The sequence below is a fragment of the Paenarthrobacter sp. NPDC090520 genome, from assembly GCF_044769205.1.
Classification (GTDB): Bacteria; Actinomycetota; Actinomycetes; order Actinomycetales; family Micrococcaceae; genus Arthrobacter.
In genome coordinates, this window is the sequence record NZ_JBIVXM010000007.1 from 1 (window position 1) to 55,345 (window position 55,345).

Annotated in this window: 57 protein-coding genes (1 of these 57 cut by a window edge); 26 read left to right on the forward strand and 31 right to left on the reverse strand. The window is 64.3% G+C overall.

Annotated features, from left to right (window positions below; translation table 11 throughout):
- Positions 1–796 precede the first annotated feature (796 nt).
- The 11 genes from ACIQTZ_RS10330 to ftsH form a co-directional block, all read right to left on the reverse strand.
- On the reverse strand, positions 797–2,287 hold the full coding sequence (locus tag ACIQTZ_RS10330) for a DHA2 family efflux MFS transporter permease subunit (RefSeq protein ID WP_400337549.1): 1,491 nt from the start codon (positions 2,285–2,287) through the stop codon (positions 797–799).
- A gap of 103 nt (positions 2,288–2,390) precedes the next feature.
- Positions 2,391–3,293, reverse strand: a complete 903-nt coding sequence (panC, locus tag ACIQTZ_RS10335) for a pantoate--beta-alanine ligase (RefSeq protein ID WP_402950002.1) — start codon at positions 3,291–3,293, stop codon at positions 2,391–2,393.
- A gap of 5 nt (positions 3,294–3,298) precedes the next feature.
- A complete protein-coding gene (locus ACIQTZ_RS10340) occupies positions 3,299–4,225 on the reverse strand; it encodes a Rossmann-like and DUF2520 domain-containing protein (protein WP_402980136.1) in 927 nt (308 codons plus the stop codon).
- Positions 4,218–5,735: a PH domain-containing protein gene (locus tag ACIQTZ_RS10345; RefSeq protein ID WP_402980139.1), complete on the reverse strand. Its 1,518-nt coding sequence runs from the start codon at positions 5,733–5,735 to the stop codon at positions 4,218–4,220. The genes ACIQTZ_RS10340 and ACIQTZ_RS10345 overlap by 8 nt, the downstream gene beginning before the upstream one ends.
- Positions 5,732–6,244: a PH domain-containing protein gene (locus tag ACIQTZ_RS10350; RefSeq protein WP_402980142.1), complete on the reverse strand. Its 513-nt coding sequence runs from the start codon at positions 6,242–6,244 to the stop codon at positions 5,732–5,734. Before ACIQTZ_RS10350 ends, ACIQTZ_RS10345 begins: the two co-directional genes overlap by 4 nt.
- Positions 6,225–6,749, reverse strand: coding sequence for a DUF3180 domain-containing protein (locus ACIQTZ_RS10355; RefSeq protein WP_402949991.1), 525 nt, complete (start codon positions 6,747–6,749; stop codon positions 6,225–6,227). The genes ACIQTZ_RS10350 and ACIQTZ_RS10355 overlap by 20 nt, the downstream gene beginning before the upstream one ends.
- Before the next feature lie 3 nt (positions 6,750–6,752).
- Positions 6,753–7,292 (reverse strand): 2-amino-4-hydroxy-6-hydroxymethyldihydropteridine diphosphokinase, encoded by a 540-nt coding sequence (gene folK, locus ACIQTZ_RS10360; protein WP_400337560.1) that lies wholly within the window; start codon positions 7,290–7,292, stop codon positions 6,753–6,755.
- Positions 7,289–7,651, reverse strand: coding sequence for a dihydroneopterin aldolase (gene folB, locus ACIQTZ_RS10365; RefSeq protein WP_402980145.1), 363 nt, complete (start codon positions 7,649–7,651; stop codon positions 7,289–7,291). The genes folK and folB overlap by 4 nt, the downstream gene beginning before the upstream one ends.
- Before the next feature lie 11 nt (positions 7,652–7,662).
- A complete protein-coding gene (folP, locus tag ACIQTZ_RS10370) occupies positions 7,663–8,568 on the reverse strand; it encodes a dihydropteroate synthase (RefSeq protein ID WP_400337564.1) in 906 nt (301 codons plus the stop codon).
- Positions 8,569–8,576: 8 nt separating this feature from the next.
- Positions 8,577–9,209 carry a GTP cyclohydrolase I FolE gene (gene folE / locus ACIQTZ_RS10375; protein WP_400337566.1) on the reverse strand — a complete coding sequence of 211 codons (633 nt, stop codon included), beginning with the start codon at positions 9,207–9,209 and terminating at the stop codon, positions 8,577–8,579.
- Positions 9,210–9,219: 10 nt separating this feature from the next.
- On the reverse strand, positions 9,220–11,289 hold the full coding sequence (gene ftsH, locus ACIQTZ_RS10380; RefSeq protein WP_402980148.1) for an ATP-dependent zinc metalloprotease FtsH: 2,070 nt from the start codon (positions 11,287–11,289) through the stop codon (positions 9,220–9,222).
- A gap of 764 nt (positions 11,290–12,053) precedes the next feature.
- Here ftsH and ACIQTZ_RS10385 point away from each other — a divergent pair.
- The gene (locus ACIQTZ_RS10385; protein ID WP_402980151.1) at positions 12,054–12,818 is read left to right on the forward strand and encodes a hypothetical protein; all 765 of its coding nucleotides are present in this window, start codon (positions 12,054–12,056) and stop codon (positions 12,816–12,818) included.
- A 557-nt stretch (positions 12,819–13,375) separates the two neighbouring features.
- Here ACIQTZ_RS10385 and hpt read toward each other — a convergent pair.
- From hpt to dacB, 4 genes are all read right to left on the reverse strand, one after another.
- Complete coding sequence (gene hpt / locus ACIQTZ_RS10390) at positions 13,376–13,927, reverse strand: hypoxanthine phosphoribosyltransferase (protein ID WP_216924216.1); 552 nt, start codon at positions 13,925–13,927, stop codon at positions 13,376–13,378.
- Between the two features lie 31 nt (positions 13,928–13,958).
- Complete coding sequence (gene tilS, locus ACIQTZ_RS10395; RefSeq protein WP_402980542.1) at positions 13,959–15,005, reverse strand: tRNA lysidine(34) synthetase TilS; 1,047 nt, start codon at positions 15,003–15,005, stop codon at positions 13,959–13,961.
- Between the two features lie 224 nt (positions 15,006–15,229).
- The gene (locus ACIQTZ_RS10400; RefSeq protein WP_402980154.1) at positions 15,230–16,351 is read right to left on the reverse strand and encodes a zinc-dependent metalloprotease; all 1,122 of its coding nucleotides are present in this window, start codon (positions 16,349–16,351) and stop codon (positions 15,230–15,232) included.
- A gap of 60 nt (positions 16,352–16,411) precedes the next feature.
- Positions 16,412–17,854: a D-alanyl-D-alanine carboxypeptidase/D-alanyl-D-alanine-endopeptidase gene (gene dacB / locus ACIQTZ_RS10405; protein WP_402980545.1), complete on the reverse strand. Its 1,443-nt coding sequence runs from the start codon at positions 17,852–17,854 to the stop codon at positions 16,412–16,414.
- A 219-nt stretch (positions 17,855–18,073) separates the two neighbouring features.
- Between dacB and ACIQTZ_RS10410 the strand changes: the two genes are divergently transcribed.
- From ACIQTZ_RS10410 to ACIQTZ_RS10430, 5 genes are all read left to right on the forward strand, one after another.
- Positions 18,074–18,562: an inorganic diphosphatase gene (locus ACIQTZ_RS10410; protein ID WP_400272775.1), complete on the forward strand. Its 489-nt coding sequence runs from the start codon at positions 18,074–18,076 to the stop codon at positions 18,560–18,562.
- Between the two features lie 294 nt (positions 18,563–18,856).
- The gene (locus tag ACIQTZ_RS10415) at positions 18,857–19,837 is read left to right on the forward strand and encodes a hypothetical protein (protein ID WP_402980156.1); all 981 of its coding nucleotides are present in this window, start codon (positions 18,857–18,859) and stop codon (positions 19,835–19,837) included.
- Positions 19,834–20,610, forward strand: coding sequence for a hypothetical protein (locus tag ACIQTZ_RS10420; protein ID WP_402980159.1), 777 nt, complete (start codon positions 19,834–19,836; stop codon positions 20,608–20,610). Before ACIQTZ_RS10415 ends, ACIQTZ_RS10420 begins: the two co-directional genes overlap by 4 nt.
- 42 nt (positions 20,611–20,652) lie before the next feature.
- The gene (locus ACIQTZ_RS10425; protein WP_402980162.1) at positions 20,653–21,288 is read left to right on the forward strand and encodes a hypothetical protein; all 636 of its coding nucleotides are present in this window, start codon (positions 20,653–20,655) and stop codon (positions 21,286–21,288) included.
- Positions 21,275–21,910, forward strand: a complete 636-nt coding sequence (locus ACIQTZ_RS10430) for a hypothetical protein (protein ID WP_402980165.1) — start codon at positions 21,275–21,277, stop codon at positions 21,908–21,910. The genes ACIQTZ_RS10425 and ACIQTZ_RS10430 overlap by 14 nt, the downstream gene beginning before the upstream one ends.
- 559 nt (positions 21,911–22,469) lie before the next feature.
- On the opposite strand, the gene ACIQTZ_RS10435 is transcribed toward ACIQTZ_RS10430, so the two are convergent.
- Positions 22,470–23,567: a helix-turn-helix domain-containing protein gene (locus tag ACIQTZ_RS10435; protein ID WP_402980168.1), complete on the reverse strand. Its 1,098-nt coding sequence runs from the start codon at positions 23,565–23,567 to the stop codon at positions 22,470–22,472.
- A gap of 140 nt (positions 23,568–23,707) precedes the next feature.
- Here ACIQTZ_RS10435 and ACIQTZ_RS10440 point away from each other — a divergent pair, with 140 nt between their 5' ends.
- Positions 23,708–24,307: a hypothetical protein gene (locus ACIQTZ_RS10440; RefSeq protein WP_400337581.1), complete on the forward strand. Its 600-nt coding sequence runs from the start codon at positions 23,708–23,710 to the stop codon at positions 24,305–24,307.
- An 81-nt stretch (positions 24,308–24,388) separates the two neighbouring features.
- Here the strand turns inward: ACIQTZ_RS10440 and ACIQTZ_RS10445 are convergent, their stop codons facing one another.
- Genes ACIQTZ_RS10445 through ACIQTZ_RS10455 form a run of 3 tightly spaced genes read right to left on the reverse strand, consistent with a single transcriptional unit; the run spans position 24,389 to position 26,510 of the window.
- Positions 24,389–24,964: a DUF3618 domain-containing protein gene (locus ACIQTZ_RS10445; RefSeq protein ID WP_402980171.1), complete on the reverse strand. Its 576-nt coding sequence runs from the start codon at positions 24,962–24,964 to the stop codon at positions 24,389–24,391.
- Positions 24,961–25,392, reverse strand: coding sequence for a phage holin family protein (locus tag ACIQTZ_RS10450; protein WP_397326012.1), 432 nt, complete (start codon positions 25,390–25,392; stop codon positions 24,961–24,963). Before ACIQTZ_RS10450 ends, ACIQTZ_RS10445 begins: the two co-directional genes overlap by 4 nt.
- Complete coding sequence (locus ACIQTZ_RS10455) at positions 25,389–26,510, reverse strand: hypothetical protein (RefSeq protein WP_402980174.1); 1,122 nt, start codon at positions 26,508–26,510, stop codon at positions 25,389–25,391. The genes ACIQTZ_RS10450 and ACIQTZ_RS10455 overlap by 4 nt, the downstream gene beginning before the upstream one ends.
- 175 nt (positions 26,511–26,685) lie before the next feature.
- On the opposite strand from ACIQTZ_RS10455, the gene ACIQTZ_RS10460 reads away from it, so the two are divergent.
- Positions 26,686–27,765 carry an aromatic acid exporter family protein gene (locus ACIQTZ_RS10460; RefSeq protein WP_400337589.1) on the forward strand — a complete coding sequence of 360 codons (1,080 nt, stop codon included), beginning with the start codon at positions 26,686–26,688 and terminating at the stop codon, positions 27,763–27,765.
- 8 nt (positions 27,766–27,773) lie between these two features.
- Here the strand turns inward: ACIQTZ_RS10460 and ACIQTZ_RS10465 are convergent, their stop codons facing one another.
- Together ACIQTZ_RS10465 and ACIQTZ_RS10470 are read right to left on the reverse strand one after the other, a co-directional pair.
- Positions 27,774–28,136: a hypothetical protein gene (locus tag ACIQTZ_RS10465; RefSeq protein ID WP_402980177.1), complete on the reverse strand. Its 363-nt coding sequence runs from the start codon at positions 28,134–28,136 to the stop codon at positions 27,774–27,776.
- Complete coding sequence (locus tag ACIQTZ_RS10470) at positions 28,133–28,822, reverse strand: sigma-70 family RNA polymerase sigma factor (protein ID WP_402980180.1); 690 nt, start codon at positions 28,820–28,822, stop codon at positions 28,133–28,135. Before ACIQTZ_RS10470 ends, ACIQTZ_RS10465 begins: the two co-directional genes overlap by 4 nt.
- A 247-nt stretch (positions 28,823–29,069) precedes the next feature.
- Here ACIQTZ_RS10470 and ACIQTZ_RS10475 point away from each other — a divergent pair, with 247 nt between their 5' ends.
- Positions 29,070–29,810, forward strand: a complete 741-nt coding sequence (locus tag ACIQTZ_RS10475; protein WP_402980183.1) for an ANTAR domain-containing protein — start codon at positions 29,070–29,072, stop codon at positions 29,808–29,810.
- 33 nt (positions 29,811–29,843) lie between these two features.
- On the opposite strand, the gene ACIQTZ_RS10480 is transcribed toward ACIQTZ_RS10475, so the two are convergent.
- The 4 genes from ACIQTZ_RS10480 to serS all read right to left on the reverse strand — a co-directional run bounded on the left by ACIQTZ_RS10480 (position 29,844) and on the right by serS (position 33,496).
- Positions 29,844–30,233: a DUF1761 domain-containing protein gene (locus ACIQTZ_RS10480; RefSeq protein ID WP_397325996.1), complete on the reverse strand. Its 390-nt coding sequence runs from the start codon at positions 30,231–30,233 to the stop codon at positions 29,844–29,846.
- A gap of 78 nt (positions 30,234–30,311) precedes the next feature.
- Positions 30,312–31,157, reverse strand: coding sequence for a helix-turn-helix domain-containing protein (locus ACIQTZ_RS10485; RefSeq protein ID WP_402980186.1), 846 nt, complete (start codon positions 31,155–31,157; stop codon positions 30,312–30,314).
- 66 nt (positions 31,158–31,223) lie between these two features.
- Positions 31,224–32,069 carry an HAD family hydrolase gene (locus ACIQTZ_RS10490; RefSeq protein ID WP_402980188.1) on the reverse strand — a complete coding sequence of 282 codons (846 nt, stop codon included), beginning with the start codon at positions 32,067–32,069 and terminating at the stop codon, positions 31,224–31,226.
- Between the two features lie 146 nt (positions 32,070–32,215).
- Positions 32,216–33,496: a serine--tRNA ligase gene (gene serS, locus ACIQTZ_RS10495; RefSeq protein WP_400334751.1), complete on the reverse strand. Its 1,281-nt coding sequence runs from the start codon at positions 33,494–33,496 to the stop codon at positions 32,216–32,218.
- A 100-nt stretch (positions 33,497–33,596) separates the two neighbouring features.
- Here serS and ACIQTZ_RS10500 point away from each other — a divergent pair, with 100 nt between their 5' ends.
- Complete coding sequence (locus ACIQTZ_RS10500) at positions 33,597–34,655, forward strand: diacylglycerol/lipid kinase family protein (RefSeq protein ID WP_402980190.1); 1,059 nt, start codon at positions 33,597–33,599, stop codon at positions 34,653–34,655.
- On the opposite strand, the gene ACIQTZ_RS10505 is transcribed toward ACIQTZ_RS10500, so the two are convergent.
- From ACIQTZ_RS10505 to ACIQTZ_RS10515, 3 genes are all read right to left on the reverse strand, one after another.
- Positions 34,652–34,882, reverse strand: coding sequence for a hypothetical protein (locus tag ACIQTZ_RS10505; RefSeq protein WP_402980192.1), 231 nt, complete (start codon positions 34,880–34,882; stop codon positions 34,652–34,654). The two genes, ACIQTZ_RS10500 and ACIQTZ_RS10505, sit on opposite strands and share 4 nt — an antisense overlap.
- A 130-nt stretch (positions 34,883–35,012) precedes the next feature.
- Positions 35,013–35,945 (reverse strand): prephenate dehydratase, encoded by a 933-nt coding sequence (pheA, locus tag ACIQTZ_RS10510; protein ID WP_402980194.1) that lies wholly within the window; start codon positions 35,943–35,945, stop codon positions 35,013–35,015.
- 21 nt (positions 35,946–35,966) lie between these two features.
- The gene (locus tag ACIQTZ_RS10515; RefSeq protein WP_397325989.1) at positions 35,967–36,293 is read right to left on the reverse strand and encodes a rhodanese-like domain-containing protein; all 327 of its coding nucleotides are present in this window, start codon (positions 36,291–36,293) and stop codon (positions 35,967–35,969) included.
- A 161-nt stretch (positions 36,294–36,454) separates the two neighbouring features.
- On the opposite strand from ACIQTZ_RS10515, the gene ACIQTZ_RS10520 reads away from it, so the two are divergent.
- The 3 genes from ACIQTZ_RS10520 to ACIQTZ_RS10530 are packed head-to-tail and all read left to right on the forward strand — an operon-like array spanning position 36,455 to position 40,179.
- Entirely contained in the window at positions 36,455–37,198 is a 744-nt protein-coding gene (locus tag ACIQTZ_RS10520) for a Type 1 glutamine amidotransferase-like domain-containing protein (RefSeq protein WP_402980196.1), read from the forward strand.
- On the forward strand, positions 37,191–38,624 hold the full coding sequence (locus tag ACIQTZ_RS10525; RefSeq protein ID WP_402980198.1) for an amidase: 1,434 nt from the start codon (positions 37,191–37,193) through the stop codon (positions 38,622–38,624). The genes ACIQTZ_RS10520 and ACIQTZ_RS10525 overlap by 8 nt, the downstream gene beginning before the upstream one ends.
- A 55-nt stretch (positions 38,625–38,679) precedes the next feature.
- Positions 38,680–40,179 carry a peptide MFS transporter gene (locus ACIQTZ_RS10530; protein WP_402980548.1) on the forward strand — a complete coding sequence of 500 codons (1,500 nt, stop codon included), beginning with the start codon at positions 38,680–38,682 and terminating at the stop codon, positions 40,177–40,179.
- Positions 40,180–40,256: 77 nt separating this feature from the next.
- Here the strand turns inward: ACIQTZ_RS10530 and ACIQTZ_RS10535 are convergent, their stop codons facing one another.
- On the reverse strand, positions 40,257–40,886 hold the full coding sequence (locus tag ACIQTZ_RS10535) for a DUF4190 domain-containing protein (protein ID WP_402980200.1): 630 nt from the start codon (positions 40,884–40,886) through the stop codon (positions 40,257–40,259).
- Positions 40,887–41,103: 217 nt separating this feature from the next.
- Here ACIQTZ_RS10535 and ACIQTZ_RS10540 point away from each other — a divergent pair, with 217 nt between their 5' ends.
- Positions 41,104–41,859, forward strand: a complete 756-nt coding sequence (locus ACIQTZ_RS10540; RefSeq protein ID WP_402980202.1) for an SDR family NAD(P)-dependent oxidoreductase — start codon at positions 41,104–41,106, stop codon at positions 41,857–41,859.
- A gap of 225 nt (positions 41,860–42,084) precedes the next feature.
- Positions 42,085–43,746 (forward strand): phosphoglucomutase (alpha-D-glucose-1,6-bisphosphate-dependent), encoded by a 1,662-nt coding sequence (pgm, locus tag ACIQTZ_RS10545; protein WP_402980204.1) that lies wholly within the window; start codon positions 42,085–42,087, stop codon positions 43,744–43,746.
- A gap of 184 nt (positions 43,747–43,930) precedes the next feature.
- Here pgm and ACIQTZ_RS10550 read toward each other — a convergent pair whose 3' ends face one another.
- Positions 43,931–44,536 carry a malonic semialdehyde reductase gene (locus tag ACIQTZ_RS10550; protein ID WP_402980207.1) on the reverse strand — a complete coding sequence of 202 codons (606 nt, stop codon included), beginning with the start codon at positions 44,534–44,536 and terminating at the stop codon, positions 43,931–43,933.
- Positions 44,537–44,770: 234 nt separating this feature from the next.
- Between ACIQTZ_RS10550 and ACIQTZ_RS10555 the strand changes: the two genes are divergently transcribed.
- Positions 44,771–46,123 (forward strand): uracil-xanthine permease family protein, encoded by a 1,353-nt coding sequence (locus tag ACIQTZ_RS10555; protein WP_402980210.1) that lies wholly within the window; start codon positions 44,771–44,773, stop codon positions 46,121–46,123.
- An 88-nt stretch (positions 46,124–46,211) separates the two neighbouring features.
- Here the strand turns inward: ACIQTZ_RS10555 and ACIQTZ_RS10560 are convergent, their stop codons facing one another.
- Positions 46,212–47,159, reverse strand: coding sequence for an NADP-dependent oxidoreductase (locus ACIQTZ_RS10560; protein WP_402980213.1), 948 nt, complete (start codon positions 47,157–47,159; stop codon positions 46,212–46,214).
- Positions 47,160–47,280: 121 nt separating this feature from the next.
- Here ACIQTZ_RS10560 and ACIQTZ_RS10565 point away from each other — a divergent pair, with 121 nt between their 5' ends.
- The 10 genes from ACIQTZ_RS10565 to ACIQTZ_RS10610 all read left to right on the forward strand — a co-directional run.
- Positions 47,281–47,952, forward strand: a complete 672-nt coding sequence (locus tag ACIQTZ_RS10565) for a thioesterase II family protein (protein ID WP_402980216.1) — start codon at positions 47,281–47,283, stop codon at positions 47,950–47,952.
- Between the two features lie 35 nt (positions 47,953–47,987).
- A complete protein-coding gene (locus ACIQTZ_RS10570; protein WP_402980219.1) occupies positions 47,988–48,857 on the forward strand; it encodes a helix-turn-helix transcriptional regulator in 870 nt (289 codons plus the stop codon).
- 52 nt (positions 48,858–48,909) lie between these two features.
- Positions 48,910–49,752, forward strand: a complete 843-nt coding sequence (locus ACIQTZ_RS10575; RefSeq protein ID WP_402980222.1) for an MBL fold metallo-hydrolase — start codon at positions 48,910–48,912, stop codon at positions 49,750–49,752.
- 101 nt (positions 49,753–49,853) lie between these two features.
- Positions 49,854–51,314 (forward strand): MFS transporter, encoded by a 1,461-nt coding sequence (locus ACIQTZ_RS10580; RefSeq protein ID WP_402980225.1) that lies wholly within the window; start codon positions 49,854–49,856, stop codon positions 51,312–51,314.
- Between the two features lie 25 nt (positions 51,315–51,339).
- Positions 51,340–52,332: an AvrD family protein gene (locus tag ACIQTZ_RS10585; protein WP_402980228.1), complete on the forward strand. Its 993-nt coding sequence runs from the start codon at positions 51,340–51,342 to the stop codon at positions 52,330–52,332.
- A gap of 30 nt (positions 52,333–52,362) precedes the next feature.
- Complete coding sequence (locus tag ACIQTZ_RS10590; protein WP_402980230.1) at positions 52,363–53,067, forward strand: AAA family ATPase; 705 nt, start codon at positions 52,363–52,365, stop codon at positions 53,065–53,067.
- Positions 53,051–54,118, forward strand: a complete 1,068-nt coding sequence (locus ACIQTZ_RS10595) for a beta-ketoacyl-ACP synthase 3 (protein WP_402980232.1) — start codon at positions 53,051–53,053, stop codon at positions 54,116–54,118. Before ACIQTZ_RS10590 ends, ACIQTZ_RS10595 begins: the two co-directional genes overlap by 17 nt.
- Positions 54,094–54,357, forward strand: a complete 264-nt coding sequence (locus tag ACIQTZ_RS10600) for an acyl carrier protein (RefSeq protein WP_402980234.1) — start codon at positions 54,094–54,096, stop codon at positions 54,355–54,357. The genes ACIQTZ_RS10595 and ACIQTZ_RS10600 overlap by 25 nt, the downstream gene beginning before the upstream one ends.
- On the forward strand, positions 54,354–55,016 hold the full coding sequence (locus tag ACIQTZ_RS10605; RefSeq protein ID WP_402980551.1) for an HAD family hydrolase: 663 nt from the start codon (positions 54,354–54,356) through the stop codon (positions 55,014–55,016). The genes ACIQTZ_RS10600 and ACIQTZ_RS10605 overlap by 4 nt, the downstream gene beginning before the upstream one ends.
- A gap of 7 nt (positions 55,017–55,023) precedes the next feature.
- Positions 55,024–55,345 carry the 5' portion of an AAA family ATPase gene (locus ACIQTZ_RS10610; RefSeq protein ID WP_402980237.1) on the forward strand. It continues 281 nt past the right edge of the window, so only the first 322 of its 603 coding nucleotides appear in the window; its start codon is at positions 55,024–55,026; its stop codon lies beyond the right edge, outside the window.

The following is a 55,345-nucleotide window of genomic DNA, read 5'->3' on the forward strand; positions in this document are numbered from 1 at the left end:
AAGCACGCCGCCAGCGTTCATCCTGAGCCAGGATCAAACTCTCCGTTCAAAAACAAAAAACGAAACACAACCACCCCCACCGGAAATCACGGCAAGAAGCAGCTGCAAATCTGAAACCAGCTGAAAACCAAACCACCACACACGGGGGTGCACGGCGGTCCAGCAAATAATTTCAACCAATCAATAAAACAATCGGTATCAACAAACTTGGCACACTATTGAGTTCTCAAACAACAGACACTAACCAGCACCACCAGCAACCACACAGGCCACCAGATCGCTCCGGAGCAACTTTTCAAACTTACCCGAACCGGCCGCACAAAGCAAACCAGCCCGAACTCCCACCAACACCCAGCAGCACACCAAAGCACCACCGGAAACCGGCCATTTGAAAGGGAGAATGTCGCCATCATTTCCGCATCAGCGGCGGCAACTCGAATAACTTTACACACCCCCCACCCCACACACAAATCCACACCCCGTGAACCCCATCACACAACCGAACCACCACCAACCACCCACCACAGCACCCAACCCAACACCCGCCGTCGAACCCAGATAGACACCGAAACAACGGGCCAGCGAGAAAGCGACACCCAAAACAGGCGATTCAATGAGAGAGCATCCGGCGGAAAGGGCGGTTCGGTGAGAGAGCGACACCCAAAACGGGCGATTCGGTGAGAGAGCGTCCCAAAGGGGAACGGCAGGTACGCGAAAGGCCGGCACCCACACGGGGTGCCGGCCTTCGCGACGAACGGAGCTCAGAAGAATCCCGGATTCACATCAACACAGATGCTCAGTGACCTCCGTGGCCAGCACCTTCCGTCCGGCGCATCATGGCGCCGAGCACCACGGCTACCACGGCAATGATCGTCGCGGCGAAGAACGCTGCCTGCATGCCGGCAACCAGCCCGGACGACGCCGAAACCACGGCGAAGATGGAGACCAGCAGCGCGGTACCTGCTGCACCGGATACCTGCTGGGCCGTGCTCATGATCGCCGAGCCGTGCGAGTACAGGTGCGGAGGCAGGGGGTTCAGGCCGGTGGTAAACGCCGGGGTGAACAGCAATGCCAGGCCCAGGCTAAGCACAACATGCAGGGCAATGACCCAGCCGAGGGCGCTGTGATCGTCCAAACGGGAGAACTGCCACAGCGTCAGGACCATGAGAATCGAGCCGGACACCGTGAGCGGCAGCGGACCCACCTTGTCGAAGATCCGACCAATCACGGGACCCAGCAGGCCCATCGCCAAACCACCCGGGAGGAGAGCCAACCCGGTCTCCATGGGCTGCAGGTGCAGCGTGTTCTGCAGGTACAGGGGCAGCAGGATCACTCCGCCGAACAGGGCCATCATGGCCACGACCATGAGCAGCGTGGACACCGTGAACATGCGGTAGTTGAAGGCCCGGAGGTCCAGCAACGGAGCGTCGGACTTCTGGAGCGTGAGCTGCCGGAACACGAACAGCGCCAGGCACACGACGCCCACAACCAAGGCGATAACCGGCACGATTCCCGCGTTGGCTCCACCGATCTGGCTCAGACCGTACACCAGGCCGCCGAACGCGGGGACTGTCAGAACGACGGAACCAAGGTCAAGGGTGGTCTTGCCGCGTTCCCCAACGTTGGTGAGGAACTTCGCGCCGATGGCCAACGCGGCCAGAGCCACGGGCAGCACGAACACGAACATGAAGCGCCAGGAGAAGTGGTCCAGGATGATGCCGGAGACCGTGGGTCCCATGGCGGGGGCAACCGAGATGGCGATGCTGACATTGCCCATCACGGCTCCGCGGCGGGACATGGGCACCAGCGTGAGGATGGTGGTCATGAGCAGCGGCAGCATAATGGCCGTTCCGCCGGCCTGGACAATGCGGGCTAGCAGAAGCACGGTGAATCCCGGAGCAAGGGCAGCCAGCAACGTACCGCCGCTGAACAAGCCCATGGCCAGCATGAACGAGGCCCGGGTGCTCAACCGCTGCAGGATGAAGCCGGTGGTGGGGATGACCACGGCCATGGTCAACATGAACCCGGTGGCCAGCCATTGGACCGTGGGCGCATCCACCCGGAGGTCCGTCATGAGCCGCTGGAGCGCGACGTTCATGATGGTCTCGTTGAGGATCACCACGAACGTGGCAACCAGCAGGGTGACGATGACCGTGACGGACTCGCGGGACATCTTGCCGGACACCTGCGGGCCCGGCGTCTGCTCAGGAGCAGCTGCGCCGGAAACAGCACCGGTAGCGCCGGAAACGGGATCGCCGGAGGCGCCGGACGTGACGTCGGTAGACATGGGAATTCCCTTGGCTTGAGATTTGGTTTCCGGCGTTCAGCGCCGGTGAAGACAGGAACAGTCTAAACTCCTCCACCATTCCCGTCAGCAGAAAATCCAAACGTCAGGAATCCAGTGGTGCGTTGTCAATCAAACGCACGGGACCGACCTTCGCCGCGATGATCGCCAGGCCTTCGCCGCGGAAAGGAGTCTCCTTGCAGTTTTCGGCAAGCGGCTCAAGGGTGATGGGGTCCACCACGTCGAAGTAGTCCAGTTCCACCAGTGGCTGGGACTGCACGAGTTCGACGGCGGAGTCCAGGTCCAGGGGTTGGTGCGCGTTCGCGCGGGACTCGATCAGGCGCAACGCCCGCGACAACACGAGCGCCGCTTCGCGCTCCTTGTCGGAGAGGAAGCGGTTGCGGCTGGACAGGGCAAGTCCGTCTTCGCTGCGGACGATCGGCACAGGCACAATGTCCACGGGGAAATTCAGGTCAGCCACCATCCTCTTCACCAGGGCCAACTGTTGTGCATCCTTCTGCCCGAAATAGGCGCGGTAGGCCGCCGTCGTGCCGTCCGCTGCCGCTCCTCCCGGCAGGCCGTAGTGCAGCAGTTTCGCAACCACGGTCAGGGCACCATCGAAGTGGCCGGGGCGGGAAGCGCCCTCCCATTTTTCGCCGAGCGGACCCGAAGTGACCCGCACCAGCGGCTGCCCCCCGGGGTAGACCTCCTCCACGGTGGGCGCGAACACCAGGTCAACACCTTCCGCCTCCAAGAGGGCGAGGTCCGCTTCGAGCGTGCGGGGGTAGCGGTCGAGGTCCACGGCGTCGCCGAACTGCAGCGGGTTCACGAAGATCGTGGCAACAACAACGTCGTTTTCGGCCACGGCTGTCCGTGCCAAGGCCGCATGCCCGGAGTGCAATGCCCCCATGGTGGGCACCAGGCCCTGCGACGATCCGCCCTTTTCAGCGAGGAGCCGCGCGCTCTCTGAGCGGAGTTCCGCCGCCGTGGTGACGAGTTTGATGGCCATGCTGTTCAGTTTCCTTCCGGCGACGAGTTCCCGTTGAAGGGTTCTGTCCCATTGTCCAGGGCCTCGTTGATCTCCTGCAGTTGATCCGGCCGCAGCAGCCCGCGGTTCTCCGCCCGCCGCGCAGTGGCCTTCGCCATGGCTTGGTAGGCAGCGAGGACGTCGCCGCCGGCACCGCCGTCGTACTCCATCAGCGCCTGGGCGTGAGCCGAAACGGTGCCCACGTCGCCCCGGGCTACGGGCCCGGTCAGTGCCGACTCACCGGAGGCAAGGGCGTTCTCCAGGGTTGCGCGGAGCAGCGGGCCCAGCATCGACTCCGGGGTTTCGACGCCGATCTCCCGCAACAGCTGCGAGGCCTGCGCAACCAGGGTGACCATGTGGTTCGAACTGTGGGCCAGGGCCGTGTGGTAGAGCGTGCGGTCCGCCTCCGCAACAACCACCGGCTCCGCGCCCATTTCCACCACCAAGGCCTGCGCAATCGGCAGCATGGCCGCGTCCGCGGTGACGCCGAAGGTGCAATCCATGAGCCTGGTCAGGTCCAGGCTCATGCCGGTGAAGGTCATGGCCGGGTGCATCGCCAGCGGGATCGCGCCCGCCGCACGCACGGGTTGAAGGATTCCGACGCCGAAACGTCCTGAGGTATGCGCCACCAGTTGGCCTGGCTGCCAGGCTCCGAGTTTCGCCAGCCCCTCAACAAGGTCGCCGAGGGCGTCGTCCGGGACAGCGAGCAGCACCAACTCGGACCGCTCCACGATGTCCTGGATCTCCAGGATCGGAACGCCTGGCAGAAGGCTTTCGGCCCGCTCCCGGCTCGCCTCTGATACAGCCGAAACCCCGACGACGGCGTGCTCGGCCGCGCGCAAAGCCGCACCCAGGACGGCGCCCACTTTGCCGGCGCCGATGATCCCGACTCCGAGTCGTCCTGGCCTAGCCATGATGGGGATCCTCCTGGTTGGTGTTGGGTTGGACGGCGGGTGGCTGGGTTGGGGCGTGCGGCTGGAAGGACACCTGGGCGAGCCACTGCTCGGAGGTTTGCCGCTTCCTGGCTTCCCTGGCACGCGCGGCCTGCTGGTCGAAGAGTTGCACAGCCTGCGCCACATCAGCTTGGTAGAGGCGTGGCGCCACGGGCCCGGCCGTGGTGTGCAGGACCAAGTCGGTCACCCCGAACCGGCGCGCCAACGGTCCTTGCTGCAGCGCCATGGACTGGGTGCGTTGGTGCGGAACGAGCACCAAGGCGTGCCACCAGCGGCCGGAACGGAGCAGCAGCGCAGTGCGTGTTGCCAGGAATCCGTTGCGGCGCCAGCCAAGGGGGGCCAAGAGACGTGCTCGCCGGGGGGTCGTCGTGAAGCCATCGTTGCCGCCGGACACCGGCGCCAAGCCTTCCAGTCCGGCAGTGAAGACACCCTGGGGATCGTCAACGCCCGGATCCGGGAGGACAAGCGAGAGCATCACCATGACATCGGACTTCAATCCGACCGGCAGCAGCGTGGTCCGCGCAGCATTCTCGTTGCCGGGCGTACCTCCATACCCTGCAACATTGACGTGCATCCGGTACCACCCGAAGAGCCGCCACAAGGGAGACTGCGTGATCTTGAGCGCCTGGATCCGGCCGGGCGGGACGGTTTGGGCCTGCGTGTCCAGGAGGCCATAGCGCAGCCGGATGCCGTCCGGGGAAATGGCCGCAGTGAAGTTGTACCCCTTGTTGAAGGAACTCCAGTAGGCTGCGCCGATACCCAGAATGGCCGGGATCAGGGCAAAGAAGATCGCGTTGTTCTCGGTGTACACGGAGATGGCAACCGAAGCAGCTGCGGCCAGCAGGATGCCCACGGTCTGTTCGCTCAAGAGCAACGATCCAATCAACCGCGACGGCGGAACGGACAGGACGCGCTGCTCGGGCGCCTCCGGGATCTCCTCGATGGTCTCCTGTCCGGTCACCACACCGGCGGCACGCGCAAGGATCGCCGCCCGCAGTTGCTTGGCCTGCGCCAAGGGAAGGTAAGCCAGGCGCACCGCCGATTCACCGGCGTCGGCCACTTCGAACTTGAGCTCGGCGAGGCCGAAGATCCGCGCCAAAAGCGGCTGCACAATGTCGATCGCCTGGACGCGGTCCAGCCGGGCCTGGCGCTGCTGCTTGAACAGCCAGCCCGTATTCACGCGGACATAGCCCTCGGCCACCTGGTAGCGGGTGAAGTACCAACTAAGGATGAAACCGCCGACGGCAAGAAGCAGCAGCACCCCGCCGCCCACCAACAACCAGAAGACCCGTCCGTTGAGGTGTGGATCAAGGAAATCGCGGCCCTGGAGTACGCGCTCGAAAGCGTCGCGACCGAAGAAGTAAAGCACCGCGGCCAGCGCTACCCACCCCCGCACGAACGGCGAGGCAGGATGCACGCGCCGCCAATCGCCGTCGACCGCTTTTCCCGGAAGGCTCACTTCCGGGCTCACAGCCCGGCCAGCCTGGCTTCTCCACGGGCGGAAAGCTGCTCGCGCAACCGCGCGCCCTCAGAGGCCGGCAGTCCAGGCAGGTGGGCGTTGGTTCCAGCGGAAGCGGTGTGGAGTTTCAGGGTGCACAGCCCCAGGCTGCGTTCCACGGGCCCCACCGCGACGTCCACGTACTGCATGCGGCCATACGGCACCACCATGGTGCGCTGGAAGAAGATGCCGCGACGGATCAGCAGGTCATCGTCGCGTTCCGCATAACCGATCGCCCGGACCTGGCGGGGAATGAGCACCAGCCGCCACAAGGCCAGAACCAGCATGAAGGCAGGGACCGCGATCGCGAGCCACAGCGGGGGCCAACGCCACCAGCCCAACTGCACGAATACCAGGGGAAGGCTCAGGATCGCCACCATCACCAGGTTGCCCACGGCCCACTCCACCAGTCGCACGGTGACGTACTTCGGCGAAACGCGCAGCCACTGGACGCCCGGCGGATCAATCGCCTCGGTATGCATATTCGCCTTCACCTTTTGTTTCGCCGCGCCGCTTCTCCGGTCCCCCGGCGGTACCGCCCTCGAAGTCCTCCGGCGGGATGCGGCAGAACCGCTCCACCACCAGCCCGACGATGATCATCACCACTCCGCCGCCGCCCATCAGGAGGGCGTTCCAGAGGATGCCCTCACCGCTTCGCAGGGTGCCGATCCGCAGGAGGTCAAGGGAAATCCCGGCGTGCCAGCCAAGGAGCAACGTCCCCGCGTACGCGCAGGCCTGTGCAAGGACGAGTGTCCGGGCCGCCATGATGGGGTCCAGCATGGTCTTCTTCTTGCCGTTGCGCCACCGCAGCACGCGGATGCCCATCACCAGGGTCAGCAAGGCAATTACGCCCATGGTGGCCAGCGCTGAGACGGGCAGAACCGGTGTGGGCATGCTGACACGGTTGGTCACCGTCGTGGCCAACCAACCGATCAAGGCGGATACGACGGCGATAATCACCAGGACCCACGGACGCATGGCTTTCATGGGCTACTCAACAGCTCCCGTGGCAGGCACACCGGCAACGTCGCCGTAGCCGTCGAAGCGGCGGATGTCCGGCATGTCGGCGGCGACAGCGGCCAGCTCGGCCACGCTCTTGCCGCCCAGCTGTGCGTTCGGTTCCAGGAGGGACCACGGGTACAGGACGAAGGCCCGCTCGGCGGCCCGGGGGTGCGGGATGGTGAGGACGGGATCGTCGCTCTGCACGTTTCCATACACAATGATGTCCACGTCCAGCGTCCTGGGACCCCAGCGGACTTCGCGGGTCCGGAGATGCTTCTGCTCCACCGCATGGCAGTGCTCCAGGAGCTCCGACGGCGCAAGGGTGGTTTCGATGGCCATGACCATGTTCAGGAAGTCAGGCTGGCCCTCCGGACCGCCAACAGCCTTGGTCTGCACCACAGGGGAAACCCCGAGGAGGCGCACCTCCGCCGGATCCACCAAATCCGCGACGGCGGTGGTCAGGGTGTCGTTTCGCTCCCCCAGGTTGCTGCCGAGTGCCAGGATCACCTTGGTGTACCCGGCGCTCATGTCCGCTCCCGGTGCACACTGACCGTCACGTCGCCGAAGGGAACCTCGATGGGAGCCTTGGGCTTGTGGACCGTAACGTCGACGGCGGCAAGGGTCCGGTAATTGGCCAGGATGCCCTCGGCGATCCTCACGGAGAGGGCTTCGATCAGGTTCAAGGGCTCGCCCTCGATGTACGAGGTGATCAGTTCAGCGACTTCGCCGTAATGCGCCGTGTACTGCAGGTCATCTGTCTCGGCGGTCTTCGTGAAATCCGTGTGCAGCACGGCATCCACGACGAACGGCTGGCCATCGCGGCGCTCGAAATCGAACACCCCGTGATAGCCGACGGCGGTGATGCCGGTCAGCGTGATCCTGTCCACAGCGCCTCCGATCAGCGGGCGATCCGGGCGGCGACCTTGACGGCGTCAAGGCTGGGGCCGACGTCGTGAACGCGGACAGCCCAAGCACCCTTCGCGGCACTCAAGGCGGTAATGGCGGCAGTGGCGGCGTCCCGCTCCTGCGGTGCCGCGGCCTTGCCGGAAACAGTCAGGAGGGAGCCAAGGAAGCGCTTGCGGGAAGCGGCAACCATCACCTTGTGGCCAAGCTCAAACAAACTGTCGAGGTTCTTGAGGATCTCCCAGTTCTGGTCCTCGTTCTTGGAGAAGCCCACGCCCGGGTCAACAATGATCTGCTCCGGGGCAACGCCGGCCGCGTACAGCTTGTCGCGGACGCCCTTCAGCTCAGCCACGACTTCCTCGGTGACGTCCTCATAGTCAGCGAGGCTGTCCATGGTTTGGGCATCGCCGCGCCGGTGGGTCAGGATGTACGGAACCTTGGTGCGTGCCACCAGTTCCGGCATGCCGTCCTCGATGGTGAGGCCTGAAACATCGTTGATGATCGCGGCTCCGGCTTCGACAGCAGCTGCTGCCGTGGAGGTGTGCATGGTGTCGATGCTGACCAGCGCACCCGCCTTGACCAAAGCCTGGATGACGGGGAGCACGCGGCGCTGTTCCTCTTCGGGGTCCACCGGCTCTGCGCCGGACCGCGTCGATTCGCCACCGACGTCGATGATGTCGGCGCCAGCGTAAAACATCCGCAAGCCCAGGGCGATCGCCGTGTCAGGCGTGCGGTGCGTGCCGCCGTCGCTGAAGGAATCCGGGGTGACGTTGAGGATTCCCATAACGAGGGTCCGGTCCGTTGGCAGGTCCTGGAACCTGGCCGCGGGTCGCGGCTTGCGAAGAACCGGCAGGGGGCTTGTGGCCGGGCCGGTTCCGGGTGCTGCAGCGAGGGAATCCATATATAGCTTTACCTTCCGAGTATGAGGCTCATGGCCTCGGCGCGGGTGGCCGGGTCATGGAGTTGACCGCGCACCGCACTGGTGACGGTCTTGGCGCCTGGTTTGCGGATGCCGCGCATGGACATGCACATGTGTTCGCATTCCACCACGGCAATCGCCCCGCGGGGGTTGAGGTGCTTCACGAGCGCCTCAACGATCTGCGTGGTGAGGCGCTCCTGCACCTGGGGGCGGCGCGCGTAGATGTCCACGAGCCGCGCAAGCTTGCTGAGGCCGGTCACTTTGCCGTCATGTGACGGAATGTAACCAACATGCGCGACGCCGTGGAACGGAACCAGGTGGTGTTCGCAGGTCGAATAGAAGGGAATGTCCTTCACCAGGACAAGCTCTTCATGGTCGAGATCGAACGTGGTGGACAGGACATCCACAGGGTTCTGGTGGAGGCCGGCAAAAACCTCGGCATACGCCTTGGCCACGCGCTTGGGCGTGTCCTGCAAGCCTCCGCGATCGGGGTCTTCACCGATGGCCAGCAGGATTTCACGAACCGCTGCTTCGATGCGGGGGCGGTCCACTTTGTGGCTTCCCTTGGAGTCGCCGGCTGAGCCGTGGGCGGCGGCGAGGTCGTCGTCGTCGAAATGAGTCACAGCAGAAAGCTTAGCCGTGAAGCGGGGAGTCGTTGCCGCCGTCGGGTCCCGGTGCCTGGAAGTTGTCCTGGCTGCTGACGCCTTGGGCGTGCGGGGCGACGGAGTCCAGCGGCTCGTCCAGGCGGGCCTTCTTGGCTTCCTCCTGGGCTTCGCGTTCGGCCTTTTCGGCGCGGCTTTCCACCGGCGGAATGGTCTGCACCGGACGGGATTCCTTGGACAGCCAGATCTCGCGGAAGTCGCGCTTGCGGACATCACGGAAGATGTCAGCAATTTCGGCTTGGTTCAGGGTTTCACGCTCGAGCAGTTCCAGCGCCAGCCGGTCCAGGATGTCGCGGTTTTCGGTGAGGATGGCGTAGGCCTCGTCATGTGCCTGGTCGATGAGCCTGCGCACTTCCTCATCCACCACGTAGGCGATCTGGTCGGAGAAGTTGCGCTCCTGTGCGGCGTCACGGCCCAGGAACGGCTCGCCGCCACCCTGGCCCAGCTTCACGGCACCGACGCGTTCGCTCATGCCGTACTGGGTAACCATCTTGCGGGCGGTCCCGGTGGCCTTCTCGATGTCATTCGAGGCGCCCGTCGAGGGATCGTGGAACACAATTTCCTCGGCAACGCGGCCACCCATGGCGTACGCCATCTGGTCCAGCAGTTCGTTGCGGGTCACCGAGTACTTGTCATCCTCGGGCACCACCATGGTGTACCCGAGGGCGCGGCCACGCGGGAGGATGGTGATCTTGGTGACCGGGGCCGAGTTGCGCAGTGCTGCGGCAACCAGGGCGTGCCCACCTTCGTGGTAGGCAGTGATCTTGCGCTCAAGTTCCTTCATGACACGGCTGCGCTTCTGCGGGCCTGCCATGACGCGGTCGATGGCCTCATCCAATGCACGGTCATCAATGAGGTTGGCGTTGGAGCGTGCCGTCAGCAGTGCGGCTTCGTTGAGGACGTTGGCCAGGTCCGCACCCGTGTAACCGGGGGTCTTCTTGGCAACAGCCTTCAAATCAATGCCCGGGGCCATTGGCTTGCCCTTGGCGTGGACGTTCAGGATCTGCTCGCGGCCAACAAGGTCCGGAGCTTCCACAGTGACCTGGCGGTCGAAGCGGCCCGGGCGAAGCAGTGCGGGGTCCAGGACATCCGGACGGTTGGTTGCGGCGATCAGGATGACGTTGGTCTTGACGTCAAAGCCATCCATCTCCACCAGCAGCTGGTTCAGCGTCTGCTCACGTTCGTCATTGCCGCCGCCGATGCCGGCACCACGGTGACGGCCAACGGCGTCGATCTCGTCCACGAAGATGATGGCCGGGGAGCTGGCCTTGGCCTGCTCGAACAAGTCACGGACACGGGAAGCACCAACACCGACGAACATTTCAACGAAGTCCGAGCCGGAGATGGAGAAGAAGGGGACGCCGGCCTCGCCTGCCACAGCGCGGGCCAGGAGGGTCTTGCCGGTACCTGGAGGGCCGTAAAGCAGCACGCCCTTGGGGATCTTGGCGCCAACTGCCTGGAACTTGGCCGGCTCCTGGAGGAATTCCTTGATTTCCTGGAGCTCTTCCACGGCCTCGTCTGCACCTGCAACGTCAGCGAAGGTCACCTGCGGCATGTCCTTGTTGACCAGCTTGGCCTTGGACTTGCCGAACTGCATCACCTTGGAGCCGCCACCCTGCATGCGGGAAAGGAGGAACCAGAAAAGCACACCGAGCAGCAGCACCGGAATCAGCAACGAGAACAGGCCGGAGAACCAGTTGTTCTCAACAGGCTGGTCAGTGAAGCCCTTTTCCGGGTTGGCGTTGGTTACGGCCTTGACGACGTCCGGGCCACGGTCCGTGACGTAGAAGAACTGGACGTTCTTGCCCTTGTCCTGTCCATCAATGTTCAGGTTGTCCTTGAGCACCAGATCAACGCGGTTCTCCGCATCGAAGATCTTTGCCTGTTCCACCTTGCCGCTCTGGGAAAGGAGATCCAGGCCTTCTTTGGTGTCGATCCTCGTAGAGCCACCGGGAGCCAACGTTGCGAACGCCACCAGGAGCAAGCCGACGACGACAACAATCCAGATGCCCGGGCCCTTGAAGAAATTCTTAGCTTTCATCTGATCGGGGTTGCGCCCCGTCCCTCCTGGTAGTGCTGCAAGGCGCAACTTCTGCGCGCGAGTGGTGCTGCTTCAGTTTCTAGCTATACACCGTACCCAGTAATTCACGCACTGGAATGCGCAAAAGTTCCCTCTGGGCGTACAGGGGCGCAGGCCGCTACTGGCCCGCCGCGCACCCATTCACGCCCCGCGCACCCGACCCCCACACCCACACGCGCCCGGCGCACCCGTTCACGCCCCACGCACCCCCACCCCCACACCCACACGCGCCCGACGCACCCCACCCACCACACCCGCACGCGTCCGGCGCACCCGTTCACGCCCGGCGCACCCCACCCCCCACACCCGCAAACCCTCGCGCACCCGTTCACGCCCGGCGCACCCCAGAGCTCGGGTGCGTGAAGCGGAAAGGGATGCGCCAACCCTGCAGAAGGGGTGCGTGGGGCGCAAGCGGGTGCGACTTTCAATGTCTCCTGCGGCACACCCTTGTCCACATACGACCGAAAGCGCCTGTTCCAAGTTCCGCACAGGTCCGCATCGTTGATGTCATGCATTTTTCCACCTTGATCATGAGCTCCGACGCCACCCGGATCGGGCAAGACCCGCGACTTCTTGCCAAGCGGGCCCAACGGGGAGAGCTCGTCCGTGTGCGTCGGGGAGCCTACGTGCCGGCTCAGCTCTGGTCCGCCCTAAGCGAACCTCAAAAGCACGGTCTCCTCGCTGCAGCTTTGGTCCAGAGCAGCCAGAAAAGACCCGTCTTCGCAATGAAAACGGCCGCTTTGCTGTGGGGTTTGGGTGTGGTCGGAGTTCCAGACAAATTGCAGACGGTCACGAACGATCCTCGTGGCGGGCGGTCCAAGCACGGAGTTCAACGAATCCTCGGAACCGTCGATCACGGTGTGTGCGAACTCGGCGGATTTCAGGTTACGGATAAGGCCCGGACCACCATCGAACTGGCAGGGACCCTGAGGTTTGCCGAAGCACTGGCTGTGGTTGACTCCAGCCGTCGCGAGCCGCCCAAGGTTTCCACGGGCAAAGCTTCGGATTGGGACAAGGACGTCCCGTGGGGCATCACGCTTGAGGAGAGGATCCTGCAAGACGCTGCATCCTCCCTTGGCTCGTCGTCCAGACAACAGCGTGCGGCCAAAATAATCGAATTCTCCGATCCTCAGTCGGAATCCGTTGGCGAGTCAATGAGCCGGGCAAAGATGATCCTGCAGAGATTTCCCTTGCCGCGGCTGCAAGCGTCCTTCGCGCTAAAGAGTGGAAAGACCGCACGAACGGATTTTTGGTGGCCCGAACTCGATCTCGTGGGTGAATTCGATGGCCAGGGAAAGTACCCGCGAAACCGACTTCGGGGCGGTAAGACCATTCAACAAGTGGTCATGGAAGAGAAAGCACGGGAGAACGCCCTGCGTGCACTCGGATTAACCGTCATTCGCTGGGATTGGGCCGAGATGATGAACCCTGCCGCATTCGCCAAGATCCTGACCGACGGAGGCCTGGTCCCAGTTCGCCCCGGACGATGAGCTACCCGGGGCACCTTCGACACACACGCCGCACCCACACGCGCCGAACGCACCCGTTAAGCACACCCGCCGCACCCTTTCGCGCCAAGCGCACCCGGTGGGACGGGTGCCTCGGGCGGAAATGGGTGCGTCGCAGAATCAGGCGTACCTCACGTCGTAAAAGGATGCGTGCCGGAATCACGCGCATTGCCGCACCCACACGCGCCGAACGCACCCGTTAAGCACACCCGCCGCACCCTTTCGCGCCGAACGCACCCGTTAAGCACACCCGCCGCACCCTTTCGCGCCGAGCGCACCCGGTGGGACGGGTGCCTCGGGCGGAAATGGGTGCGTCGCAGAATCAGGAGTACCGCCCGACGGGGGTTCACCGAAAACAAGGCGTCACGTCGTAAGAGGGTACGCGGCGGAATCACGCGCACACCTGCCGCACCACCTCGCGCCCAGCGCACCCGTTAAACACACCCGCCGCACCCTTTCGCGCCGAGCGCACCCGGTGTTACGGGTGCGCTGAGCGGAAACGGGTGCGGCGGGACAGCGTGCTGCTGCGGAAGTTCGACCTACTCGTAAACGTGCGGGGCCAGGGTGCCCACGAAGTCCAGGTTCCGGTACTTCTCGGCGTAGTCCAGGCCGTAGCCCACCACGAACTCGTTGGGGATGTCATACCCGACGTACTTGACGTCGATTTCCACCTTGGCAGCGGTCGGCTTGCGGAAGGCGGTGCAGATCTCCACGCTGGCGGTCCCGCGGGATTCCAGGTTGGACTTGAGCCAGGAGAGTGTAAGGCCGGAGTCGATGATGTCCTCGACAATCAGGACGTCCTTGCCCATGAGGTCGGTGTCCAGGTCCTTGAGGATACGGACCACGCCGGAGGACTGGGTGCCCGAACCGTAGGACGACACAGCCATCCAGTCCATGCTGACGTGGCTGTGCAGTGCACGGGCGAGGTCCGCCATGACCATCACGGCACCCTTGAGGACACCGACGATCAGCAGTTCGCGGCCCTCGTAGTCCTTGTCGATCTGCGCTGCCAGTTCGGCGATGCGCGTCTGGATTTGCTCTTTGGTGTAAAGAACGTGCTTGAGGTCTGCCTGGACGTCGTTTGAATCCACCAATGGCTCCTGTTTGATGCTCGGGGTGCGGCTACTGTTGGGCCGATTTCTGATGCCGGAATACAAGCTTCCCACAGCGCGCGGCCTCGCGGGGACCGATCGGTGCCGGATCACTTGGCGCAGCGCCCCGATCCTGCTCCAAATCGCTCAGTGAAAGGCGGTAGACGCTGACATGGCCGGGCAGCTCCACCGGACCTGCCGAACCACGCCTCCGGAGCAGCGCTTCCGCGGCCTGGAGGCGCCCGTAACCGGGTTGTTGACCGCCGACGTCGGCCGCCGCCTTGGCAATGACGCGGAACCTCAGCGCCGGGGCAAGGTCCCGGACGGCGTCCTCAGGCAACCAAGCTCCGTCCGGCGTCCGGTTCACGAGAGAGAGGTAGGTCTGCTGGGCCAGGTCCTCCAGGAAGTCGGCATCCTGCTGGAGGATGGCCGCGGTCCGGGCCAGGGATTCGGCGACGCCGGGTCCGAGCTTCTCTTCCAGCACCGGCATGACCTCAACCCGGGTCCGGGACCTGGCGAAAGACGGATCGGCATTGCTGGGATCGTGCCACGGAGAAAGCTCTTCCACGTCGCAGATTTCCAGGGTCTCGGAACGCCGCAGGCCAAGGAACGGGCGGAGCAAACGCTCCCGCGCCGGCCGCATACCGGCCAGGGACCGGGTGCCGGAACCACGGGCCAAGCCCAGCAGGACCTGCTCAGCCTGGTCATCCAGCGTGTGGCCCAAGAGGATCGCTTCGGAGCCAAGGTCATCGGCCGCGGCTTCGAGTGCTGCGTGCCGGGCATCCCGGGCCGCAGCTTCCGGGCCGAAGCCAGTGGAAGCCACGGTCACCGTCCGCACCTCCACGGGTGAAATGCCGAGCTCGCGGAGAACTGAGGCAGCCTCAGCAGCTACTTCGGCCGAGCCGGGCTGCAGCTGATGGTCCACCACCACGCCCGCGACGGAAATCGGACGCCCATCCACGTGGCCCCGGCGGGCAAAGTACGCGGCAACAGCAGCCAAAGCCAAGGAATCCGGTCCGCCACTGCAAGCCACCAGCACCCGTGATGGGTAGCCGGCAGCGGCCAAGGCGTTCTGCAAGTGTTTCCGTGCTTTGCCAACGACCGGCGCCAAACGGCCAGGCCGGCGTCGGCCTTTTCCGGAGGCCGTATCCACCAAGGCGCCACCTGCCGCGGCGGCAGGGCCGTGCGAACCGCCAGATCCCGAGGCGCCACCTGCCGCGGCGGCAGGGCCGGGCGAACCGCCAGGTCCCAAGGCGCCACCTGCCGCGGCACCGGAGCCCGAGGCGTCAGGGAGCGAACCGCTCAAAGCCCCATCCGCTCGAGCCAAAGCTTGGAATCGTGGATTTCCTCTTCCGTGGGCAGGTTCTCTGCCGAATCCCACACCTTGTTGAAGCCATCCATGCCAGCCACCGCCACCACGCCGCGGACGAACTTGGCGCCATCGGTGTACTGGCGCATCTTGGCGTCGAGCCCGAGGATGTTGCGGATGAACTTCTCCACGATCCCGCGGTCCTTGCCGCGATCGTTGAAGCGCTGGCGAATGGTCCTGACCGAGGGCACGATGCTCGAATCCACGGCGTCCATCACCACGTTCGCGTGGCCTTCGAGCAGGCTCATGACGGCGGTGATGTGGGAAAGGGCGGCTTTCTCCTCTGGGTCTTGGAGGAGGTCGAGAATGGCTCCGCGGCCGGGGACATTGCCCGATGCGGTTCGGTCCTTCAGGGACTTGGCCACGGCACTGGCACGTTCAACCAGGGAATCCATGTTGCCGAGCAAGTGGCCGCTGAGGTTCTCGATCTGGTCCAGCATGTGGTGCCGGAGCCAGGGTGCCGCGGCGAACTGAACCCGGTGCGTTTGCTCGTGCAGGCAGACCCAGAGCCGGAAGTCGTCCGGGTGGACGTTCAGCTCACGTTCCACGGAGATGATGTTGGGTGCAACCAGCATGAGCCGGCCGCCCGGCGGAACGTTCGAGCCCGGAGCGAGCGCGGCGAAGGGATCGTATTGGCCCAGGACCTTGCTGGACAGGAAAGCAAGGATTGCTCCGAGCTGGCTTCCCGTAATGGCACCGCTGGCGCTGGCTGCCGCCGGAGACATGGAAATTCCGCTGCGGCTCTCAAGGAGCTTCTGCAGCGCCGGTTGCAGCATGACGGAGAAGCTTTGGGTGTTGGCCTTGGACCACGAGGCCCGGTCAACCACCAGGACGTGCGAATCGCGGAGGTCCTTGGCGGCCTCGAGCCCGGTGATGTCATGGACATGCGGGACAGAGATGTCCGCGTTGAAACGCAGGTTCTCCACGGCTTTGCCGATCTCCGCAGCACTGAGCGCCGGGCCGGGAGGAGCCAGCCGGGCAGCAGTGGCCGCGGCAAGGTCCCAATTGATCAGGGACGAAGCCCCTGCTGACGAATCTCGGGCGGATGTCACCATACGGTCCATCACATCACACGTAACTGACAGTGCGCCCTTAAGTTCGCTCCGCGCTGAGCTTCAGCCGCGGCATCCGCAGGCAGCGAGGACCGAAGCCGAACGGTCCATGGCTACCTTGTTTCCCGCCGCGCCCGGCTCCAGGCCGTTGCCAATGAAGGAGAACACCAGGAGCCGTCCATCCGCATCCACCACGTAGCCACTCAGGGCGATCACGGTGTTGAGCGTCCCGGTCTTGGCCCGGACCAGCCCTGCGCCCTGGGCGGTACTCGGATCCACGTACCTGTCATCGAGGGTGCCGGTGAGTCCGGCGACGGGGAAACCATCCAACGCCGCCCGCAGCGAAAGATCGGGCCCGCTGGTGATGGCGCGGACCACCTCAGCAAACTGTCGTGCGCTGACCTGGTTCTCCAGCGCGAGGCCGGAAACATCGGCCAACTCCATGGAATCCGTGGCGATTCCCAACTCCCCCAGCCTCTGCCGCACGGCCGCTGTGGCGCCGTCGTACGTCGCTTTCTGGCCCGAAGCGGCAGCCGTGAGCCGTCCCAGCGCTTCCGCAAGGAAGTTGTCCGAGGTTTGGAGCATGTGGTCCACCTGCTCGCTGACCGTGGCGGATTCGGCGCTGGCCAGCAGTTTGGCGGGGAGGCCCTTGCCGCGTTCGACGCCGGAACCCACCTCGACGCCAGCAGCGGCCAATTGCTCGGCGAAGGCTTGGGCGGTGGTCACCGCGGAATCCTGCGGACGGGGTCCAGTAGTGGTGGTCGGCGAGTAGCGGCCGGAGTTCAGGGCCAGGGAGTACAGGGGCGCAGTCTCCCCGGCGGCGACGTCGCCAAGGCTCCAGGCCGGGTTCAAGGGGGCGCCGGAGAACAAGGTATCGTCCACCTGCACGGTCACGGGACCTTTGATACCGGCGCTTTTCAGGGAGGCAGCGGTGTCCGTCGCCAAAGTAGCCAGCCCGGCGTGGCCCAGCACAGCGGAGGGATCGGAAGCACCGCCGCCCAGGAGCACATCCCCTCCCCCGGTGAGGACCACTGCGTGGGGATCGTCCGTACCGAGCACGCGGGTAGCGAAACGGGTTTCCGGACCCAGGGCCTTCAACGCGGCGACGGCGGTGAGCAGCTTCATGTTCGACGCGGGGATCCGGTTGGCGGCAGCGTTCCGGTCGAAAAGTACCTTGCCCGTGGCGGCATCGAGCACAACACCGGTGATGGAACCGGAACCTGACGGCTTGAGTGTCTCTTCCAGGAGTTTTGCAACGTCGGCCTGTACGGGCATGGGCGCGTTGGCGTCGAGGGGCTGGACCGCGCTGGAACCGGACAAGGCGCTTGGCGACTGTTGCCAGGAAGGAAGGGACGGCGAAGGCTTGGGGGCCAGCAGCCCGGGGACCATCCCGGCCACCACCACGGCTACGGCGCAGAGCAAAACGGCGGCCAAGAGCAACGGCCATTTCAGGCGCCCCCAGGCCGCGGACAGCCCAGCGCGGGCATCCCCGTTTTTAATGCCCATCATGGAAGTTGCTTGGTCCTGTCAGTCCTGAAATGTCCCCGCCGGTTCAAGAAACCCGGGTGTCTCGCTATATCCTCAATAGTAGTCGGCGGCGTCGGCTGTACTTTCGCCTGCCGCCAGCCTTGGGCTAAGCAGACCGCCTGTGGAACCGCCAGCTCTGGCGGCCTCCGTTTCCGGGCGGAGCCTAGCCCCACCCAGACCCCGTTCAAGGAGCATTCCATGAAGCACGACGTGACCATCGAGATTCCCAAGGGATCGCGCGTCAAGTACGAAGTTGACCACGAAACCGGCCGTGTCCGCCTGGACCGCGTCCTGTTCACTTCCATGCAGTACCCCACGCACTACGGCTTCTTCGAGAACACCCTGGGCGAAGACGGCGACCCGCTGGACGCATTGGTGCTCCTGCAGGACTTCGACCTCCACCCGGGCGTCATTGTTGAGTCCCGCCCCATCGGCGTTTTCAACATGACCGACGACGGCGGCGGAGACGCCAAGGTCCTCTGCGTTCCCGTGGACGCCCGCTTCGACCACATCCAGGAAGTCAGCGATGTCAGCGAATTCCTGATCAAGGAAATCGAGCACTTCTTCACCCGCTACAAGGACCTGGAACCGGGCAAGTGGGTCAAGGCCGAGGGCTGGGGCGACCGCGCGGCTGCCGAAGCCGAGCTGGAAGCTTCCATCAAGCGTTTCACTGCAGAAGGCCACTGATCCTTCCCGAACTAAGTCGCAGCTGAGCGCGTTTTGAAGGCTGAAAACGCGCACTAATGCGACTCAGTTGGATGACGACGGCGGGTGGTGCAATCCCCTGGGAACCGCACCACCCGCCGTCGTGCTTTAAGCAACGCGGGGTCACTTGAGGCCCCTTCGGAACCTCGACACGAGCCTCAAGTGACCTCGCGTTGCTTTGATGGGCACCGCTCCCCATCGCGGTGGTGTCCCGGTGCGCCTAGGCTTGGACGAGGTTTTTCGACTCACACACCACTCATGCAAAAGGGGTTGCACATGGCTGGGTTCTACGGTGCGGACATCGCACAGCTTCGCAGTCTGGCCGGGGTGATGGGCAAGGCTGCAGACGCGATCACCACGCAAAGCGCACAACTGTCCAACGCCATCAATTCGGCCAACGCCTGGCAAGGCCGCGATGCCACCATGTTCAAGAACGACTGGAACAGCCAGCACCGGCAGAGCCTGGTCAAGGCGGCCAGCATGCTGCGGGACAACGCAAGCCTGTTGAAGAAGAACGCCAACCAGCAGGAGTTCGCGAGCCACAACGACGGCTCCCGCAGCTCAGTGGGCGTCATCAAGGACGTTTACGACACCGGAATGGGCGTCAAGGACCTCGGCTCCCAGCTCTGGGCGGCCTACAAGCTGGGCAAGCTCGGCTGGCAGGACTTCGCCAAGACGCGGGAAGTCCTCACCAACTGGCGGGCCGGCGGAACAGCGGTGAAGGACGCCCTGACCGCGCTGCGCAATGGCGAGAAGATCACCGACGTCATCACGGACCTCAAAGCCAACATTCCCTACAGCCAGGCCTTCCAGGACGCGAGCAAGTTCTCCAAGGGCCTCCGGGTGGCCGGCGCGTTGGCTGCGCCGCTGAACATCGTGGGCGGCATCAGCGACATGATCAACCCCGAACACGACGGCTGGCGGGGTACGGGCGACCGGGTGGCAGGTGGCTTGTCCGTGGTGGGCGGCGTGGGCAGCATCATGCTCATGACAGCAGGCGGCGCAGCGATGCTGGGCCCGATCGGCGCCCCGATCGTGATCGGGGCAGGCATCGTGGCCGGGGCGTGGGCATTGGGCAACCTCGTGGCGGACAACTGGGATTCCATCACCAACTTTGCACGCAATCCGGGCAGCTACATCGCCGACGGTGCCAGGGAAGTGGGCAACTTCGCCAAGGACGTAGGCAGTAAGGTGGCTGACGGGGTCAGTAATGCCGCCAAGTCAGTTGGAAACTTTGTCGGAGGGATATTCGGATGACCACCAACACCATGAAATGGACTGCGCGGGACATTGAAGCCGCAGCCAAAGTCCTGGGTTCGGCCAGCGCCGCCGGCGCCGCGCTGCCCACGCTGACCGACGAAGAAGTGGTAGCCCTGGACGGCGTTCAGCACGAGCAGATCGTGGCGCTTCCGTGGCTTTCCTCGCAGGATGCCAGCAAGGAACTCCTGTGCGCAGTGGCCCTTCGCGGGCTGCTGGCCAAGGAACTGGTCTACCCCGTGATTTTCGAGGGTGAGGCAGAACCCACGCGCCTGCACGCAACGGAAGAAATCACCGGTGCCCTAACCCTGCGCCGCAGCGGCAACAGCGTGGTCTCGGTGGAGCGAACGGTGTCCACGGGCAAGCGCTGGCTGTACGGCTATGTGCACGACGAAGGCGTCCTGATCGAGGAAGTGGACGAGGGCGGCCTGCACGGCTTCACGGTGGTCTCCCGCGACCAGTTGGTCCCCCGGCTGGCAGAGTTCGTGGATCCCAAGGGCGCTGCGCAACGCGACTCAGAGCCCGGGTCCTACACCGAACCAGCATTTGAGGAGTATGCCTCCAAGGCTTTGTCCGACACCGAGGCTGCCAGCAACGTGGTGGCCTTCAACACGGACACCAACGAATTCCCTACCGTCACCGTGTACACGGGTCCGTCCGGCGTGCAGGTCCTGACCCCGCGCGTCGAAGGCGAAACGGTCTCGCTGGAGGTCAAGGAAACGTCCTCGGCTACCTTGGCCGGTATCCTGGCTGGTCTCGCAGGTCTCGCCTGACCCACCCCAGCCGACCCACCGCCGTCGAACTGAAAGCCCCACATGAGCAAGCCAAAGCCTGAAACTGCCACCGGACTGGTGGATGCCGCCAATGGAAGGCCCATCCGGCGCCACACCGAGACAGGCGCCTACTACGTCAAGGCGTCCGGAAGCGCACACTTCTGGGGCCGGGTGCTGGATGCCCTGGTATTCCTGGCGGGCTACAGCGTCCTGGCCGTCATCGCTGCGGTGGCCCGCAACGCCATGATGAACAGCGGCTCGCTCCTGGCCTTCAACGACGGTTTTTGGCTGGCGCTCTACGTGATCCTCTGGTTCGTGGGATTGCTCGTGTACGGCATGATCTGGGGAGCCGTAGGGAGCGTTGGGGACGCGGCCGCGGGCTTGCGTTCCGTGCGGATCAAGGACGGCACGACGGCGGGAGCCTGGTTGGGCGGCTGGCGCGCCATCTGCTGGTCCTTCTTTCCGTTCTTCGTGGTCATGGTGATCGCTGCTGCGTTCAGCGGCGGTTCCGGGGAAACGTGGGACCCCAAGTTTGCCGCCGTCGACCGCCGCTCCGGCCTGGCCCTGGGCCGGCAGCCCATCCCGGACCCGAAAGCTCCGGCGGTCGCCCAGCCGTCTGCCGCGGAGCGGGAGGATCTTCCCAACCTCTACGGCCAGCGCCCGGATGCGCGGCCGTAACTGGCTGGTCCGACGCGCTGAAACCCGCCTCAGTGACGAACTGGGCGGGCTCCGGTTTGTGGCCTCCTCCCGGCGCATCTTCTGGAAAGTGCTGCCGTGGTGCCTGGTGGTGGGGTTCGTTTTCGGGACCATCGGCGAGTTCATCAGTCCCATCCGCTCCACCCGCGAGGCAGGCCACTTTAACGATCCCGTCCTGTTCGTGCTGACGAGCATCCTCACCGGCCTGGTGTTGTGGGCCATGGCGTTCCTGGGCAGCTTCCGGAAGGTGCTGGTGTTCGAGCGCGGTCTGGCGGCCAAGTACTCGCAGCGGCACACTACGGTGGTCCTTCGATGGGAGGACGTGGCACCCGAATCCCTCAAGGCCGTCACCACCTCGGACGGCACTGATCCGGACCGGCGCTTGCTGGCTTCCCGCAAAGTCTCCCTGGGCGCAGGCGGGCGTAACGCAGTGGTATTTAAGGCACAGGACTCGTTCTGGGTTTTTTCCAGTGACGAGGACCCGGCGCCGTTGGTCCACTCCATCCGCGGGGCCATGTCAGAGGCAGGAATACCCGCTGCGTCCCGTAGGACGGACGGTGCGCTGCCCGCCGTCGTGCTTTCCGGACGCACGGCACTGGACTGAGTAATACGGAATCAACCAAGCCAGCGGTCGAAGGTGGCTCGATCTACAACGCCAGGGGGAGTGCCACGCCGATTACTTGTGAGAGTCTGTCTATATCCCCACGCAGTGTCTGCATCAATAAACTTGCAGCGCACCGCCAAGCGCAGGAGGTCCCACGTTGACAGCACGGCTATCGCATGGTTTTTTGCGAGACGACTGGCCCCGCCGTCATCAGTCACGAAAAAGCCTGCGATTGTACGGCGGGACATGATGGCTAGCGTCTCTGCTTCGCCGTAATGTTTGTATGGGGCGTCGCCTGGTTCAGCCAATTCGCTTCTGAGTGCCTCGACGTCCAGCCTCTCTGCGCCGCTTTCAGGGTAAAGCGGATCCCCAAATATTTCCGCCGCGGCAGCCATGGCCGCAAGCCCAGGCTCTCTCGACGAACGTTCGCACTCCCCGGCCACCGTCAAGCACCATCGACCCCGGCCATTCGCCATCCTGGAGAGTAGGTCCATCCTGTTGATTAGAGCGAAGTTGACCAGCACAGTGTTGTCAGGAAATAGCAGATCGGCCATGAGTCTCAGTACAGACCTAATGCCGCAGCCAGCTCATCAGGACCTATTTCCTCACCGTCCGACGGCGAATCAATTTCCAGATCCGCCGGATCGATCCCTAGCATCCAAGCCAAGGTCCCTTTGCCGAGGGCGCCGCCCGCAATCATTTTCAGATGCTCTTCCTGGAGGCTAAGCGGGAATCGCCTGGAGGCTGCGTCATCCATTCGCACAGTAATCGGGTCGAAGCCATCCTCAGTCGGTACCCAGTGGCGACGCAGAAGGCGCTGCGTTGGCTGCTCTGCCCACTTCGCGACGAACGGCGAATACGGAACTGAGAGGTAGTTCAACCGTCGGACCAGCGCATCAGTGGACACCCCGGAATTCCAAACCCGTTCGGCAAGAACTGAATCCGAAATGGAAACCCAATCCAGAGCACGCAAACTATCGGGCGGTAATAGCAATTCTGCTGCAAATGCATTTGCTGCGGACTCGTGGGCGTCCACTGTGGACGATTGGTCGTCATGATGGCCAGCCATCAAATGACCTAGCTCGTGCGCAATAGACCAGTTCTCATGAAACCAGTTCCCTGTTGCGGCCACTACGATGACTTTCCGTCCAGCAACGCTGAAGGAGTAGGACGTGCTTAGTCCCGCAACGCGGACTACATCGACACCCAGATTACTTTCGAGGCGATGAGCAAACGGTCTGACATATGAGGCGCCCAACCTATAACGAATTTCGTCAAGCGAACTCGGTAGTTGCACACCAACCCCGTTTACCGTCTGATACGCCTGACGATACGCCAACCCGATATCATTGAGGATCTTTTCGTCATCTTCCCGCCCAGGAACATCGCGGCGACCGGTCGCGAAGTCGAAGTTGTGGCGTGCCGCCACGACCAATCGATGGGGATCAGGCTCCCCAGTGATTAGCCAGTGAATATCTGCGTCTAAGGCGTCCGCGATTCTGGCCAGCTCAAGCGAAGAGAACGCGCGCTGCCCGCTGAGCGCTCGAGAAAAGGAATCAGGCGTCATTTGGACGCGTGCCGCGAAAGCCCGCTGAGACTCCCCAGCGCAGACAGCACCCATCCGGGCAGCGACCCTGCGACCTATCTCTTCTTGCATGTCTCAATAATACTTTGCCGTTGGGAAATTCCCAACGGCAAAGTCCTTTCCTGCTCCTTATGTGGAAAACGCCCACATGCCGCAGGCGACAGCGAGAAGCCCTTGCAGAGCCGCTACCAGCCGGTAGCATGTGATCCACTATGTTCACGCTGACCATCAACCAACGCGACAGCCGCCGCGACGGAGATTTGGTGCCCAAGCTCCTGAAGGACCTCCGGCACATCCCCGCCCGGCTCGACTTTGACCGCTCGGTTGAGGACGAGGTCCAAGGCATCGTCGACTCGGGCCACCATGCTGTTGAGTCGGCGTTGATCGCGCTCCGCAGCGGGCACTGGTACGTAGGGATCGGTGTGGGTCCCATCAACGAACCCCTGCCGAACCTGGTGAAGGATGCCTCGGGGCACGGCCTGGTATACGCGCGGCGGGCCGTCGACCGGCTGCGCAACAGCAAGGAGCGCGTGCCGGTGGCTGTGGACGGGCCGTTCGCGGCCCAAGCGGCCGAGGCGGAAGCGGTGCTGCGTCTCCTGGGGCACATTGTGCAGCACAGGAGCGCCGCGGAATGGCGCGTGCTGGACCTGCTCACGCCGGGTGTCCGTGGCCAGCAGAAGACGGTGGCCCAGGAACTGGGGATCACCACGCAGGCTGTCAGCAAGGCATTGGCCCGGGCCCAGTGGGTGGAAGAACACGCCGCCCGTCCCGCGGCCGCACGGTTACTGCAACTGATCCTGGACGTCCGTTAGGCACCCAACTGAGTCGCAGTTGTGCGCGTTCTGAGCCCTCAAAACGCGCACTAATGCGACCTAGTTGGGTGGGCGGACAGACTACTGGTTCCCCAGGTTGTCCTTTGCCGTGGCGGCGCGGTCCTGGACATCGGCGGCAGCCGCCTGGCCTTCGTCCTTCACGTGCGTGGCAGCGTCAGTCGCGGTCTCCTTCACGTTCTGGACTGCTTCAGTTGCCGGTTGCTTCAGGTGCTCGGCCACTTCCTTGGCGGCGTGGCTCAGCTCTTCCGTCAACGGCTGTGCAGCCTCCTTGACTGCCTGGGCCGCTTCGCGTTCCTTCTCCGATGGCGGGATCAGGGCCGAAACCAGCAGGCCGGCACCGAAGGCGATCAACCCTGCGGCAACGGGGCTGCCCTGGGTCTTGCGCGTGATCACCTGCGGAGTCTCGCCAATACTGGAAGCGACATCGGCGGCAGCGTCATGCGCCTGGTGGGCAGCGTTGCCGGCAGCATTCTGCACGTCGTCGCTGGCTCCGAAGACCGCATTCTTGATGCGGTCCACCCGGCGATGAACGATATGCGAAGGAGTGACCTTGTCCGCGACGGCATCAACATTGGTGCTGAGCCGCCGGCGGGTTGCTTCGATATCGGCGCGCAGGGCGTCCGGGTTCTGCGTCATCGTGTCTCCTCGGTGTTCGGTTTAAAGGTTGGAGGAATTTCCTTGACTGTCTCGGCTGTACGCGGCATGCCCTTGATGGTCTTGAGTTCCTTGCGGCCCATGCTGGCGAGCACTGCCGCGACAATGCCCCAGATGACGGCCACAATGACAGCAGACCAGCCAAGGCCAACCAGTTGACCCAGGGCCCACCACAGGGCGAGCGACAGGAAAACGACCGCCAGGTGGCCTGCCCAAGCGGCACCGCCAAGCATGCCGGCGCCCTTTCCGGCCTTCGTGGCCGATTCCTTGACCTCGGCCTTCGCCAGCTCCACTTCCTGGCGCATCAACGTGGAGACATCGCGCGTCAGGTCACTGAGCAGCTCGCCCAGAGGCTGGGTTTCCGCTTTGATGTGCGCCTGTGTTGGAGGCAAATCGGCGGGACTGCTCATCGGGGACCTCCGTATTCCGGGCTGTCCGGGTCATCCAGGGGCTCTGCGAGCGGGTCGCCCTGCGCCTTGGTCCCACCGTCCGTCTCCGGGTAGGCAGCCGTGGAGCCTTCGAACCCGCCGGTTGTTCCGGCGTCGTAACCCTCGGCGTCGTAGCCAGCCGTACCCGCGGCCGGGTCGTAGCCAGCCGTACCCGCGTCGTCACCGATGGTTCCCGTGCCGTAAGCCGCCGCTCCCGCAGCACCGCCAGCCGCCGTGACTCCACCTGCCGGGGGTGTCCCATACGCCGACGGTTGTTCGGTGCCATATCCGGTGCTTGGCCTGGTGGTGTAGCTGGCAGTGGTTGCGTCCGGCCCGGGAAGGTCGACGGCGGGCGGCGGCACGGCGCCACCGGAACTGGGGTAGTACTCCGCGCGTGGCGAAGTTCCCGCACCCGTGCTGGAACCATCCGCCGAAGCATTGCCTGCCATGCCGCGGCCCAAGCGTCCGGCAAGTACGCCGGCACCTGCGGCGAGCAGGAGGAAGGCGCCGGGCTTCCGGCGGGCAAAGCTCTTGACCTCGTCCAAGAGGGATCCCGGATCGCGGTTCTCCAGCCAGTGGGCAACGGAGGACGAGCGCTCGGCTGCCTGGTGGACCAGGTCCGTGGCTACCCCGCCATCGGTGGAGGCGTTGGCCATGGTGGACAGTTCGTCCGAGATGGACCGAAGTCCTTCCGCGACGCGCTGCTGTTGGGTTGCCGCCTGTTCAGTCAGCTCGCCTTTGGTCTGGTTCAGCAACTGGCGGGCGTTCAGCTTGACCTCAGCGGCCACGTTGGCGGCCTCGTCCTTGGCGGTATCAACCACATCCCCAGCTGCCGCGCGGGCAGTGTCAGCCACATCCGCGGCCTCCTGCTTGACATCCTCCGTGCTGGGCGTCCCCTTGCCGGACGCGGCCCCGTGTCCTGCTCCGGCGGCGTCGTACGGATCCTGGCCCTGCTGGTCCGTGCTTGTGGCCGCGGAGGTACCAGCAGCATAGTCAGCCGTCGAATCCAGATAGCTTCCGGAGTATGGTTCGGTCCCTGCGGGGACCCCATTCCGTGGCGCCGCGAAGCTTCCGTCCTGCGGCGATTGGCTCTCAGTCATTGTCGCTCTCTTTCCACAGTTGGCAGGCTGCGGACAGCAGCCGGGATAGTAAGTATCGTTACTATCAATGGGTGTGTACCCCCGAATTGCGGATTCAATCGCACCAGTTTCGCGGAATTTCCAACACGGGAACTCCCCCTCGACAGGCATGGTTTCACCTGCCTACCTTGGTGCCATGAGCCACATGCCCCGCAGGCAGCGGCTGATCTCCGCGCTTCGAAAGACCGTTACCCGCCACCGTCTGCTGTTCGCCGCCAAGACTGCCCTGGCGGCCGGACTCGCCTGGTACGTGGCGCCGCTCATGCCCGGACCGGCAGCCGCCTACCCGTACTACGCCCCGCTCGGGGCGCTCGTCAGCATGCATCCAACCGTGGCCGCGAGCGCCAAGCACGGCCTCCAGAGCCTGCTGGGATTGGCCCTGGGCATCGGCATGGCGTTCGCCATCACCACGTTCGCCGCCCCCACGGCCTTCTCGGTGGCACTCGTGGTGGGCCTGGGCGTGCTCATCGGTGGTCTCCCGAGGCTCGGGTCTGCGTCCGAGTGGATCCCCATGGCTGCCCTGTTCGTCCTGGTCCTTGGGGATTCGAATGCCGAAAGCTTCTCCTTCGGGTATGTCCTCCAGATGGCCATGGGCGTAGCCGTTGGCTTCGCCGTGAATTGGATGGTGTTCCCGCCGCTCCACCTCGAAGGAATCGACCCCGCACTTGCCGGACACCGGAGTGCCCTGTCACGGCAGCTCACGGACATGGCACGCGCCATGGAGGAATCCTGGCCCCCGGACCACGAAGCCTGGGCAAGCCGCAGCGGTGAACTCTCTGCTACCACCTCAGCCGTCCGGACTGCGGTGCTCGAAGCGGAACTAAGCACCAAAGCGAATCCCAGGTCCCGCCGTCGTGCCCGTCGCCTTCCCGACGACCTCGCAGGACTCCGGACGGTGGAAAGGCTGACCTTCCATGTCCAGGACATCACGGACGTGCTGGCCAGCGTGATCTGGGAGGAGGGCGCGGACACGGTGCTGCCGGAGGGCGTCCTCAGCCATCTGGCCGAGGCGCTGGAATCCGTGGCGGCCGTGATCGATAAATGGCGCAACGACCAGGCCCGGGAACTCGAGGACCAGCTCACGGACGCACGGGACCGGGTGCAAGCCCTGGGCGACGCCATCAACGAGGCGGCGGCCGGTCAGGCCTCGGTGAACGCCGCCGCGTCCGTGGCCATGAGCCTGCGGCGGATGATCACTGTTTTGTCCTCCGAGTAGCCGCGTGTTCAGCGCGGCGTCAGCGGTGGCGAGGCTTCCCTCCCGTGGCCGGCGCCCAGCCCTTCCAGGATTTCTGTCAAGGCCTCCAGCGAGGACTTGTGCGGCATCCAGCCGAGCAGGCTCCGCGCCCTGCCCGTGTCCATGATGGGTGCTCCCGCGGCCATGTCCACACAGCCCGCATCGGTCACCTGGATGCGCATACGCCAGGAAACATCGACGACGGCGCGCAGCACCGCGAGCGGCAGCGGCAAATGGCGCTTGGCTTTGAGGATCCATGCGAGCGCGTTGGGGTCCAGCACGGGTTCGGCGGCGGTGGTCTCCGCTGAGGGGCTCAAGTGCTGAAGCGTGGAGGCGCTTTGGTCCGGTTTCACGGTGCTGTTCCGTCCTCAAGCCGGGCTTGGCCTCCGTCCAGCAGTTGCGCCTGAAGAGCCACCAAGATCTTGGAGAGCTTTCGCGAGACCTGCATCTGGGACATCCCCAATGCCTCAGCGATGGTGGATTGGGTTTCCTCGCGGTAGTAGCGCCTGTACAAGAGGTGGCGGTCCTCGGCGTTCAGGGTCCTGATGGCATTCCGAAGCGCCAGGACATCGTCGAGTTTGTCGGTGGGGCAACCGATGCCTGAGAGCGATCCCTGCAGCCCGTCCCGTCCTTCGGCAGCGGGCGCATCCAAGGAGTCAGGCCTCTTGCTGGTTCCAGCCATGAGGGATTCCCGCACCAGGCACGGCTCCATGCGCAGGTCCTCTGCCACCTCCTCCGGTGTCGGCGTGCGCTGCAGGACCTGCGTCATTTCTTCGCTGCGTGCCAGGACTTGCCGCCGCAGATCCTGGATGGGCCGTGGCGGACGGACCACCCAGCAATGGTCGCGAAGGTACCTTTTGACCTCCCCTGCGATGGTTGGCGCAGCGTAGGCGGGAAAGCTGAAGCCTTTGGCTTCGTCGTAGCCGCGGGCAGCCTTGATGAGGCCCATGTAGGCGACCTGGCGGACGTCGTCGATGTCGCGGGCGTGGGCGGAATACCTGGCAGCAATGGATTTCGCGAGGTTGAGGTGATCCAGCACCAGTCCATCGCAAAAGCTTCGCCGAATGGTGCTTTCCGCAGAGTGGGCACGGACGGATACATGAGGTGGTCGGGCTTGTCGCATGGGCTTCAAATCCTTGGACCGGGCGGGGGGAGCCCATGGCAAGACTCTGATTAAAAGCCAAGCATACTTATCATCTTAAGCCAAGGGTACTTACTATTGGATAGGGTGGTTCCTGAGCGCCAAGCCTGGAGAGCAGCCCCGAACCCCGTGATCGGAGGTAGTCATGGATCGACAGCAAACCGCTGAAACACAGCCCGTCGCCGCGGAGATCCAGGATCTTCTGCTGGACAATCCGGATGTGGAGGCATTCCTTACCGAGCTGGCACGGCATTCCGCAGCCATGTTCAGCGTGAACAACACTGCAGTCCACTGCGGGGTCACCCTGTTGCGTCGCCGGACTGCGGCCACGGTCGCCAGCAGCAGCGAACGTGCGCTGCAGCTGGACGAACTCCAGTACCAATTCGCCGAGGGTCCGTGCCTCACAGCTGCCCGGGATGGGGTCCAGGTCCACATCCCCGATCTGTCAAAGGACAACACCTGGCCTGACTACACCGACGCAGCCCGGGAGCAAGGCATAGGGTCGATCCTGGCACTTCCCTTCCCACTCCTGGACCAATCCACCAAGGCCGGGCTGAACCTTTACTCAGAAAACTCCCACGCGTTCAACCAAGCCGCAGTGCAAAGGGCCACCGACTACGCACTCCAGGCCTCCAAGGGTTTGCGCCTGGCCATCCTCCTGGCCCAACACAGCCAAACCGCCACGGACCTCAAGGCCGCCATGGCCTCCCGGACGGTCATCGATATCGCCACGGGGATCATCATTGCCCAGAACCGTTGCAGCCAGGCCGAGGCCGTGGAGCTCATCAAGCGCGCCTCAAGCAACAGAAACGTCAAGCTGCGGGACGTAGCGCAGGCAATAGTCGACAGGGCAGGCGGCGGCCCCATCGAAACACACTTCAAGTAAACCCCGCCACCGCAGTGGCCGCGGGTGGGCCGGCTAGGCCTGCATTGCCCCCAGGATGGCCCCCATCGCGGTAAATGTCACCACGTTGTAGCTGCCGTTGATGGCGAACAACACCGGACTCCGACGCTCGAACAGGTAGTTCACCCCGAGGGCGGTCGCTACCCATCCCACGCCTGCAGCCAAGCCGGCGAGCGTGCCGAAGCCCGCGCCGGCACGCCCGATGAATGCCGCCAGGAAAACGGCCATCACCACGGCAAGGACAAACGAACCCAGGAACACGCGGGCTGTTCCGGACTTCAACTGCTCATCGCTCACGCCCGCTGCCTTCTGCCACGGTTTAGCGAACAGCAACGAATACCAAAGCCCGCCCACCACGAACGTCGCCAGTGCGGCCAACAGGACGCCGAGCCAATTGATGGTCATGTGAGTCCTTTCATCTGCGGATACTGAGAGGACCCTACGACGCAACCGGCGGCCGGTCTTGTACAAATGCCGCATCCACTACGCCAGGCTGGAAACCTGTTCCAAGGGCACGAACGTGGCGTACTCGGCACCGTAACTCTGCACCACGCGCAGATATTCGGTGGGTGTGAATCCGCTGAATCTCCGGAACGCACGGATAAGGTGCGGCTGGTCATAGTAATCGGCCAAGGCCAGAAGATCCCGTCCGGGGACCGATCCTTCAGGCATGGCTGCGGCAGCGTTGACAAAGCGGAAGAACCTGCAGACGTCCGAGTAGGCCTTGGCCGTGAATCCACAATCACGCATCATGATGCGTTCCAGCGTGGACCTGCTGATGTTGAGGCCGGCAGCGAGGCGTCCGATCTCCACGTCCTCCCTGGCCAGCGTCTCCACGGCCCTGGCGGTACGTGGATCAAGCCTCCGTTCCGGGCGCAGCGACCGTTCCAGGAACCCGCCCAGCACCGCGAACGCCTCCTGCGGATCCGCCTGCAGCAAGCGTGGCCGGAGGTCGGCCAGCCCGGGCAGGACGCCTTGGGCGTCCACCACTTTGCCCTGGAATTCCGACGGCGGCCGGCTGGTGAACGCTGACAGGCCAAACGGAGTCAGCCGCGCGCCTACGTTGAAGATCCGGTCCGGGTTCTCGCTGACCAGGTAGCTCCGCTGGAGCCCGGAGTAGAAACCAGTGGAGACCTCCGTCGCCGTATACCCATTCCCATCCCCGGAGGGCGTGATGAGCCGGTACGGATCGGACAGGTTCAGGATCAAGTGGGCGGATGGACCCGGCAGGATCTTCTCGTACCTGGCCCTCGGAACAGTTTGGACGAACCACAACTGTGTGGCAAAGGGCCTCAGCCCGGGCGGCGCCGGGCACTCCTGATACAGCACAGCGCCAGTCTAGGAGGCCAAAGGCCGGAACCGGCCCCTGCGGCAGCGGACCAAGCCGCGTCCCACCTACAGAAGGTCGCGCAGGACCAAGGCGGCGCCGTCGTCGAGCACTGACGCGGTGACCTCATCGGCCACTGCCAGTACTTCCTCCGGTGCTTGGCCCATGGCGACCCCGCGGCCGGCCCAGGTGAGCATCTCGATGTCATTGCGGCCGTCGCCGATGGCGAGTGTGTTGTCAGGATCGGTGCCAAGCTGCAGGCGCAGGGCTTCCAAAGCGCTGGCCTTGGTGACGCCCTCGGCCGCGATGTCCAGCCAGGCCGTCCAGCCCACCGAGTAGGTCACGCCGGAGAGTCCAATGTGGTGGATGGCGGCGTTGAATTCTTCGGAGGTGTTCTCGCTGCTGAACACCACCACGCGCACAGCCACGGAATCCAGCATGGTCTGGAAGTCCACGCCGATCGATTCGACACCGAAGCTGGCGTCCTGGAAACGCTCGGTGGAGAGGAAGTTGCCCGCCTCGTCCTCCAGCGCGTACTTGGCATTGGGCAGCCGCTCCCGAAGTGCTTTGAGGGCAGGGGCGGGATCGAAGGTGGCCTTGTGGATGATTTCGTAGCCTTCATCCAGCGAGGGATCCAGGCGTAGGGTAACGCCGCCGTTGCAGCACACCGCATAGCCGCGTTCCAGGCCGATCTGCTCGATGATCGGGAGGGTCGCATTGAGTGAACGCCCGGTGGCAATCATGACGTCGTGGCCGTTGGCTACGACGGCCTGCGCGGCCGCCCGGACAGCCGGCGACATGTGGCCATCGTGATCCACGAGCGTGCCGTCCACGTCCAAGGCAATCATCAGTTTGTTGTTGTTCATTGGCTGGTCATCGATGCCAGCAACTGGAGTATCAGTCAAAATAGTCATGGTTCCAGTAGAACAGACACCCCTGACAGCTCATAGGACCGGGGCCACAGCAGCGCCTTAACGGTCAGTGAACTCTCGCCCCCAACTGACTCGCAGTCGTGGTTGTTCTGAGCGCTCAGAACAACCACAACTGCGAGTTGGTTGGGCTACAGAACCGGGAGGACTTCCAGGCCGCCCAGGTACTTCTGCAGGGCCTTCGGGACGTTCACGGAGCCGTCCGGGTTCTGGTGGTGCTCCAGGAGCGCAACGATCCACCGTGTGGTGGCAAGCGTGCCGTTCAGGGTGGCCACGGCGCGGGTGCCCTTGGCTACGCCCTCGTCGTTGACCACGCGTTCGCGGATGTTGAGCCGGCGGGCCTGGAACGTGGTGCAGTTCGAGGTGGACGTGAGTTCACGGTAGGCGTTCTGCGTAGGAACCCAGGCCTCGCAGTCGAACTTGCGGGCCGCGGACATGCCCAGGTCTCCCGCGGCGGTGTCGATCACGCGGTAGGGAAGCTCGCACTTGGCCAGCATTTCCTCTTCCCACGCCAGCAAACGCTCGTGCTCGGCGGCGGCTTCCTCAACCGTGGTGTAGATGAACATCTCCACCTTGTTGAACTGGTGCACGCGGATGATGCCGCGGGTGTCCTTGCCGTGCGAACCGGCCTCACGGCGGTAGCAGGAGCTCTGGCCCGCATAGCGGATGGGGCCTGCTGAGAGATCCAGGATCTCGTCTGCGTGATAGCCGGCGAGGGCCACCTCCGAGGTTCCCACAAGGTAAAGGTCGTCTTCAGCGAGACGGTAGATCTCGGCGTCGTGCTTTACATCGAAGCCGGTGCCCTGCATGGTTTCCGGACGCACCAAAGTGGGGGTGATCATCGGGACGAAGCCGGCCTCAATGGCCTGTTCCATGGCCATTTGCAGGAGAGCCATCTCCAGACGGGCACCAACACCCTTCAGGAAGTAGAAGCGGGCACCCGAAACCTTGGCGCCACGTTCCATGTCGATGGCGCCGATCAGTTCACCGATCTCCAGGTGGTCCTTCGGCTCAAAGTCGGGGAATTCACGGGGCGTTCCCACAGTCTTGACCACCACGAAGTCGTCTTCGCCGCCCTCGGGCACGCCGTCCACCACCAGGTTGGGGATGACGCGGAGGAGTTCATCCTGCTTGGCCTGTGCGACGTCGGCTTCCGAGGACGCAGCCTTGACGGCGTTGGCCAGTTCCTTGACCTCGGCCAGCAGGGCCTGCTTCTCCTCGCCCTTGGCCTGCGCAACCTTCTTGCCGAACGCGTTCTGCTCTGCACGCAGGGTCTCGTAGCGGATCAGCGCTGCGCGGCGGTCGGAATCGGCGGAGATGATCGCGTCCACAACGGACTCGTCGGCGCCGCGGGCGCGCTGGCTGGCACGGAACTTGTCCGGGTTTTCGCTGAGGTCTTTTACGTCGATCACCACACAAGAGTATCGAATCGGCCACGATTCCCTGTTCCGCGAAGCACGGGGAACGGTCCGGCGCAAACGGCCCCGCCGGAACGGATAGTGTTGGAGCACAATGAGCGACTGGATCTGGTGGGTGATTCTCGCTGGGGGTGTGGCATTCGCCGTCTCCAGTTGGTGGGGCGTGCGGCGCTTGAAGGCCCGCCATATCCGCAGTGCCGTGGCGGATGACCCGCACAGGCCGGACCCCGGCCACCAGAAGGTGGCGGTGATCCTCAATCCGGTGAAGAACAAGTCCGACGAGGCGCGGCAGGCGATCATCGATGCCTGCGACCTGGCCGGCTGGGATCCGCCGACGTTCTACGAGACCACGCCCGAGGACCCGGGATACGCCCAGTCCCGCCAAGCGCTTGAGTCAAGGGCCGACGTCGTTCTTGCGTGCGGCGGTGACGGTACGGTGCGCGTGGTGGCCGAGTCGCTGGCGCACGAGGGCGTGGCGATGGGCCTGATTCCGCTGGGCACCGGCAACCTGCTGGCCCGCAACGTGGATCTGGACGTCTACGATCTGCCGGGCTGCATCCAGGTGGCGTTGTTCGGGCACCAGCGCTACATCGACACCGCAACCATGGGCATCGAGAACAGCATCACCGGGGAGTCGTCCACGCACACGTTCCTGGTGATCGCCGGCATGGGACTGGATGCCGAAGTGGTGGGCGACACCAAGGAAGACCTCAAGAAAACGGTGGGCTGGCTCGCCTATACCGAAGCCGGCGTGCGGCACCTGCCGGGCCGCCGCAAACGCGTCACCATCGCCATGGACGACGAACCGGAACAGGCCCGTAAGATCCGCAGCGTGCTCTTCGCCAATTGCGGGTTGATCCCCGGCGGCATCGACTTCATCCCGCAGGCCATGGTCGACGACGGCATGCTGGACATCGTGGTGATGAGTCCGCGCAGTGCGGTGGGCTGGATCGCGATGTACGCGAAGGTGCTGTTCAAGCACAACCGGAACCTGCCGGTGATGAACTTCTATCGTTCGCAGAAAGTCAGCATCCGCAGCCAGGAACCCATGGCAACACAGCTCGACGGCGATCCGTCAGGTGAGGCCACCGAGGTCACCGTCCAGGTGCAGCCCGGCTCGCTGCTGGTGCGGGTGCCGAAGAGCCACCCTTAGAGGGTTCCCTTATCCGGCTCTGCGGCATTCCGGTCAGCCTCTTCCTGGGCAGCTTTTGCCGCCGCGCGGGCCTCGGCCTGCTCTCGGATCATGGCCTGTTCTTCTTCAAAACGGAGTCGATCCGCACGGTCGGCTTCGTCGCCGTCCCAATCGTCCTTGTTGTCGCCGGACGGCTTGGGATTGACGATCATGCCCTGGCCGTCTTTGTCATCGCGATGCACTGACATGACGTCTCCCTTCGTTTGGGCATTCATCCATCGTTTATGGATCAGGCAAGCATACGCACACTTACAGTCGCGCGAAAGGGGGTTGAAGCGTCAATGATTTCGTCGGAAATGGCCCGTGCCGAACAAACGATCAGCCCCTGATAATCGATTCCACCCAGGCATGCGCAGACGCAAAAGCAGCGTCCGAGGTGTGCGGTGCCACGACGGCCGGCTGCTTATCGGCGCGGGCATAGGACCCCAGGAACCGCGTGGCGGGGCTGATCCGGTGGAGTCCGGCGAGGGCGTCGGCCACGCGGGAATCGGCTGCGTGGCCGTCGGCGTCGATGCTGAAGAAGTAGTGGCCCAAGTACTGGCCGGTGGGCCGTGATTCGATGCGGCTCAGGTTGACGCCGCGGGAGGCAAACTGGTCCAGGATTTCCATCAAGGCGCCGGGGTGGTCCTCCGGCAACGGCACAACAACCGTGGTCTTATCCGCCCCCGTACGTTCCGGCAGGGCACCGGGGCGGCCCACCAGGATGAAGCGGGTGACGGCCTCGGGGTTGTCCCCGATGTTCTCGGCGAGTACGTTCAGCCCCGGTTGCCCGGCCGCAACCAGCGGCGCACAGATGGCAGCCTCGTAGGGCGCGTCCGGTTCCAGCAGGCCCATGGCGGCAGCGGCCGTCGATGAACCCGGAACATAGTCCGCTTGGGGAATATGTTCGTCCAGCCAGAGGCGGCATTGCGCCCACGCGTGGCCGTGGGTGGAGATGCGCTGGATGTCCGAAAGGTCGACGCCGGGCCTCGCCACGAGCACGAAAGTGATGGGAACCAGCGCCTCACGGAGGATGCGGAGCTCCGGTCCTGTGGCAATGGCGTCGAGGGTTGCCGTAACGCCCCCCTCCACCGAGTTCTCGATGGGCACCATGGCAGCGTCAGCTTCACCTGCACGCACGCGGTCAAGGGCGGTGTTGACGTTGGTGCACGGGACGCGGGTAGCTTCCGAAGCACCCGGGACCTGCATGAGCGCAGCCTCGGTGAACGTCCCTTCCGGGCCCAGGAACGTATACGTGGGAACTGCAGGCATCAATATATTCCTTGCCCGTTATTAGAGGACGACCGGCTTGAGGCCGTTGTCGGAGGTCATCGGCCTGCCTGCTTCGAACCACATGTCCATGCCGCCAGCCACATTAACGGCGGAGTAGCCCTGGGCCACGAGCCACTGCACCACCCGGAACGAGCGGCCGCCCGTGCGGCAGATGACGAACAAATCGTCATCCGGGTCCAATTCCTCCAGGCGCGCGGGGAGTTGGTCCATGGGGATGTGGCGCGCACCCTCGGCGTGGCCGGCAACCCACTCGTAGTCTTCGCGGACGTCCAGGATGCTGGCGTCGGCCGGAATGTCGCCCACGGTCACTGTTTCGAAGTCGCTCACGGCAGTCCCTTCCATCGGTTCACGGAATCTGCATCCAGCCTAGTGCCCGGGAGGCGCACGCCGCGCCCGCAGAGCGGGACCTCCTTGCATGCCGGCGCCTTCCCGCGAAGACTGGGTGCCAGTCACTCCCACCGACGCAACCCAGGAGTAAGGAGCAGGCCATGGCTGCTGTCCAACCCACTATTCTTGCCACGTCCGGCGGGTACAGGCAGGGCGGCCGCACGCGGATCGAGTTCGACTCACTGGTGGACTACGCCGTGGAACTCTCCGGTGTCACGGGCAGGGCACCGAGGATCGCCCACATCGGCACCGCCGGCGGGGACCAACGATGGTGGGCCGCGGAAATCGACCAGGCAGCACGGATTGCGGGCTTCGACCTGAGCCACCTGAACCTGTTCACCATGCCCAACGTCGAGGATCCAGAGGCGTACCTGTTGGAGCAGGACGTGGTGTGGGTCAACGGCGGATCCGTGGTGAACCTCCTGGCGGTGTGGCGCGCCCATGGCTTGGACCGCATCCTCCATAAGGTGTGGGAGAGCGGCGTCATCCTGGCCGGTGTATCGGCCGGTTCCATCTGCTGGTTCAAGGGCGGCGTCACCGACTCCTTCGGCCCTGGGTTGAGGCCCGTCACGAACTCTTTGGGATTCCTCCCGTTCCACAATGGCGTGCACTTCGACTCCGAACTGCGCCGCCGCCCGACGGTCCACAAGCTGGTAGCTGACGGCACCTTGGGCGAGACCCACTGCACGGACGACGGCGTCGGGCTGGTTTACCGGGGCACGGAACTGGTGGAGGTGGTCTCCTCCGTGAAGAACAAGGCAGCGTTCCGCGTGACGGCAGGAGCCGGCGAAGGCGTTGATGCCGTTGCCATCGAAGAACGGTTGGAGTCGCGCTTCCTTGGCTGATTCATCCCCTGGCAACCAGTCGGGGATCGCAGCGTTGACGGCAGTTGAACTCCGCGATGCCCTGGCCGGCGGCGACCTGTCTGCGCGTGAGGCCGCAAGTCACTTCCTGTCGGTGATTGAATCCCGCAACAGACACCTGGGCGCCTTCATCACCGTGACCGCCGAGCAGGCAATGGCCGCCGCCGCGGCAGCGGACCAACGCCATGCCGACGGCGAGCGCAGCGAGCTCCCCTTGCTGCACGGCATGCCCGTCGCCTTCAAGGACCTCACGGATGTGGCCGGCGTTCCCACCACGCACGGCAGCGCGGCTTTGGAGCACAAGCCGGCACCCGAGGATGGCGCCCTGGCCGCCACTTTGAAGGCGCAGGGGGTCATCTCGCTGGGCAAGACCCAGGTTCCGGAATTCGGACTCACGGCCTACAGCGAAAACCGCGTGGCACCGCCGTCGCGCAATCCGCATTCCCTGGCCCGCAGCTCGGGTGGCTCTTCGGGCGGAAGCGCTGCCGCGGTTGCGGCGGGCATGGTGCCGTTCGCGCCGGGTACCGACGGCGGCGGGTCCATCCGCATCCCGGCCGGTGCCTGCGGGTTGGTGGGCCTCAAGCCGGGCCGGGGGCTGGTACCGTCTGGGGCGAGCGCGGGTGACGCTGCCAAGCTGGTGGTCGCCGGACCCCTCGCGAAGAACGCCGCGGATGCCGCACTGCTGCTGGACGCGCTGGTCCCCTTTGGGAACAGGCCCGACGGCGGCTACCTCGCCAACGTCGGCAGAGCGCCCGAACCCCTGCGCATCGGTTTGACGCTGGACAGCCCCTGGGCCGCCAGCTATCCGTTCGAGATCGAAACGGAAGCCTTGGACGCGCTGAACCGCGGCCGGACCCTGTTGGAAAGGGCAGGACACCGTGTCCTTGAGGCAGGTATCCGCTACGACAACCGCTACCCGGAGGCGTTCACCGCGGCCTGGACTGCCGGCGTCGGGAGTGCACGGATAGCTCCGCAGCGGGAGGCGCTGCTGACCCCGCTGACCAGGACGTTCCGGCGTCGGGCGCAACAGCGGAGCGCCGGAAAGGTGCAGGAAGCGCTCGGGTTCCTGCGGCAGTTCACCACCGATACCGTTGCCCAGTACGCACAGTGGGACCTGATGCTCATGCCCACCCTGGCTCAAACTCCACGGCCCATCGGCTGGTTTACTGGCGGCGGCCACAGTGGCGAACCGTGGCCCAGCGAATGGCCCGGAGACGCGGACGAGGACTACAAACGGCAGTGTGAGTACGCGCCGTGGAGTTCCATGGTGAACGTGTGCGGCCTCCCTGCGATCAGCATTCCGGTCCACACCACGGAGAACGGCCTGCCGATGGGCATCCAGCTCATTGGCAGGAGGGGATCCGAGCTGCAACTTCTCCAGGTGGCGGCAGCGCTGGAGGCTGCATAAATTCGGGCGTCTAGCATATGGAATGCGGTTGCCAGGGGCATTGGTCGATGTGACAATGCCCGCAGTCAGTGCCAGCATTGAGGAAATGAGCACACCTCAAACCACGGCTCCGCCTGCCAAAACCCCGGGCGATACGTCATTCTTCGGCCACCCAAAGATGTTGGCCAGCCTTTTCTCCGTGGAAATGTGGGAGCGATTCTCCTTCTACGGCATGCAGGGCATCCTGCTTTACTACATGTACTTCACGGCCGACCAAGGCGGCCTGTCCATCGACAAGGGCCTCGCGGCCGGCCTGGTGGGCGCGTACGGCGGTGGCGTCTATCTGTCCACCATCCTGGGCGCATGGCTCGCTGACCGCATCTTCGGATCAGAGAAGGTGCTCTTCGGCTCGGCCATCATGATCATGATGGGGCACATCGCCTTGGCACTCATCCCCGGCGTTCCGGGCTTGATCGCCGGCCTGGTACTGGTGGGAGTCGGCTCGGGTGGCTTGAAGGCCAACGCCACGGCATTGGTGGGCACCCTGTACAGCGAGAAGGACGAACGCCGCGACGCCGGCTTCTCCATCTTCTACATGGGCATCAACATCGGTGGGCTCATCGGCCCGCTGGTCACGGGTTGGCTGCAGGAAAGCCATGGCTTCCACTGGGGCTTCGGCGCGGCAGCCGTGGGCATGGCCATCGGCCTGGTCATCTACGCCTTTGGCCGCAAGCGCCTGCCGGAGGAAGCCCACCGGGTCCCCAACCCGCTGCCCGCCAAGGACCGGACAAAGTACGGCCTGATCTTCCTCGCGATCCTCGTGGTAATCGGAGTGCTGCTCGGTACCGGCACCGTGAACGCGGACAACCTTGCGCGCAGCATGGCTTACGCGGCTATCGGCGCCTCGGTGATCTACCTCTTCCTGATCTTCCGGAGTCCTTTGGTGACGGGCCTTGAGCGCAAGCGTGTGCTCGCGTTCATCCCGCTCTACATCGCATCCGCCGCGTTCTGGGCTTTGTTCCAGCAGCAGTTCACGTTCATTGCCGTCTACTCGGAGGAGAAGCTGGACCGCAACCTGTTTGGCTGGGAAATGCCTGCCGCGTGGGTCCAGTCGATCAACCCGGTATTCATCATCATCTTCGCCGGCGTCATGGCTGCGCTGTGGACCAAGCTGGGTTCCCGGCAGCCGAGTTCACCGTTCAAGTTCTCCATGGGCTTGTTCATCATGGGACTGGCCTTCCTGGCATTCATCCCGCTGGCCGGCGACGGCAAGACCCCGCTCCTGGCACTCGTGGGCATCCTGTTCCTCTTCACCATGGCGGAGTTGTGCCTTTCCCCCATCGGGCTCTCCGTGAGCACCAAGCTTGCGCCGAAGGCCTTCCACACACAGATGGTGGCGCTGTTCTTCCTCTCGGTCTCGCTCGGCACCACCCTGGCCGGCATCCTCGCGGGCCTCTACAACCCGGACGACGAACTCCCCTACTTCCTGGGCATCGGCGGTGTTGCAGTAGTGCTCGCGGTGGCACTGGCCGCCTCGACTCCGGCGATCAAGAAGCTGATGGCAGGCGTCCGGTAGCACGCGTTAAATCGCGACGGCGGCCCTCGCCTTCGGTGGGAATCCCAACCGAAGGCGAGGGCCGCCGTCGTTCGCTTTTAGTAGTTGTAGCGGCTCGAGGCGCCCAAAACCACGATGAAAATGATCCAGATGATGGCCAGGGCCACACCGATGTATCCCATCACCAGGCCCGCGATCGCCATGCCCTTGCCCGCGGGTTCGCGGTTCAGTGCGAGGTGGCCCAGGATCACGGCCGCGATCTGCGGGAGGATGAAGAAGCCGAAGCCCACCAACGTGGCGATACCGCAGATCATGCTCGCGATGCTCAAGCCCTTGGGCTGCGAGGGCATGGCGTAGTAGGCGGGCTGTCCATACGGGTTCGGCTGGCCGTAGGGCTGCTGCTGGTATGGGCTCGGCGGCTGGTTGTACGGCGACGGCGGCTGCTGGCTGTAGTCACCCGGCGTGTATGAACTGGCAGGCGGCGTGCTTGAAGGCGGCGTCGGCGGGGTGTAAAAGTCACTCTGGCCTTGCGCGTTTTGCGTGTAGGCGCTTTGCCCGTACGGCGGCAGCGGCTGGGTGGCGTCGGCCTGGGTTGTTGATTCGTACGACGGCGGCGGCGGAACCGCGCTGCCCTGGCCCGGCGCGCTGAATTCTGCGGGCGGAACGTACTGCGGCGGTTCGTAGCCCGCGGGCTTGTCTTCGTTGCCCTTGGCTGGTTGCTCTGACATAGGTATCCCCCTGTGCATGGTCTTTGATCCCAACCCTACCGCTGCCGAAGGCCACGCATAAGTACGGAGCGTTGCCGTCATCGACTAGACGCGGGGCTGTGACACGATTCATGCATATGCATGGAATATGCCTGTTGCGGGATGGGTTGGCCTTAATAGCGACGTAAGCAGCGCTACAACGATCATCAGCGGGATCCGTCCCGCGAAGGAGGACATCATGGGTAACTTCCAAGGCAAAACCGCACTGGTCACCGGCGGCGGTTCGGGTCTCGGGGAAGCGATCAGCAAGGACCTCGCGAACAACGGCGTCAACGTGGTTGTAGTGGACGTCAATCTTGATGCAGCCACCCGCGTTGCCGGGGAAATCACGGCCTCGGGCGGCACCGCAGTTCCGTTCAAAGCCAACACTGCGGTAGCCGAAGACAGCAAGAAGGCCGTCGACTTTGCCGTCGAAACCTATGGTGCCCTGAACTATGCAGTCAACAACGCCGGCATCGGCGGTGCCAATGCCCCCGTTGGCGAGGTGGACCTTGAGGATTGGGACCGCGTCATCGCCATCAACCTCAGCGGCGTGCTCTACGGCATGCGCTACCAGGTCCCGGCCATCCTCGAAGCCGGCGCGGCTGAGGGTGCGATCGTCAACATGGCTTCTATCCATGGCACGGTCGCCGCCTTGGGCAACGCCGCCTACACGGCGGCCAAGCACGGCGTTGTGGGCCTGACCAAGAACGCCGCCGCCGAATACGGAGCCCAGGGACTGCGCATCAACGCGATCGGCCCGGGCTACATCGAAACCCCGCTGCTGGCCAACGCGCCGAAGGAAGTCATCAGCGGGCTCGAAGCGAAGCATTCCCTGGGACGGCTGGGCCGCCCGGAGGAAATCGCGAACGTCACCACGTTCCTGCTTTCGGACAAAGCCAGCTTCATGACCGGCTCGTACGTCCTGGCTGATGGCGGCTACACGGCCGTCTAGACCGGTGCGGCCCTGGCGGCCCTCTTGGCCCTCGCGGTCCGGTGGATCAGTCGGATCCACTGGGCCGGGAGGGCTCTTTTGCCCTTAATCAGGAAGCTGTCCACAACGTAAAGCCGACGTGAATCTTTAGTCCGTTTGTTCCACCTGAACGCCATTCGACGTCATAGGGGCCGCATCACGGACATTTCCTGTCGGCGGGCGGAACGGTCTGGCATGCTGTTGGACATGGCTAGCCGAGCGGGCACAGTTGCCCTTCCCCAGGACCTTGTTGACATCACAGCCCTGCTGGACGCGTATTTCGACGTAGCTCCGGATTTGGGCGATCCCGCGCAGCGCGTGGCATTTGGAACCTCGGGCCACCGCGGTTCCAGCCTGAAAGCTTCCTTCAATGAAGCGCATATCCTTGCCATCACGCAGGCAATCGTCGAATACCGCGGACGCCAGGGAATCACGGGACCGCTCTTCATTGGACGCGACACCCACGCTTTGAGCGAACCCGCGCAGAACTCCGCCCTGGAAGTGCTGGCAGCCAACGGCGTGACCGTCCTGGTGGACGCGCGCCACGGCTACACCCCAACCCCGGCCTTGAGCCACGCAATCCTCAAGTACAACCGCGAAGCCGCACCCGGCACTCCCCAGGCCGATGGCATCGTGGTCACTCCGAGCCACAACCCGCCGGCAGACGGTGGCTTCAAGTACAACCCTCCGCACGGCGGCCCGGCGGACACCGACGCCACGGGCTGGATCGCCGAGCGCGCCAACCAGCTCCTGGAAAACGGGCTCCGCGGCGTCAAGCGCATCCCGCTGAATGACGCCCTGGCCGCAGACACCACGGGCAAGTTCGACTTCCTCAGCAGCTACGTTGACGATCTCCCGTCCGTCCTGGACCTCGATGCGATCCGCAACGCAGGCGTCCGGATCGGAGCCGACCCCATGGGCGGCGCCTCCGTGGACTACTGGGGCGAGATTGGCGAACGCCACCAGTTGAACCTGACCGTGGTGAACCCTACCGTGGACCCGCAGTGGGCCTTCATGACCCTCGACTGGGACGAAAAGATCCGCATGGACTGCTCCTCGCCGTCGGCCATGGCTTCGCTGATCAAGCGCATGTCGCTCGGCGCCGAAGGCACCGCAGCGTATGACGTTGCCACCGGAAACGACGCCGACGCCGACCGCCACGGCATCGTCACCCCGGACGGTGGGCTCATGAACCCCAACCACTACCTCGCCGTCGCCATCGACTACCTCTACCGCAACCGCAGCAGCTGGAACCCTGAGTCGGTAGTCGGGAAGACGTTGGTTTCGTCCTCCATCATCGACCGTGTCGCTGCCGGTTTGGGCCGAAAGTTGGTTGAGGTCCCCGTGGGCTTCAAGTGGTTCGTGCCCGGATTGCTGTCCGGCGAAGGTGCGTTCGGCGGCGAAGAGTCCGCCGGCGCTTCCTTTAACAAGCGCGACGGCAGCGTTTGGACCACGGACAAGGACGGCATCCTGCTGGCCCTGCTCGCCTCCGAGATCACGGCCGTCACGGGTTCCTCCCCCTCCCAGCTCTACAAGGGCCTGACCGACCAGTTCGGCGACCCGGTCTACGCCCGCATCGACGCTGCTGCCACCCGCGAGCAGAAGTCCAAGCTGGGCAAGCTCTCCGCCGCCGACGTCACCGCGACGTCCCTGGCTGGCGAGGACATCACCGCGAAGCTCACTGAAGCTCCCGGCAACGGCGCCTCCATTGGCGGCCTCAAGGTCGTCACGGAAAACGCCTGGTTCGCGGCCCGCCCCTCCGGCACGGAGGACGTCTACAAGATCTACGCTGAGTCCTTCAAGGGCGCCGACCACCTGAAGCAGGTCCAGGACGAGGCCAAGGCCCTGGTGGACGGGGTCATCGCCTAGGCGGTTTGAGTACAGATGGGCGCGAGAGGGTTCTCCCAAAAGGGCGGTTAGGTGAGAGACCATCCCACCCCCGGACGCTCTCTCACCGAACACCCCTTCCCCCCGGACGCTCTCTCACCAAACACCCCTTAAACAGCAACGCTCTCGCATCTGAAGGCGAGAGCGTTGCTGTTTAGAGCTGGAATCAGACGGTGCGGACCACGTCGTCGTAGGCGAACTTCGGCTTGGCTTCGCCCCAGGCGTCCGGGCCGGGCTGGCCGATGTTGACGATGAGGAAGCTCTTCTGGTCACCGTTCGGGAAGAATTCTGCGTCGATTGCGGCGAAGTCGGCGCCCGTCATGGGGCCGGCTGCAAAGCCGAGCGACCGGACGGCGAGGATGAAGTAGCCGGCCTGCAGGTGGGCGTTGTTGTTGCCCGTTGCGGCGGCGAGCTCGGCGTTGTCGTCGTACATGGCCTTGGGCGCGCCGTAGGCGGGGAGGAACTTGTCCCACTGCCCCTGCCAGTCGGTGTCGTAGGACAGGATGGCGACCAGCGGAGCAGAGGCGGTCTTGGCCTGGTTGCCGCGGGAGAGGTGGTCAACCAGCTTGGCGCGGGCCTCGTCGGAGCGGACGTAGGTCACGCGGAGGGGCTGGGAGTTGAAAGCCGTGGGGCCGAACTTGGTGAGCTCGTAGATGGCGCGGGCCTGCTCGTCACTTACTTCACCAGCAAAGCTGTTCGCGGTGCGGGCTTCGGCAAAGATGGCGTCGACGGCGGCGGCGTCGATGACTGCTTCTTCGTGTGCAATCGTCATGGATAAACCTTTCGCTGTGCCCTTGCCTCTTGGGGCGGCCGGGCTCTTCTGCTTTCCATGGTTGCAACTTCAAGTTCGTCTGTCCTCTTCCCGTGACGGCACGTGACGTTTGGCACACCCGGCGTTGCGGGGCCGGATTTACGCGCCATTGTGCGTGCGAGGCGCGTACAGCGGGCCCCGCAACGGCGGTAATGTTGCACCGAACCCCAACATTTCTTCTGAGGAAGGCACGCCATGAGCATGCTCGGCATCAAATGGAAGCTCCACGGCAATGGCAAGACCATCCGGCCCGGCCACGTGGTGGCACCGGATGAGCGTCTGGCTTGGCCCCTGACCATTGGCATCGGCATGCAGCACGTGGTTGCGATGTTCGGAGCCACCTTCCTCGTCCCGATCATCACTGGCATGCCGCCAGCCACCACGCTGTTCTTCTCCGGCATCGGCACGCTCCTGTTCCTCGTGATCACGCGGGGCCGCGTGCCCAGCTACCTGGGTTCGAGCTTCGCGTTCATCGCCCCGATCCTGGCCTCCCAAGACCAGTACGGCGTGGGGGGAGCTTTGGGCGGCGTGGTGCTTGCCGGCGTCGTACTGGCGCTCATTGGCGCCGTGGTGCAGAAATTCGGCGCCGAATGGATCAACCGGCTGATGCCGCCTATCGTCACGGGCGCCATCGTCGCGCTCATCGGCTTGAACCTCGCTCCGGCGGCGAAGAACAACTTCGACGCCGCTCCCGTCACCGCACTCGTCACGCTGGTGACGATCATCCTGGTTTCCGTGCTGTTCCGTGGCATCCTGGGGCGCCTGAGCATCCTGGTGGGTGTTGTGGTGGGCTACATCGTGGCGATGATGCGAGGCGAGGTTTCCTACGAAAAGATGGACGCCGCCGCCTGGGTGGGGCTCCCGACCTTCCACACACCCGAATTCCACATCGGAGTGGTGGGCCTGTTCGTGCCGGTGGTGCTGGTGCTCGTGGCGGAGAACGTGGGGCACGTGAAATCGGTGGCCGCAATGACCGGGCAAAACCTCGACGGCGTCTCCGGACGCGCGCTGATGGCCGACGGCGCCGCTACTGTACTTGCCGGCTTCGGCGGCGGTTCCGGTACCACCACCTACGCCGAAAACATCGGCGTCATGGCCGCCACCAAGGTCTATTCGACGGCGGCCTACTGGGTTGCCGGCGTGTTCGCCATCCTGCTGAGCTTCTCGCCGAAATTCGGCGAATTGATCGCGACCGTCCCCGCCGGTGTACTGGGCGGCGCAGCAACCATGCTGTACGGCATGATCGGCGTGCTCGGCGTGAAGATCTGGGTTCAGAACAAGGTCAATTTCTCCAACCCGATCAACCTGACCACCGCCGCTGTTGCCTTGATCATCGGCATCGCCGACTACACGTGGACCATCGGCGAGCTGAAGTTCACCGGCATCGCCCTGGGTTCCGCCGCCGCCCTGGTGATCTACCACGGCATGAAGGGCCTGGCCCGCTGGCGCGGGACCGTCGCTGAGCCGGAGACCGAGACCGCAGGCCTGCCGCCCGCGGTGAAGTCGGCAATGAACGCGGCGGCGAAGCGGAGCGGGAAGAAGAAGTAGGGGCCGACGGCGGGTAGCAACCCGGGTGCCAAGGCGCCGGTCCCCGCGCCTCGCAGGGACCGGCGTCGTACCTTCCGTATCTGAGCCGCTACGAACTGAAGTCGATGACGAACCGGCCCCGGACGCGACCGGATTCCAGTTGTTCGTGCGCTATCCACGCGTCCTCTGGCGCGAAGACGTCGGCCACGCGGAGAGTGAGGATGCCCTCCTCGGTCTGCTGCACCAGTTCCTGAAGGAGGGCGGTTTCCTTAAGGACCGACCCCACATACACCCTGTGGACCTGGATGCCGCGCTCTCCGGCGCCATCCCAGGCCCGGACCACAGCCAGGTGTCCGTGATCGCGGATGGCCCCGAACGTTGCGCCGTTAAGGACTGCGGCATCCAGGACGCCGTCCACCCCGTCAGGGACAATCGAAAGCACGTCCCCCACGAAGTCTCCGCGCCGTGGAATCAGGTGATCCGCACCGAACGAACGCAAAGAATCGCCATCATCAGTGGAAGCGTCGGCTATGACCGTAATCCCTGCCGCCTTTGCCAACTGGATCGCATACACGCCCAACGCCCCGGATGCTCCCGTGATGGCGAGCGTCTGTCCGGCTACAAGTCCCATGTGATCCAAAGCGATCCTCGCGGTGGCTGCGTTCATAAGCAGCGTGGAGGCCGCCACGAAATCTGCCCCGGCCGGTGCGGCAACCACCGACTCCGCCGGAAGGACGATCTTGTCCGCATAGGCCCCCGCCGGGAAGGGAAGTACGATTCCCACCACAGGATCGCCCACTTTCAGGCGTCCATCCAGCCCCGGGCCAAGGGCATCCACCACACCGGCAAGGTCCATGCCGGGGATGAAAGGTGGCCGGAGGTCCAGCGCGGAGACGGTGGCGGCGTGTTCCCCGTTCCGCAGGATCAGGTCGGTGGGGCTGACGGCAGCTGCGTGTATCCGGACACGCACTTCCCCCTGCCCGGGCGTGGGCTCCTCCACGTCCAGGAGTTCGAGGTTTTTCGGGCCGCCATAGGTCTTTACTCCAAGTGCTCTCATGACTGGTCCAACCCGGTCACATTTGTAGTAATTCCAGGAAAATGACTCATATCCGGGCAGTATTTGTAACAGGATAAAAAGCCACTGGACTGCGGCAATGCCGCGCCACATACTCGCTTCCATGGCCGGAACAACTCTTTATTGCTTTCACCATGCCGGCGGGACGGAGTGGCAGTTCCGCTCATGGCAGTCCCGGCTGCAGGCTTCCGTGCGGGTCATCGGGGTCCCTGTCGAATGCCGCACTGGTGAAGGCCAGACCATTGAAGACATGGCAGCACGAGCCCTTGAATTCCTTAAGAGCGCCCACCTTCCAACTGCCGCCTTTTATGGGCACAGCATGGGCGGCCACGTCGCCTACGAGGTGTGCCGCCTCCTGCTGGAGCGCGGACTGGACCTTCCCTCCGCGGTCATTCTGGGTGGTTCGCCGGCTCCCGGCTCGATCCCTGACAGCGGCGAGGCGCTGCGGATCCTGCAGGAAACCGAACCGGTGCCCGCGTTCCTGCCCGGATACATCGCCGAACGAACCGCAGCCGGAGTGAGGCGCGCCTGCGCCTATTCCCCGCCCCGTGACAAAATTCCCCTGCAACTTGACCTTATTCGTGGAACAAAAGACACGCTGGTAAATATTCGTCGCATGCAGCAATGGGAGGAGTACTGCGGCCCCACACCTCGCTACCATCAAGTTGTTGGGGGACACCTTTTTCACCGAACTGCGCTTGACGATTTCATGACCGTCCTGGAGCACCTGGTTCCCCTCAACGCACACAGTGCAGGAACAGCGGCAGCCTCCTGACAGCCGGACAGACACCAAGAAAGCGCAGGCATTTCATGGCAACCACAACACTGGCGGACAACCCGGGAACGCCACAGTTCGCCGTCCAGCGCGGCGCTGACGAGTCCGAGGCCCGGCGGCAGAACCTGGCCCGCTTCCTCCGCGCCCGCCGCCAGCAATTACTGCCACAGGACGTTGGCCTTCCCAACAGCAGCCGCCGTCGGACGCCCGGCCTGCGCAGGGAGGAAGTAGCCGTCCTGGCCAACGTGGGCGTCACTTGGTACACGTGGTTGGAGCAGGGCCGGGACATCGGAGTTTCCTCGGATGTTGTAGATGCGATCGGTCAGGCCCTCCGGCTCGAAGGCGGCGAACTTGAGCACCTTTACGAGTTGGCGGGTAAGCAGCAACCTGTCCGCAGGTCCGCGGCGGCCGAGGTCCGCGCCATCATGGGACGGGTCCTGGCGGGTTTCACGCATTCACCCGCATACGTCGTTGACCGCTATTGGAACGTCGTGGCAACCAACCCGATCTCTGAATACGTCTTCGGCATCCACGTCGGTTCCAACTGCCTGGAAGCCTTCTTCACCAAAGCCGACGTCGCAGCCCATTACCCGCATCGCGAACTGGCAGGGCGCATGATGGCGGCCCAATTCCACCGGCAGGCTGCCATGTACCCGGGAGATGCAACGTTCTCCATGCTGGCCGACAAGATCGCCTCCGTTTCCGCCGAGTTCAAGGACTACTGGGAAAGCCACGTAGTGGGGGTGGAACCGCATGTGGACATCGTCTTCGACCACAGCCAGATGGGCCGGCTGACGTTTGAATCAGTGGTCCTGAACCCCGTCGGCGGTGACGATCTTCGCGTATTCGTCTACTTGCCCAAACCCGGCTCCGGCACCGCCGAAGCCCTCGCCCGCGCCAGCTGAACCGCCCGCGCCAGCTGAACCGCTGCCGGGCGCCTTACGAGAAGGAGAACCCTTGGAAGCCCGAACCAGCCCCGACCTGGACCGTTGGAGCGCAGTTGCGCAGCACCGCACCGTCACCGTTGGAGACCTCACGGTCAGCTACCTGCCCGACGGATTCGTCCAACTGCACCCGGAAACCTGGTTCTCCCTGCCGGGTGACCGCGGCGACTACTTCGGCATGCCCGAGCTCATCTCCGGCAGCGGCTACCTGACGGGTTCCATCGGCTCCCTGCTGGTCAGCGGACCGGGAGTTGCGGTCATGATCGACGCCGGGTTCGGCCCCAGGCACCTCCCGGCAGCCAGGTCGCATCCTTCCCTCGGCGACATGAACGGCGGCGGACTCGCGGAGGCAGGTTTGCTTCCGGACCGCCTGGACGCTGCGGTTTTCACTCACTTGCATGACGACCACACCGGCTGGTTAAACCACGACGGCGGTCCCGGCCGCCTGCTGCGGGACACGGCCTTGCACGCCTCGACGGCCGAACTTGGACAGAACGGGCTGGGCCACGATCCCAGGTGGCGGGCCATCAGCGATGGAACCGTGATTGTCCCCGGGATCACTGCCTTGGCCTCCCCGGGCCATACTGCGGGCCACACCTCCTACCTCGTTGAGTCCAACGGCGAGCGCCTGCTCTGTTTTGGGGACGTCATGCACAGCCCCCTGCAGGTCTCGCAGCCGCAGCTCAGTTCGTGCTTCGAGGCCGATCCGATCACCTCTTTGGAGTCCAGGAGGCGCACCCTGGAGCTGCTCTCAGGTACGGACGTGATCGGCGCCGGCATGCACTTCGGCGATGTGGTCTTCGGGACCGTGAGCCCAGGTGGCCATGGTGGCCTGCGGTGGGTTCCCCTTCCCTAGGAAACGCCAGCCGGACAAGCAGGTGCCACCAAGGCTGGTAGGGAAAACACCACCATAAGCAAGCTCTGGTTGGTCATCGACGGAGGCAAGAGGCTTGAAGCATGTCAACAAAAACTTCCTTGCCAACGCCAAGCCTCACGGGCCGCCAAAGGCTCGTCCTGACGCTGCTTCTCGGAGCACAGTTCATGTTCGCCCTCGATTTCTCGATTGTCACGGTAGCCCTGCCGGCCATGGGCCGGGAACTGGGCATCGCCGACGGAGACCTGCAGTGGGTCATCACGCTCTTTGCCCTCTCAGCAGCCGGCCTGGTGCTGCTCATGGGACGCATCGGCGACTACTACGGCCGCAAGAGGATGTTCCTCATCGGCATGGTGATCCTGACCATCGCATCAGCTGCGGGCGGCATCGCCACCGATCCGGCCATCCTCTTCGGGGCACGCGTGGGCCAGGGACTGGCTACGGCAATCACCATGCCCGCAGCGCTCTCCCTGCTCACCACGTCCTTTGAGGAGGGTCCGTTGCGGAACAAGGCACTCGGGCTCAACGGAGCGCTGCTTTCCCTCGGCTTCGCGGTCGGAGCCGTCCTGGGCGGCGTGCTGACCGATGTCTTCGGCTGGCGCTTCACATTCTTCATCAACGTTCCGGTGGGCATCATCATCCTCGCGCTTGCCCCCTTCGTCATCAAAGACCTATCGGAGCGCATCCAGCAGAAGCTCGATGTTCCTGGCGCCATTACGCTGACCCTTGGTCTCCTGGCCCTGGTCCTCGGCGTCACCTCGGTGGAGCGCGAGGGGTGGGCCTCCCCCACTACCCTGGGCCTCCTCGGACTTGCGGTGGTGGCGTTCGTTGTCTTCTGGAACATCGAAGCCCGTTCCTCCCACCCGCTGGCGGCCGTCACCATCCTGAAGCGTCCATCCGTGTTCCTGGGCAACCTCGGCGGGCTGGTGACCTTCTCCATGGAAAGCGGCAAGGTGTTCCTGCTGACCATCTACCTTCAGCGTGTACTGGAATCGTCCGCCTTCGCCACCGGACTTGCCTTCGGTGTCCTTGGGGCAGGTGCGTTCACCGGCGGCCTGGCAGCTGCAACCATCATCAACAAGATCGGCGCCAAGGCCACCCTGGTCCTTGGTCTCGGCCTGCAGGGCCTCTCCACGCTCAGCTTCCTGTTCCTGGGCCTGAACGCCGGGCTTGGCTTCACCCAGATCCTGGTGGCCACGGCTATTGGCGGCTTCGGACACGTCCTGGTCATTGTGGCGTACACGGTCGCGGTCACTTCCGGGCTTCCGGATTCCGAGCAGGGCCTCGCATCGGGACTCGCGGGTCAAACCCAGCAGGTGGCGTTCACCATCGGCACGCCCATCGTCAGCGCCATCGCTTTGGCCTTCACCACCACCAACTTCGCAGACCCATCGACAGCCCAGGCCATCCTGGGCGGCGTCCACTTCGGGCTCATCATCAATGCCGTCATCATTCTTGGGGCCGCAGCGGTCATCCTCGCTTTCCTGCCCTCCAAGAAGGCCGTCTCTCCAGAACCTGAGCTCGTCCCCGCAGAATCCGCCTGACTGGCCCGACAGAAAGCGCAGTCCCATGAACGTGACCTACCCCGACCCGCTCGTCCTCAACAACGTTGACGACTATCTCGGCCCTAAATCCACCCGCTTCTTCGGCAGCGGCTACCGCCAGACAACGCCCGCCCTGCGCGGACTGTCCATTCGTCACACGGTGGACGGGTACACCTTCATGGAAGCCCGGGGCTCGGTGCGGGTTGGGGACCACTGGTCCGTCAAAGGAACAACGGCACAGGAACCGCACCTGGGAACCACCGATGCCATTGTCCTGGCCTTGGAAGCAGCAGAGGCACTGCTTGCAAGCCGTTACTCACCGTCCATCCTTCCGGCCGTCTACGTCCGGAAGCTCACCCTCGTTGCGGGAACCACGCCGATCGAAGACATCCTGGATGATTTTCCCGTCACGGCCACCAGCAACGGACAGTCGGATGACGGGATCATCCTGATCAACGTGGAAATGGCCTCCATGAAGGCCGTCCTGGAGCTGCACCACCCACTGTGCGTGGCGTCCAAAGCCAACCTCCGCACGGAAAACCCGGATGCCTTGGTGGGCGACGCGGCACGGCGGGTTTACGGCGACATCTACAAGTCCAGGGACACGGACATCCTGGATGTCACCTTGGACGTCGCCGTGCCCAGCGGAAGTGCCACCGCACTGGTAACCGAAGCTCCCAACGTCCGGTCTGAACCGATTGGGCTGGAGGGCGCCTACCAGCCCGGGCTGTCCCTCATGGAAGCCTTCGTGACGACCCTTCAGCTTGGACAGGTCCTCCTCTACGAACTCGACGGCGTGACCCGCGCCCAAAGCAACACCTTGTGGATGCGGCGGACGGTGATCACCGCCTCTGCTCCGCCGTCGAGCATCCTGGACGGGCTCCCCCTCAACGTTCAGCTCCGCCGGCCCCGGGTCCTCCCCCTGAACGGCAGTAATTGGCGCTGCGCCGACATCGAGGGGCGCATCGGCAGCCACCTCGTCATCACGTGCGACGTCGCCCACGAAATCCCCCGCTAGACCCACCACAACACCCTGAAAGAGAGCATCATGAAACTCGCAATCTCCGGCACCTATTCCTCCGGCAAGACCTTCACCACCCTGGCCCTGTCCCACCTCACGGGCATTCCCCGCAGCGCGGCAAAGACCATGCGCGAACTGCTCCCCATCTCCGTGCCGGGAAAGACCTTGGAGGAGTGCACGGCCGCGGAAATCCTTATGTTGATCACCCGGCGGAACACGGAGCGCGCCGTGAACGAGTCCCACTTGGGTGACACGTTCATTTCCGATGGTTCTTCCCTGCACGAGTGGATCTACGGAACGGTCCGCGTCCTTGTGGGCATCAACCCCAACGACTCCATTGACCTTGAGTCCGTGGAAAAGACCGGCGAACTGGTCTTCTTCGAGGAGGTCATCAGCGCCCTGGGTGTTCCGGCCAAGCAGCACGCACTGGCCAACTATGACGCGTTCGTCCACCTGCCCATCGAGTTCCCGCTGGTGGCCGACGGCCACCGCCCGGTCAACGAGAAGTTCCGGTCCCTCGCCGACCAGATGATCCAGGACGAAATCACCAAGCTGGGCATCCCTAATGTGACCATCGGCGGCAGCATTCCCGAGCGTCTCGAAGGAATCACGGCGCACTACAACCTGCCCCGCGTTATCAGCATCGAAGAGGCCATCGCCCGCGCCCAGGCGGACTACGATGCCCTGGATGTCCGCAGTGAAAAGGACCGCGAACTTGCCGGCGCGCACTAAACGACCCGCCGCCGTCGTTCTTGAAGGTCTGGGCGGCTACGTGCCGGCAGGCAAGGTGACCAACCTGGACCTTGAGGGGCGGCTGGAGACCTCGGATGCCTGGATCCGTTCGCGGACAGGCATCCATTCCCGGCGCTTCGCGGCGCCTGGCGAGGCTACGAGCGACATGGCGGCCGAGGCGGCAAGCCGCGCCCTTGCGTCGGCCGGTTACCCGGAGATCGACCTGGTGATTCTGGCAACTACGACGCCGGACCACCCTTGCCCGGCCACGGCACCGGCGGTTGCGTCCCGGCTCGGCCTCGGTCCAGTCGCCGCTTTCGACCTCGCCGCCGTGTGCTCGGGGTTCGTCTACGCCTTGGCGCAAGCCAATGCGGCCGTGTTGTCCGGGCAGCACCGGCGGGTATTGGTGATCGGCGCGGATACGTTCAGCGCAATCGTCAATCCCCTGGACCGCAACACGGCCATCATTTTCGGGGACGGAGCCGGAGCCGTTGTTGTGGGCGCCGGCGAAGAAGGCCAGCCCGGACAGCTTTCTGCGTTCGACCTGCATTCGGACGGCAGCTGCACTGACCTCATCCGGGTCGCTGCAGGAGGATCCCGGATGCCTGTCAACGCCGAGACAAGCGACGCCGACCGATACTTCTCGATGCAGGGCAAGGAGGTCTTTGTCCAGGCAGTCACCGCCATGGCCGAGTCCTCCCGGTCTGTGCTGCAGGAGAGCGGTTGGCACCATGGAGACGTTGACTGGCTGATCGCGCACCAGGCCAATCAACGGATCCTCAACCAAGTAGCCGGTCTGCTGGGCATCGACCCGCGAAAGGCAGTCATTCACCTGGACCGCGTGGGCAATACCTCCGCCGCCTCGATCCCCTTGGCCCTGGCCGATCACGCACCCCGTTTCGAGACGGGCGACAAGCTGCTGCTCACCGCATTTGGTGGGGGCACAACCTGGGGCGCAGGGACACTCACCTGGCCGCCCATCGCCGTCGCTGATCCGCAGCAGGCCGTCAACGAAAGGACAAAACCATGGCCCACTCCACAGCCCTCGTAACCGCCGAGGATATCTACCAGCTGATCCGTTCAGCAGCCCCCGAAGCGATCGGGGAGGCCGCTGTTGACACCCCCTTTGACCAGTTGGACGTGGACTCGCTGACGCTGGTTGAAATCGCCGTCCTCACCAGCCAAAACTACGGTCCCCTGGTCCATGACTGGGAGATCGCCGAAGCCGGGACTTTTGCTGCCCTGGCGGATTTGGTGAACCAAAGGCGCGTCCTGGAGGGGGCGTCCTGAGCAGGTCCGCGGCTGGCGCATACTTTGACGTCGATGGAACCCTGACCCCTCTGACAACCATGTTTGAATTGCTGCTCTTCGACGCACAGTCATCCGGTCGTCTTTCCGAAGGGCAGGGTTTCCTGAAGGGGCTCCGGCAGGCCAAGGACGCCGGAGCCCCACGGGAGTCGACCAACCGGGCGTACTTCCGCTGGTGGGCCGGCCGTTCCGTGGACGAGGTCCGGGAATTGGGGCACACGTGGTTCTCCAGCCTCCAAGAGGAAGACCTTGTGTTCCCGGGAATGCAGCGACGGCTGGAATGGCACAGGCGACAGCAGCACCGGATCGTCCTGGTGAGCGGCTCGTTTGAACCTGCGTTGGCGCCCCTGGCCGGCTATCTGCGCGTGGACGACGTCCTCACCACATCCGCAATCGTGGACGGCGGCCAGTACACCGGCGACATCACTGCACCCATGATCGGGGAAGGCAAGGCGGTTGCGGTGGCGGAACACGCGGCCCGCCATCGGCTGGACCTGGCAGCATCCCACGGATATGGCGACGACATCTCCGACGTGCCGTTCCTGGACCTGCTCGGTACGCGGGTTCTGGTCAGCGCCGCCGAACTGCAACTCCCCAACCCTGCGCCTGGATGGTCCACGCGCGTTCTGGCAGAAACATGAGGAACCTATGAAAATCGCCATTGTGGGCGCCCACGGCGTGGGAAAGACCACTCTGACCAAAGCCCTCGAGACGCACACCAACCTGGTGGCGCCGGTCCCCACGCCCATGCACAATCCAAGTCCTGGCACGTTGAAGTCCCTGCAGGACTGCTCCAACGAGGAAGTGCTGCGCCTGAGCCAGCGCCGTTACACCGAGAGGATCGTCCAGGAGCAGTCCACCCATGACGTCATCTCGGACGGTTCGGTGCTGCACGAATGGGTTTACGCCTCTACGCGTTTGGCGCTGGGCATCTACCCGGACGATACGTCCCGGCCGCAGCCTTCCTCCG

Excerpts from the sequence above, each read along its gene's own strand:
- ACIQTZ_RS10330 (WP_400337549.1), bottom strand. The coding sequence starts at position 2,287 with ATGTCTACCGACGTCACGTCCGGCGCCTCCGGCGATCCCGTTTCCGGC.
- panC (WP_402950002.1), bottom strand. The coding sequence starts at position 3,293 with ATGGCCATCAAACTCGTCACCACGGCGGCGGAACTCCGCTCAGAGAGC.
- ACIQTZ_RS10340 (WP_402980136.1), bottom strand. The coding sequence starts at position 4,225 with ATGGCTAGGCCAGGACGACTCGGAGTCGGGATCATCGGCGCCGGCAAA.
- ACIQTZ_RS10350 (WP_402980142.1), bottom strand. The coding sequence starts at position 6,244 with ATGCATACCGAGGCGATTGATCCGCCGGGCGTCCAGTGGCTGCGCGTT.
- ACIQTZ_RS10355 (WP_402949991.1), bottom strand. The coding sequence starts at position 6,749 with ATGAAAGCCATGCGTCCGTGGGTCCTGGTGATTATCGCCGTCGTATCC.
- folK (WP_400337560.1), bottom strand. The coding sequence starts at position 7,292 with ATGAGCGCCGGGTACACCAAGGTGATCCTGGCACTCGGCAGCAACCTG.
- folP (WP_400337564.1), bottom strand. The coding sequence starts at position 8,568 with ATGGATTCCCTCGCTGCAGCACCCGGAACCGGCCCGGCCACAAGCCCC.
- ftsH (WP_402980148.1), bottom strand. The coding sequence starts at position 11,289 with ATGAAAGCTAAGAATTTCTTCAAGGGCCCGGGCATCTGGATTGTTGTC.
- ACIQTZ_RS10385 (WP_402980151.1), top strand. The coding sequence starts at position 12,054 with ATGAAAACGGCCGCTTTGCTGTGGGGTTTGGGTGTGGTCGGAGTTCCA.
- ACIQTZ_RS10400 (WP_402980154.1), bottom strand. The coding sequence starts at position 16,351 with ATGGTGACATCCGCCCGAGATTCGTCAGCAGGGGCTTCGTCCCTGATC.
- dacB (WP_402980545.1), bottom strand. The coding sequence starts at position 17,854 with ATGGGCATTAAAAACGGGGATGCCCGCGCTGGGCTGTCCGCGGCCTGG.
- ACIQTZ_RS10410 (WP_400272775.1), top strand. The coding sequence starts at position 18,074 with ATGAAGCACGACGTGACCATCGAGATTCCCAAGGGATCGCGCGTCAAG.
- ACIQTZ_RS10415 (WP_402980156.1), top strand. The coding sequence starts at position 18,857 with ATGGCTGGGTTCTACGGTGCGGACATCGCACAGCTTCGCAGTCTGGCC.
- ACIQTZ_RS10420 (WP_402980159.1), top strand. The coding sequence starts at position 19,834 with ATGACCACCAACACCATGAAATGGACTGCGCGGGACATTGAAGCCGCA.
- ACIQTZ_RS10425 (WP_402980162.1), top strand. The coding sequence starts at position 20,653 with ATGAGCAAGCCAAAGCCTGAAACTGCCACCGGACTGGTGGATGCCGCC.
- ACIQTZ_RS10430 (WP_402980165.1), top strand. The coding sequence starts at position 21,275 with ATGCGCGGCCGTAACTGGCTGGTCCGACGCGCTGAAACCCGCCTCAGT.
- ACIQTZ_RS10435 (WP_402980168.1), bottom strand. The coding sequence starts at position 23,567 with ATGCAAGAAGAGATAGGTCGCAGGGTCGCTGCCCGGATGGGTGCTGTC.
- ACIQTZ_RS10440 (WP_400337581.1), top strand. The coding sequence starts at position 23,708 with ATGTTCACGCTGACCATCAACCAACGCGACAGCCGCCGCGACGGAGAT.
- ACIQTZ_RS10445 (WP_402980171.1), bottom strand. The coding sequence starts at position 24,964 with ATGACGCAGAACCCGGACGCCCTGCGCGCCGATATCGAAGCAACCCGC.
- ACIQTZ_RS10450 (WP_397326012.1), bottom strand. The coding sequence starts at position 25,392 with ATGAGCAGTCCCGCCGATTTGCCTCCAACACAGGCGCACATCAAAGCG.
- ACIQTZ_RS10455 (WP_402980174.1), bottom strand. The coding sequence starts at position 26,510 with ATGACTGAGAGCCAATCGCCGCAGGACGGAAGCTTCGCGGCGCCACGG.
- ACIQTZ_RS10460 (WP_400337589.1), top strand. The coding sequence starts at position 26,686 with ATGAGCCACATGCCCCGCAGGCAGCGGCTGATCTCCGCGCTTCGAAAG.
- ACIQTZ_RS10475 (WP_402980183.1), top strand. The coding sequence starts at position 29,070 with ATGGATCGACAGCAAACCGCTGAAACACAGCCCGTCGCCGCGGAGATC.
- ACIQTZ_RS10480 (WP_397325996.1), bottom strand. The coding sequence starts at position 30,233 with ATGACCATCAATTGGCTCGGCGTCCTGTTGGCCGCACTGGCGACGTTC.
- ACIQTZ_RS10490 (WP_402980188.1), bottom strand. The coding sequence starts at position 32,069 with ATGACTATTTTGACTGATACTCCAGTTGCTGGCATCGATGACCAGCCA.
- ACIQTZ_RS10500 (WP_402980190.1), top strand. The coding sequence starts at position 33,597 with ATGAGCGACTGGATCTGGTGGGTGATTCTCGCTGGGGGTGTGGCATTC.
- ACIQTZ_RS10505 (WP_402980192.1), bottom strand. The coding sequence starts at position 34,882 with ATGTCAGTGCATCGCGATGACAAAGACGGCCAGGGCATGATCGTCAAT.
- pheA (WP_402980194.1), bottom strand. The coding sequence starts at position 35,945 with ATGCCTGCAGTTCCCACGTATACGTTCCTGGGCCCGGAAGGGACGTTC.
- ACIQTZ_RS10520 (WP_402980196.1), top strand. The coding sequence starts at position 36,455 with ATGGCTGCTGTCCAACCCACTATTCTTGCCACGTCCGGCGGGTACAGG.
- ACIQTZ_RS10530 (WP_402980548.1), top strand. The coding sequence starts at position 38,680 with ATGCCCGCAGTCAGTGCCAGCATTGAGGAAATGAGCACACCTCAAACC.
- ACIQTZ_RS10535 (WP_402980200.1), bottom strand. The coding sequence starts at position 40,886 with ATGTCAGAGCAACCAGCCAAGGGCAACGAAGACAAGCCCGCGGGCTAC.
- ACIQTZ_RS10540 (WP_402980202.1), top strand. The coding sequence starts at position 41,104 with ATGGGTAACTTCCAAGGCAAAACCGCACTGGTCACCGGCGGCGGTTCG.
- pgm (WP_402980204.1), top strand. The coding sequence starts at position 42,085 with ATGGCTAGCCGAGCGGGCACAGTTGCCCTTCCCCAGGACCTTGTTGAC.
- ACIQTZ_RS10550 (WP_402980207.1), bottom strand. The coding sequence starts at position 44,536 with ATGACGATTGCACACGAAGAAGCAGTCATCGACGCCGCCGCCGTCGAC.
- ACIQTZ_RS10555 (WP_402980210.1), top strand. The coding sequence starts at position 44,771 with ATGAGCATGCTCGGCATCAAATGGAAGCTCCACGGCAATGGCAAGACC.
- ACIQTZ_RS10560 (WP_402980213.1), bottom strand. The coding sequence starts at position 47,159 with ATGAGAGCACTTGGAGTAAAGACCTATGGCGGCCCGAAAAACCTCGAA.
- ACIQTZ_RS10565 (WP_402980216.1), top strand. The coding sequence starts at position 47,281 with ATGGCCGGAACAACTCTTTATTGCTTTCACCATGCCGGCGGGACGGAG.
- ACIQTZ_RS10570 (WP_402980219.1), top strand. The coding sequence starts at position 47,988 with ATGGCAACCACAACACTGGCGGACAACCCGGGAACGCCACAGTTCGCC.
- ACIQTZ_RS10580 (WP_402980225.1), top strand. The coding sequence starts at position 49,854 with ATGTCAACAAAAACTTCCTTGCCAACGCCAAGCCTCACGGGCCGCCAA.
- ACIQTZ_RS10585 (WP_402980228.1), top strand. The coding sequence starts at position 51,340 with ATGAACGTGACCTACCCCGACCCGCTCGTCCTCAACAACGTTGACGAC.
- ACIQTZ_RS10590 (WP_402980230.1), top strand. The coding sequence starts at position 52,363 with ATGAAACTCGCAATCTCCGGCACCTATTCCTCCGGCAAGACCTTCACC.
- ACIQTZ_RS10600 (WP_402980234.1), top strand. The coding sequence starts at position 54,094 with ATGGCCCACTCCACAGCCCTCGTAACCGCCGAGGATATCTACCAGCTG.